The organism is Rhodococcus sp. NPDC060090 (genome assembly GCF_042729855.1).
In the GTDB taxonomy this organism is placed as follows: Bacteria; Actinomycetota; Actinomycetes; order Mycobacteriales; family Mycobacteriaceae; genus Rhodococcus.
Genome location: NZ_JBHWXB010000007.1, coordinates 228,030 through 283,422 on the forward strand (window position 1 = coordinate 228,030; position 55,393 = coordinate 283,422).

Genomic DNA, 55,393 nt, shown 5'->3' on the forward strand with positions numbered 1-55,393 from the left:
CCCCTGATCGAAGATGATCTCGGCGGCAACCCGGGAGTCGCCGCATCCGAAGAGAACGGCCGTGGGGTTCTGACCGTTGACGAGCTCCGCGCGGCGGTCGATGCCCTGGCTGGGGTGCAGCGGGGTGTTGCTGACAAATCGCTGATTACCCTCGGTCAGGGCCTTCCAGGCTGAGATGGGATTCGAGTTCGGCATAGGCACATTATTCACCCGCGCTGATGACCGGACTCACGCGGATATGTTCCCGCCCGGTGAACAACACCGCCTGCTGCGACTGAAGGAGACGAGAGATGCCGGTCGATACCGCCACATTGCTGCGGTGGTACGCCGCCGAGGCACGGGATCTTCCGTGGCGCCACGAGGGCGTGACGGGCTGGCAGATCCTGATGTCGGAGGTCATGTTGCAGCAGACTCCCGTCGTGCGGGTCGCACCGATCTGGGAGGAGTGGGTGCGGCGCTGGCCGGTTCCCTCCGCGATGGCTGCGTCGAATCAGGCCGAGGTGCTGCGGGCGTGGGGCAAGCTCGGATATCCGCGCCGGGCGCTGCGCCTGCACGAATGCGCCGGGGTCCTCGCTGCCGAGCACGACGATCGGGTCCCCGACGACGTCGACGTCCTGCTGTCTCTGCCCGGGGTCGGCGAGTACACGGCGCGGGCGGTCGCATGCTTCGCGTACGGGCAGCGTGTTCCGGTGGTCGATACCAACGTGCGGCGCGTCGTCGCACGGGCCGTCCACGGCAATGCAGAACCCGGGAATCCTTCCACCCGAAGGGACCTCGCAGATGTCGAGGAATTGTTGCCTCGCACTCGCGCGCGAGCCGCGACGTTCTCGGCCGCGCTGATGGAACTCGGCGCTACGGTATGCACCGCGCGGAACCCGGATTGTGGCCGGTGCCCGCTACCCGAATGCGCCTGGGTTCAGGCCGGCCGGCCGGCCCACGACGGCCCGCCCCGGCGAGTGCAGAAGTTCGCAGGCACCGACCGCCAGGTCCGCGGAAAACTGATGGCCGTGCTCCGCGACAGCGACACACCCGTCGAGCGTCCGGTACTCGATCAGGTGTGGCTCATTGACACCGGACAGCGCGACCGAGCACTGCACTCGCTGCTCGTCGACGGACTCGTCGAACAGACCGACGACGGGCGCTTCGCCCTCGCCGGGGAAGGCGCTCGTTGATCGAGAGCCCGGCGTGTCAGTCGAGGGCCTTCAGGAACCGTTCCACTTCTGCGCGGTATTCGTCGGGTCTGTCGTCGTGAACGAGATGTCCGGCGCCTGCGATACGCACGTACTCGGCGCCCGGCTGATCGGCCATCTCTCGCATCTGTCCTTCCGGGGTGATGGTGAACTCGCCCTCGATGAGCAGCGCGGGCACACAGGTCGAGCGCCACTCGTCCCAGAAGTGGCGGGTGCCCCATTCCTCCGAGATGTCACGGAACGTCGCGACCTCGCCGTGCAGATACCAGCCGTCGTCGCGGCGTTCGAACGAATCGAGGAAGTACTGTCCGGCCACCGGACCGAAAAAGTCGATCATCGCCTGCTCGGTCGGAAACGGCTGCGGCCACTGCTCGATCATCGCGGCCCAGTCCGCTGCCGTACGACCGCGGAAGTCCGGGGCCATGTCTTCGAGCACCAGTGCCGCCACCAGGTCGGGATGTGCCGCGGCGAGGCACCACGCGTGCAGGGCGCCCATCGAATGCCCGATGACCACGAGTGGTTCGTCGAACCTGTCGAGATGGGACATCAGATCCGCGACGAACGCGTCAGTGGTCAACTCCGCGGGCGCAAGGCGTCCGTGCCCCGCCGCATCGAAGGTGTGGACGTGCCCGTGCTCTCGTAGCCACGGCACGTGGCGGCGCCACGTACGCGCGCTTCCCATCAATCCGTGCAACAGCAGGATCGGACGTCCGCTACCACCCTCGTCGTGCAACACAATCGCCCAAGGTAGCGGAGTAAGCTCGCGCGCATGGCAGTCGTGAAGATCAACGCAATCGAAATCCCCGAGGGCGCAGGCCCCGAACTCGAGAAGCGGTTCGCCAATCGCGCGCACACCGTCGACAACTCCAAGGGTTTCCTCGGATTCCAGCTCCTTCGCCCGACGGCGGGCGAGACCCGCTACTTCGTCGTCACCCAGTGGGAGACCGAAGAGGACTTCGCTGCATGGCGCGACGGCGATGCCCGCGCAGCCCATGCGGGCGAGGCAAAGAAGCCTGTTGCGTCGGGCGCATCGCTGCTCGAGTTCGAGGTCGTCCTCGACGTCAAGAAGTCCTGATGCCCGTGCCCGGTGAGTCCGGGCGCGAGTTCACCTATCCCGATGTCGGCGCCGGCCGGGGCTCTCCCCCGGCCGGCTATCGGTACTTCACGATCGAGCGAGAAATCGGCTGTGGTGACCGCATTTTCGATGCTGCCGTCGCACGATTGTTCGGCTGGCACATGCACCGCGCAGCCGGCATCCGAGTCGCGCCCGGGACCCCGACGCCCGCTCCCGGAGTCGACGTGTGTCTCGAATGGGGCGTCGGGCCGATCCGCTCGGCTGCGTGGTGCCGGGTGGTCGACGTCATCGACGAACCCGGTCGTCGAGGTTTCTCGTACGGAACGCTGACCGGGCACCCCGAGAGCGGCGAAGAGACCTTCGTCGTCGAACGCGACACCGACGGACGCGTCACCGCCCGAATCACGGCCTTCTCCCGCCCGGCACGCTGGTACACCCGGATCGCGGGTCCGCTCGGCCGCCTGGTGCAGCATCGGATCACTCGGCGCTATCTCGACGGGATCGTCGCCGGTCAGACATGAGCGTGCGAATCGAAACCTTCCGGAGCCCGGTCCAGAAATGTCGTCACGCCGCACACCCGGCCTCGGTCGTTCACAACCAGGACGTCGGTGCCCGTGGCGAACGGATCCGCATCGGGAGTGATCAGCTCCCAGGCCACACGCGCCCGATCGTGATGGAGATCAGGTTCACGGCGACGCCGGAATTCGTAGCCGCTCATGTGCTCGCCGAACTGTCTCCGGAAGTCGACGAGCGCGGCGGGACCGCGGAGCACACCGACCGGCGCGCAATATTCGACGTCGTCGGACCACGTGTCGCGGGTGAGTACGTCGTCGGCACCCGAATTCCAGAATCGCACATACCGCTCGACTGCTGCCGCAATGTCGGTTCCTTCTAGATTCTTCGTATCGGTCATGTCGCCCTCCTGTGGGGATCGTGGTCGCGAAGTTGTGCGACTCTTCGAGCCTGCTCCACCCGAGTGCGGCAAGTCGATGACGTCGGAGGTCATTGCCGCACCGCGCGCCGTCGCGGATCGTGGAGACATGGCTGCCCACCCCGCAACACGTACAGACCCCGCAACACGTACAGACGATGTCGGACAGCTGCTGAAGTCATGGCGGGAAAAGCGCGGACGCTCCCAGCTCGAGCTGTCGATCGCCGCCGACCTGTCGACCCGCCATCTCAGCTACGTCGAGACCGGCCGATCCGTACCCGGCCGCGGAGTGATCGAACGATTGTCGGAAGAGCTCGAGATTCCGCTCCGTGAACGCAATCGGCTGTACCTCGCGGCGGGCTACGCTCCGGCTCATCCCGAGCATCCGCTCGAGGATCTGGGAGCCGCGCACGATGCGGTGAAAGCAGTGCTCACAGGACACGAGCCGAATCCTGCGATGGCCGTGAACGCCCGCTGGGAACTCCTCGCGGCGAACACACCTGCACACGGTCTGCTCACAGGGATTGCACCCCATCTGCTCGAACCGCCCATCAACGTCCTGCGGGCGACGCTCCACCCGGAAGGTCTGGCGCCGGCCATTCGCAACTTCGTGCCGTGGCGGGCCCACATCCTGCGACGGGTCGAGCGCCACCTGTCGCACACGGCGATGCCGGAGATTGCCGAGCTGCGCGACGAACTCGCAGGATACCCGGTGCCGGAAGGACAGTCCGACATCCACACTGTCTCGAACGATCTCGCGATGCCTCTCGTATTCGCGTCGGCCCGCGGCGAGCTCGCCCTGCTCTACACGATGACCGTCTTCGGGTCCCCGCACGATGTGACACTCGACGAGATCGCGATCGAAACATTCTTTCCCGCCGACGCGGCAACCGCGAGCATTCTCCGATCGATGTGACGTACGCGCTCACACCGCGCAGGTGTTTCCCTCGCACCCGTCGGCATCCTCGGCGGAAATGGGCTCCACACTGTCGGCGTCGGAAACCGCACGTTCGAGCAATGCGACGAACACGTCCTTCGGCTGCGCACCCGACACCGCGACCGCGCGGTTGGCGACGAAGAACGGAACGCCCGTGACACCCAACTGCCGGGCTTCGAGGAGATCGGCGCGCACGGAGTCTGCAGCGGCGCCGGAATCGAGATCCGCGCGGACCTGATCTGCATCCAGTCCCACCGAGACGGCGATACGCACCAGCGCGTCGCGATCGTCGACGACCTCGCCGTCGACGAAATGCGCGCGGAACAACGCCTCGAGCAGATCTTCGCGTTTGTCGCCGGCGATGTGCAGCAGCCGGTGCGCGTCGAAGGTGTTCGCCGCGATCACCGTGTCGAAGTCGATGTCCAGCCCGACCTGCGCGGCGGACCCGGCCACCTGGGCGAACATCTGCCGCACCTGCTCGGCGGGCATCCCCTTCATCTCGACCAGCGCCTCGATCTCGGGCTTCCGCAGTCCCGCCGGGGTGTCGGGCGCAAGCTGGTACGACCGCCACGTCACCGAGACCCGGTCGCGCTGCGGGAAGTCAGCGAGTGCATCCGAGAATCTGCGCTTGCCGATGTAGCACCACGGGCATGCGATGTCGGACCAGATTTCGACGTGGGCGGTGGGAGGCACGGTTCCGGCAGGTGAGGTCACGGCTCGATCAACGACGTCGTGGCCGGGGTTGTTCCCCGGCCACCGTCTCCGAGCTCTCGGTCAGGATTCGAGCGCGGCGTCGAGCGTGATCGGGACACCTGTCAGCGCCCGGCTCACCGGGCAGGTCTCCTTCGCGGTCTCCGCTGCTTTCGCGAAACCTGCGGCGTCGAGGCCCTCGACCTCACCGCGGACCGTCAGCTTGATCTCGGTGAGCCGGAACCCGCTCTCGGGGTGCGGTCCGAGCGACACATCGGCATTGACCTCGAGGCTCTGTGGGGTACCGCCGGCTTCCGCGATCACTGCGGACAACTGCATCGCGAAACATGTCGAGTGGGCCGCGGCGATCAACTCCTCGGGGCTCGTCGTACCGTCGGCGTTATCGGCGGCTCGCTTCGGGAACGACACATCGAATGTGCCGCGCCCCGAGCTGGTCAGTTCGACCTGACCCGAGCCGTCTTCGAGTCCGCCGTTCCATGCGGTCCGTGCGCTCCGTGTCGGCATAGTGATTCCCTCCATCTGGCCCGAAACTACAGTCCTGCCCGAACCTACGCCGTCGACTGCACCTCGGTCTCCTGTTCGCGGACAATCGACGAAAGGTGCACCGCCCGGTCATCCGTGACGCGCCGAAAGCCGCAGCGCCTTCGTGCGGATCTCGTCGCGTAGTTCGGGCGGCGACAGGAGTTCGGCGTCGTCACCGAGTTGCCACATCACCGCTCCTGCATGACTTGAACCGCCGAATTCCACCTCGGCGCAGCACCACCCCTCACCGTCGGTATGACAGCCGTCCACATGACACTCGACGAGGGAGATTGCGACCGCAGCGAGTTCCTCTCGGCGGCTCTCGCGTACCCGCACGGTCGCGGAGACGGTGGGCATTCCCGCACGGAATCGTGCGCGCGTGCGATTCCAGATCTCGGCGAGGTCGACGGCGGCGGGGCGCTCGGCAGGCACGTCCAGCACCTTCACTTCGCCGATACGCGAGAGCCGGTATGTACGTTCCTCGCCGCGGTGCACGGCCACCAGGTACCACCGCCCAGCAGCACTGACGAGACCGATCGGGTCGACGGTCCGCCACCCGGAGTCCCGTCCGCGCGGGCGGTACCGGATTCGTAGGCGGATGCCGTCGAACACCGCTTGCTGCACCCGGCGGGGGTTCGGATCGACCGGAGCCTCCGTGATCCATCCGGACCCGGTGACCAGGAGCCGTTCCGATGCCCGGATCGCCGCCGTGCGCCCCGCCTCGGGCAGTGCATCGGTGACCTTCCGCATCGCGGCGGCGAACGCGGGCGCCATGCCGAGGGCAGACGGATCAGCGGAGGTACTCGCGGCGAGCAACGCGGTTGCCTCGTCGACCGTCAGCCCGGTGAGGTCGGTGGTGAATCCAGGGAGCAACGCAAACCCTCCGTGGGGGCCGCGTTCTGCATACACCGGAATACCGGCCGACGACAGCGCCTCGACGTCGCGCAGGACCGTCCGCACCGATACTTCGAGTTCGCGGGCGATCGCCGGGGCGGTCATCCTCCCCCGGTTTCTGAGCATCAACACCAGCGACAGCAGTCGTTCAGCGCGCATCACCGAATCATGGCACCGAAACCTGACATGAAGTGTCGTGTTTGCCGGCCGAGCTCAGGACCGTTCGATTGCGCTGCGGTGCCGGTACGACGACGGGGACTGCCCGCAGAAGTCGCTGAACGCCCGAGCGAACGAACTTCCGTTGTCGAACCCGACGGCACGGGCGGTTTCCTGCACCGACTGCTCGGGCGAGGCGAGAAGCGCCATCGCGCGCAACATCCGGGCCTGGAGCAGATAGGTGCGCCACGACATCCCCACGTGCTCGTCGAACAGTCGGCGCAGGGTGCGATCCGATACCGATACCGCGCGGCCGACCTCGCCGATGGTGACGTCGTGGAGATTCGCCTTCGTGAACGCCATGGCGTCGTGCACCACCGGGTGGTCCGACATCGGCAGGCTGAGCAGCGCTTCGTCGGAATCGATGGTATCGAGGACGAGACCGCCGAGGGTCGCGAAGAAGCGCTCTGCGGTGTCATCGTCGGACAGCCTTCCGACGGGCCACCGCTGCGCGTAGATGATCATCTCCCGGATCAGCGGGGAGACGTCGAGGACGGCGGCGCGGTCGCCGTGGAACCGCACCAGTTCCGGATCGAACATCACCGCGATCGAGCGCACCCTGGGGCTCATGGTCGCCTGGTGCCTCAGTCCCGCGGGTATCCACACCGCTTGCTGCGGCGGTAGCAGGTAGTGGGTGGTCGCGGTCTCCACCTCGACCACGCCGCCCACGGCGTACTCGATCTGATGCATGTCGTGGCTGTGCCAGTCCGTGACGAGACTGCCGCCCTCGTAGAGGTAACTCCCGGCGGTCACGGCTGCGCTGCGACGCAGATTCTTGACGTTGTCCGATCCTGCACGATGTATGGCCGATTGTGTGGAGACGGTCATGTCCGTGAACGGTACAACAGGAGTAGCCACTATGTGACAAGCAGCACCAGGAGTGACAATGCAACTCGACGACATGATTCTCGTGAGCATCGATGACCACGTTGTCGAACCACCCGACATGTTCGCCCGCCACGTTCCGGCGAAGTACAAGGACGAGGCACCCAAGGTCATCGTCACCGAGCAGGGCGTCGATCAGTGGGTCTATCAGGGGAAACCGACCGGCGTCAGCGGACTCAACGCGGTGGTGTCGTGGCCGGCCGAAGAATGGGGCCGCGACCCCGCCAGCTTCGCGGAGATGCGCCCCGGCGTGTACGACATCCACGAGCGCGTACGCGACATGGACCGCAACGGCATCGTCGGATCCATGTGCTTCCCCACCTTCACCGGATTCTCGGCCCGTCACCTGAACCAGCACCAGGCCGAGGTGACCATCGTGATGGTGCAGGCCTACAACGACTGGCACATCGACGAATGGTGCGGTGCCTACCCCGACCGATTCCTGCCGCTCGCCCTCCTGCCCACGTGGAACGTGCCTGCGATGTGCGACGAGATCCGGCGTGTCGCGGCGAAGGGCTGCCGGGCCGTCACCATGCCGGAACTCCCCCACCTGGAGGGACTGCCCAGCTACCACGACATCGACTACTGGGGCCCGGTTTTCCAGACCCTGTCCGACGAGGGCGTGGTGATGTGTCTGCACATCGGCTCCGGGTTCGGCGCGATCTCGATGGCGAAGGACGCACCGATCGACAACCTCATCGTGCTCGCCACCCAGATCTCCGCAATCGCCGCTCAAGACCTCCTGTGGGGCCAGGCCATGCGGTCGTATCCCGATCTGAAGTTCGCCTTCTCCGAAGGCGGAATCGGCTGGATCCCGTTCTTCCTGGACCGCTGCGACCGGCACTACACCAACCAGCGCTGGCTTCGTCGCGACTTCGGCGGCAAGCTGCCCAGCGACGTCTTCAAGGAGCATTCCCTCGCCTGCTACGTCACCGACCCCACCGCGCTGAAACTGCGCCACGAGATCGGCATCGACATCATCGCGTGGGAGTGCGACTACCCCCACTCCGACTGCTTCTGGCCCGATGCGCCGGAGAAGGTTCTCGGTGAACTCGAGGCCGCAGGCGCGACCGACCCCGAGATCGACAAGATCACCTGGCAGAACTCCTGCCGCTTCTTCGACTGGGACCCGTTCTCGAAGATCAAGCGCGAGGACGCGACCGTCGGGGCGCTGCGAGCCAAGGCGACCGACGTGGACGTGTCGATCCGATCCCGTGCCGAGTGGGCGAAGCTCTACGAAGCCAAGCACAAAGATTCCGTGACAGCGGGGTGATTTCCCCGCAGTCGAGTGAAGCGGGATATACCTGACAGAAGGTGTCGTGTTCGGGCGTCACGCTGAGTGTCATGACCACGATGCAGACAGACCCGCGCCCCTTGTTCCGTGACGCCCTCGACTGGGTGGCCGGACTCATCGACGGAGTCCGGCCGGCCCAGTTCACCGACCCGACACCGTGCCCCGACTTCGACGTACGCTCCCTGATCGGCCACCTGGTATCCACCATCGACCGGGGCCGCGTCATCGGCGCAGGCGGCGACCCCTTGACCGTCCCGGAAGTGCTCACCGCACCCGACGACGGATGGGTCGCCGCACTGCGCACGAGCGCCGACCACTACTGGGAGGTGTGGAACGACGACGCGCTGCTCGACACCGTCGTCACCGCCCCCTGGGGCACCTTTCCGGGACGCGCCGCAGTCCTCATCGCACTCAACGAAGCACTCGTGCACGGATGGGACCTGGCCGCCGCAACAGGGCAGCCCGCGGAAGCCGACCCGGACCTGGCGAACGCAGCGCTCGGCATCATGCAGCGTGCGCTCCCCGAGACCCCGCGCGGCGGGCCCGTTCCGTTCGGCCCGGTGGTGGATTCCGCTCCGGCCGCGGGCGCGACCGAACGTCTCGCCAACTGGTCCGGCCGTGTGACCGAGCCCTGGAAGAACTGAGCCCCGGAAGAACTGAGCACGGATCCACAACGCCTCAGGGGCGGCACTCCTGGATGGAGTGCCGCCCCTGAGGCGTATGCGTGTTGTTACTTGGCTTCGGCTTCGCCCTCACTGCTCTTGGCGAGCGCGACCGCCGGGGTGTCGGGCACCTCGGCCGGCTTCTCGCTCGGCGTGAACGTGAACCTCGCGTTCTCGCCGGAGCCTTCGCCGTCCCAGCCCTCGACGTCGACCAGCACGATGTGACCGGCACCGATCTCGCCGAAGAGGATCTTCTCGGAGAGCTGATCCTCGATCTCGCGCTGGATCGTGCGACGCAGCGGCCGGGCACCGAGAACGGGGTCGAATCCGCGCTTGGCGAGCAACGACTTCGCCTTCTCGGTGACCTCGATACCCATGTCCTTGTTCTTCAACTGCACCTCGACGCGGCCCACCATCAGGTCCACCATCTGGATGATCTGATCCTGAGTGAGCTGGTGGAAGACGATGATGTCGTCGATACGGTTGAGGAACTCGGGCCGGAAGTGCTTCTTCAGCTCGTCGTTGACCTTGTTCTTCATCCGCTCGTAGTTCGACTGGTCGCCCTTGCCGGACGTGAAGCCCAGCCCGACGGCCTTGGAGATGTCGGACGTTCCGAGGTTCGACGTGAAGATCAACACCGTGTTCTTGAAGTCCACCGTGCGACCCTGACCGTCGGTCAGGCGGCCGTCTTCGAGGACCTGCAGGAGGGTGTTGTAGATCTCCTGGTGCGCCTTCTCGATCTCGTCGAACAGCACGACGGAGAACGGCTTGCGACGGACCTTCTCGGTGAGCTGGCCGCCCTCTTCGTATCCGACGTATCCGGGGGGCGCACCGAACAGACGCGACGCGGTGAACCGGTCGTGGAACTCGCCCATGTCGATCTGGATGAGCGCGTCGTCCTCGCCGAACAGGAAGTTCGCGAGCGCCTTCGACAGCTCGGTCTTACCGACGCCGGACGGGCCTGCGAAGATGAACGAGCCCGACGGACGCTTCGGATCCTTGAGTCCGGCACGCGTACGACGGATCGCCTTCGCGACCGCCTTGACGGCGTCCTCCTGGCCGATGATCCGCTTGTGCAGCTCGTCCTCCATGCGGAGCAGACGGCTGGTCTCCTCCTCGGTGAGCTTGAACACCGGAATCCCGGTCCAGTTCGCGAGAACCTCGGCGATCTGCTCTTCGTCGACCTCCGCGACTACATCAAGATCGCCTGCACGCCACTGCTTCTCCCGCTCGGAGCGCTGGGCGACGAGCTGCTTCTCCTTGTCGCGCAGGCTCGCGGCCTTCTCGAAGTCCTGCGCATCGATCGCAGATTCCTTCTCGCGACGCGCATCGGCGATCTTGTCGTCGAACTCGCGCAGGTCCGGCGGTGCGGTCATCCGGCGGATGCGCATACGCGCGCCCGCCTCATCGATGAGGTCGATCGCCTTGTCGGGCAGGAAGCGGTCGTTGATGTAGCGATCGGCGAGGGTCGCCGCAGCCACGAGCGCCTTGTCGGAAATCGACACGCGGTGGTGCGCCTCGTAGCGGTCGCGCAGACCCTTGAGGATCTCGATGGTGTGCTCGACCGTCGGCTCACCGACCTGGACGGGCTGGAAGCGGCGCTCGAGCGCAGCATCCTTCTCGATGTACTTGCGGTACTCGTCGAGAGTCGTCGCGCCGATCGTCTGCAGCTCACCGCGAGCGAGCTTCGGCTTGAGGATCGATGCGGCATCGATCGCGCCTTCGGCTGCACCCGCGCCGACGAGCGTGTGCAGCTCGTCGATGAACAGGATGATGTCGCCGCGGCTGTTGATCTCCTTGAGCACCTTCTTCAGGCGTTCCTCGAAGTCGCCGCGGTACCGGCTGCCCGCCACCAGGGAACCAAGGTCGAGCGTGTAGAGCTGCTTGTCCTTGAGGGTTTCCGGGACCTCACCGTTGACGATCGCCTGAGCCAGGCCCTCGACCACGGCGGTCTTACCGACGCCGGGCTCGCCGATGAGCACCGGGTTGTTCTTGGTACGGCGGGACAACACCTGCATGACCCGCTCGATTTCCTTCGCACGACCGATGACCGGATCGAGCTTGCCTTCGAGAGCGGCCTGCGTGAGGTTCCGGCCGAACTGATCGAGCACGAGCGATGTCGACGGGGTACCTGCCTCGCCGCGACTGGTGCCTGCTTCCTGAGGCTCCTTGCCCTGGTAGCCCGAGAGCAACTGGATGACCTGCTGACGGACCCGATTCAGGTCGGCGCCGAGCTTGACGAGCACCTGGGCCGCCACACCTTCGCCCTCGCGGATCAGGCCGAGGAGAATGTGCTCGGTGCCGATGTAGTTGTGACCGAGCTGTAGCGCCTCACGGAGGCTGAGCTCGAGCACCTTCTTGGCACGGGGAGTGAACGGGATGTGCCCGGACGGGGCCTGCTGTCCCTGGCCGATGATTTCCTCGACCTGACTGCGGACGCCCTCCAGGGAGATCCCCAACGACTCGAGCGACTTCGCCGCCACGCCCTCACCCTCGTGGATGAGGCCCAGGAGGATGTGCTCCGTGCCGATGTAGTTGTGGTTGAGCATCCTGGCTTCTTCTTGGGCCAGGACAACGACGCGCCGCGCGCGATCGGTGAACCTTTCGAACATCGCACTCCCTCACACTCTCGGCCGACGGATCCGGTACGAGGATTGTCCGGACCCCGGCAGCCGCTCTTCGCTCCGGCTCTCGAGTCGTTCACATCGAACCCTGCGAAAGGTTCTACGATCCCACTCGACACTCTAGTTGGCGTGAATTCCACACGCTTCCCCTCCACCCTGGAAGGTGGTAGCGGAAAACACGGCTACAAGAGGTAACGCTGCACGTGACGCATACGTTTCCGCAACCTGTACGCCAGAAGCGAACAGGCGGTCAGCGAGTGAGAACCTGCTGGATCCATCGAGCGGCACTCTTCGGTGCCCGCTCCGGATCCATGAGCGCGTTCCCCGCGAGAGGACTGTCCTCCCGTCCAACCGTACCCGGTTCGAACGGGCGCAGGGAACGGCCGGAACCCCGCAGCAGCTCGATGGCCGCGAGCAACGACCCTTCGTCGGCGACCGCCCGGTCGAAGGTCTCGGCGTCGACACCGAGATGCTCGGAGAGCAGCCTGGTGCGCAGTTCTGCCGCGACGCGTCCCACGGCGTCGCCCGCTTCGGCCGACTCGATCGCGAGATCGCATTCGGTGTCGAAGCCCATCGACCGGTTGTTCAGATTGGACGAACCGATCCGCACCAGCGTGTCGTCCATGATGACGACCTTGGCGTGCACATAAATCGGTTCCCCCGCCTCGGTCACCGGGTAGTACGTCTCGAATCTGCCGTGGACGTCGGCGTCCCACAGCATGTGCAACAGGGAGCGTCGCGCACCGTCCATCGCCTTCCGCTCGAGCCAGCCTTCCGCGTTGCGGGGTATCACCAGCACGACCTCGGGTCCCTCGGGCTCACGCAGACGAGCGGCGATCGCCTCCGCGAGTGTGCGGGACGCCAAGTACTGGCTTTCCAGGTACAGCGTCCGCTGTGCTCCCTCGATCACCGCGAGGTAGAGGGCCTCGACCTCGAAGACGCCTTCGTCCGCGCCGTACTTCGGCAGAGTTCTGGAAATGGACACGTCGACGTCGGTGAGGGTCGAGTCGAGTCCGTCCGGCCAGATTGCGTCGCGGGGCCCGACCGGGTCGAGTTCCACCCCCGTCGCAGCCTTCCATCGCGCCCGCGCCTGGTCGCCGAGCGCTCGCGCCGCCGCACCGTCCACGGCAGTGGTGACGTCGTGCCACGGACCGTATCGACGTCCGCTCGGTTCGCGTCGATATCGGCTGAGGTCGCGATGCTCCGAGGTGTCCCACCGATCTACGGTCATGTCGATGCCGCCGCAGAACGCGAGTGTGTCGTCGACGACGAGGATCTTCTGGTGATGGGCAGCGCCGACAGGATGCGCCCCGTCCATCTCGAAATGCAGGCGAGGGCTGCTGAGCCAGTCGAGTACGAATACCGGCGTCATACCGCGTCCGATCGCGGCGAGTGCGCCGATGTTCCACTTGAGCAGATAAAGGTCGAGATCGGGGTTCTGCTTCGGGAGCCAGTCCAGAAATGCACCGAGACGGTTGGGACCGTCGAGGGTCCGGCCGTCCGGTTCGAACTTGATACGTGTGTCGAAATCCCAGCCGATCAGCATGATGCGTTCACGCGCCTGCAGCATTGCCGATTTCGCATAGCGAAAATAATCGGCCGCGTCGACGATGAACGTGAGACGGTCGGCAGATTCCGTCCGCCAGCAGGTGTTCCCGGGCACGAGCACACGATCGACCATGGTGCGGATGTTATACGCCCGGCGGCGGCGCCGAAAGCGCGCGTGCCCGGAATGCGACAGCACCGCCGGAATCCACAGTTGCGGAACCGACGGTGCTGTCGCTGGTGGGGAAAACTCAGTGCGCGTTGTTGTACTGCTCGATGATGTCGGCCGAGATCCGACCACGCGCCGAGACCTGGAGATCGTTGTTTCGCGCCCATTCACGGATTGCCGCGGTTTGCTCGCGATCAGTAGTTCCCCGCGACGACTTGCTTGCCACCGGTGCACTCTGAACAGCTTTGCTGCGCTTACGGCCGCCGACCTTGCGCGCGTGCTGAATCCAGTATTCCAACTGTTCCCGCAACGCTGCCGCATTGTCTTCCGACAGATCGATCTCGTAGGTCACGCCGTCGAGTCCGAACTCCACCGACTCGTCTGCCGTCGATTCCTGGTCGACATCGTCGATAAGTGTGACGGTGACCTTCTTTGCCATGTGCTGGAAACCCTCTCGATGAAGAAATGCGCTCTCCCCCCACGGGACGAGACCACAATACCCCGCAATTAACGCATGTCTATACCGAGAGGTTTCCGGCCTTTTCAGCGAGTGGTCGGGCGAACAATGGGGAAGAGGATAGTTTCTCTGATTCCCAGTCCGGTCAGCGCCATCAACAACCGGTCGATTCCCATCCCCGTTCCCGTGGTGGGCGGCATTCCCTGTTCCATGGCGGCGAGGAAATCTTCGTCGAGCACCATCGCCTCATCATCACCTTCGGCAGCGAGACGCGCCTGATCCATGAAACGCTCGCGCTGGATCACCGGATCGACGAGTTCGGAATAGCCAGTGGCAAGCTCGAACCCACGCACATAGAGATCCCACTTCTCCGTGACTCCGCGCACAGTGCGGTGATCGCGAGTGAGCGGCGACGTCTCGACCGGGAAATCACGGACGAAAGTCGGCTCGTTCAATTGGTCGCCGCACATGTGCTCCCACAGCTCCTCGACAAGCTTGCCGTGGCCCCATCCCTTACCCTCGGGAATTTCGAGCCCCGCCTTGCCGGCCAGCGCGGTCAAATCCTCGATCGTGGTGTCGGGGGTGACTTCGGTTCCGATCGCCAGCGACAATGACGGATACATTTCGAGAACTTTCCATTCCCCGCCGAAGTCGTATTCGGTGCCGTCCGCCAGGGTGACGACGTGGCTGCCGAACACGGCGAGTGCGATCTCCTGGACCACCTCGCGAATCATCTTCGCAGAATCGTCGTACGTGCCGTAGGCCTCGTAGGTCTCGAGCATTGCGAATTCCGGCGAATGGGTGGAATCGGCGCCCTCGTTGCGGAAATTTCGGTTGACTTCGAAGACCTTGTCGATTCCGCCGACAACACAACGCTTGAGGAACAGTTCGGGCGCGATGCGCAGATACAGGTCCAGGTCGAGCGCATTCGAGTGCGTCACGAACGGGCGTGCCGCCGCACCACCGTGGAGCGTCTGCAGCATCGGCGTCTCGACTTCGAGGAATCCTCGGCGTTCGAGCGCACTACGCAACTCACGCACGACCTCGGCACGCATACGTGCATTCTTGCGTGCCTCCGGGCGGACGATCAGGTCGACGTAGCGCTGCCGGACCCGGGATTCCTCGTTCATCTCCTTGTGCGCGACGGGGAGCGGGCGCAGCGCCTTCGAGGCCATCGTCCAGGAGCCGGCCATGACGCTGAGCTCACCGCGCCGTGAACTGATCACCTCACCGTGGACGAACACGAAATCGCCCAGGTCGACGAGCCCCTTCCATTCGGCGAGGGATTCCTCCCCGACCGCGGCGAGGCTGACCATGACCTGCAGCTGGGTTCCGTCGCCTTCCTGCAGCGTGGCGAAGCACAGCTTGCCGGTGTTGCGCATGAAGATCACACGTCCGACCACCCCGACCTGCGTTCCGGTCGCAGTATCCGGCTCGAGGTCCGGGTACTCCGCACGGATCTCCGCGAGCGTGTGCGTGCGCGGCACGACGACGGGGTACGCATCCCTGCCTTCGGCGAGGAGTCGTTCGCGCTTTTCGCGGCGGACCCGGATCTGCTCGGGGGTATCGTCGGGCTGCTGAACGCTGGCATCACTCACGGGTAACCAGACTATCCGAGAGCGCCGCATCACAACGTCTCAGCCGTACAGTTCCTTCTGTACCGCGTCTTCTGCGCCCTCAGTGTGCAGTGACGCGCTCCACGTCAGCGACGATGTGCTCGGCCTGAGTGACGGCGTGAACCATGTTCGCCGACCTGATCGCGTCGTAACCGCCCACCATGTGCATGACACGACGCAGCCCTTGCAGTTGCAGGCCCGTGACGAGGCGGTGCGAATCGGTGCCCTCGGCGGACACCAGGATCCATTCGACATCCGGGTCGACGGCGACGGCCAGGCGACCGGGATGCGAAGGGTCGAGTCGTTCTGCGACCAGCTCCGCTGAGATTGCGAGTGCACCCGGCAGGGTGCCCTGAACCTCGCGCTGAGCGTTGGTGCGGACATCGACGATCACCGCACCTCGAGCAACAGCGGCAGCCAGCTCGGTGGGGTAGGTGCGCTCGACGGCAAGCGGCAGAAGCGCAACCGGAGCGGAGACAGATGCAGAAAAGGACGAAACAAGCGCAGCGCGCATGAGAGAACTCCCGGGAATGTGTTATCGGTCGAGGCGGACGTCAGCCTCGACAACACTCCTGGGCACTCATGCGGCGGATCACGGGAAGCATTCTTACACAGAATCCCGCCGCGTGGAAGCCTCCACGACTCCCCGCCGCGCCACACGGCGTTCCTGATTCCGCTCGTAGACCAACCTCAACCCTTCGAGAGTCAAATCGGGTTCGTGGTGCTCGAGCAGGCGCGACTCTTCCATGATCAACGGCGCGCTGTCGCCGGTGCCGATCACCACGACGTCGTCACCACCGAATCCGGGGACCTCCGCACACACACGGCTCACGAGTCCGTCGACCATGCCTGCGAAGCCGAAAACCGCTCCCGATTGCATGCATTCGACAGTGTTCTTGCCGAGCACGGCGCGCGGGCGCACGAGTTCTACCATGCGCAAGGCCGCCGATTGGGACGCCAGTGCGTCCATCGAGATCTGCACGCCCGGGGCAATGCATCCACCGAGGAACTCACCCTTGGCGGACACCACATCCACACAGGTCGAGGTACCGAAGTCCACGACGATACAGGGGCCACCGTAGAAATGATGGGCGGCAAGGCTGTTGACGATCCGGTCGGCGCCGACCTCCTTCGGATTGTCGACGAGCAGCGGAACACCTGTACGCACACCGGGTTCGACCACCACATGGGGAACCCGATCCCAATACCGGGCGAGCATCACCCTCAACTCACGCAACACCGACGGGACCGTCGACAACGCTGCGACGCCGGTGATCTGCTCCACGTGATCGCCCAGCAATCCTCGGAATGCAAATGCGAGTTCGTCCGCGGTCATCCGCGAATCTGTACGAATACGCCAATCTCGCAGCAGTTTTGCGTGCGAACCGCTGCCGGTGAACAGGCCCAGAACTATGTTGGAGTTCCGGACATCGACAGCCAGGAGCACCGCTACACCATCGATGCGGCGTTGAGGGTCGACAGCATCCGAGGGGTGATCAGACCCGATCCCTCGGGGGCGTGCGCCGGGTCGCTGCCGAGTTCCACCTGACGGTTCTCCGCATCGACGAACACGACATGCGGAGCGTAGTCCTTGCATTCCTGCTCGTTCATCACGCCGTAGGCAATGAGGATCACCAGATCGCCGGGGTTGACGAGATGTGCTGCAGCGCCGTTGATCCCGATGACTCCCGAGCCCCGCTCGCCGGCGATGACGTACGTTTCGAGGCGGTTGCCGTTGTCGATGTCGACGATGCACACCTGCTCACCCTCGAGCAGATCCGCCGCGTCCATCAGGTCCTGGTCGACCGTCACCGAACCGACGTAATGCAGGTCGGCGTGGGTCACCGTTGCGCGGTGGATCTTCGACTTCATCATGGTGCGGAACATGTCGGTCCTCAGTTTCTTTCGTCTCGTCGTGAACTCGCGTCAGTGAGCAAGCAGGTCGTCTTCGACATCCGGGTCGACAGGGCCGGCAGCCCGTTCCAGGAAACCGGTTCCGACTGCGACACCGACGTTGTCGATCAAACGGGTGGACCCCAGCCGTGCGGCCACCAGCAACCGACCGTCTCCGCGCTCGGGTGCGTCGCCGAGGTCGGCTCCGCGCAACTCCAGGTAGTCGACCTCGATCGCAGGTGCGGAGGCCAGCACATCGCCGGCCGCAGACAGGATCGCGTCGGCCCCGCCGGAGGCGGCATGCGCGCCTGCGACCAGCGCCGCGGACAGGACCATGGCAACCTCGCGTTGTTCGGCGTCCAAGTAGCGGTTACGCGACGACAACGCCAGACCGTCGGATTCACGGACGGTGGGCACGCCGACGATCCGAACGTCGAAGTTCAGATCCGTCACCATCTGGCGGATCAACGTGAGCTGCTGGTAGTCCTTCTCGCCGAAGTACGCGCTGTTCGGTCCGACGACCTGCAGCAACTTCGCGACAACCGTGAGCATGCCTGCGAAATGGGTGGGGCGGGATGCGCCCTCGAGTTCGGCACCGAGCGGCCCCGGGTGGATCACGGTGCGGCGTCCGGCCGGGTACATCGAGGCGGCGGACGGGACGAATGCGAGCTCCACGCCGGCTTCGCGCAGCAACTCGAGATCCGCGTCGACGGTGCGCGGGTACGCATCGAGGTCCTCGTTCGCACCGAACTGCAGTGGGTTGACGAAGATCGACACGACCACGACTGCACCGGTCAGCTTCGCCTGACGCACGAGCTCGAGGTGCCCGGAGTGGAGAGCTCCCATCGTCGGCACCAGGGCAACAGTGCGACCGACACCGCGCAGCGCCTTGGTGACCTTGGTCAAGGCAGCCGGGTCGTGGTGCACGGTCAGTTCTCCACGCACGTATCCGCGCTGTGTCGTTTCACTCACCGTGATCAGCCCCTTCGAGGATTTCCATAAGTTCCGGTTTCGAACCGGTGCGCTGCGCCGATCGCAGCGAAAGTGCGCGGTATCCGGCGGCGATCCGTGGATCGACCTCCTCGAGCACACGCAGGTGTGTGGCCACCGCATCGGTATCACCACGCGCCACCGGGCCCGTCAGGGCCGACGGGCCACGCCGAAGCACATTGTCGAGGGCTGCGGTGAGCAGCGGCGCGATCACGCGTTCGGCGACGCCACCGGGATCGGCGTCGACGAGTTGCTGGCCGAGGAGCTCCTCCCCCGCCAGCGCGACCCGGAGAGCTTCGACGGCGTCGGATACGAGCGTGACCAAGTGATTGCTGCCGTGGGCGAGAGCTGCATGGTAGAGCGGGCGCATCGATTCGGAGACGCGGACAGGTTCACCACCGGTCTCGATGACCAGTGCCTGCGCGATCGCGTAGCCGATCTCGTCGGCGGCGGTGATCCCGAAACACGCCGACGACAGGCGTGCAGTGTCCTCGTCGTGACCGGTGAAGGTCATCGCGGGATGAATCGCGAGCGGTGTCGCGCCGACTGCGGTGAGCGGCGCGAGAATCTCGATGCCGTGCGCGCCGGAACAGTGCACCACCAAGGTTCCACGGCGGACGACTCCGGTGGAGGCGAGACCTGCGGCCAGGCCGGCAAGCTCCGAATCGGGTACTGCGAGCAGGAGCAGATCGCGATTGCTCGCGACCTCGTCGACGGGCAGGATCTGCGAATCCGGCAGGCGCGTCCGGGCACGATGCTTGGACGCTTCCGACACAGCCGAACAGGCGACGGCGACGTGGCCTGCACGTTCGAGCGCCGCTCCGAGTGCGGTTCCGACACGTCCTGCAGAGATGATGCCCACTGACAACCGGGCAGGTGCAGGCGCGTTTGTGATCCCGAAGGAAGTCACGGGGGTCCTCTCGTTCGTTCCAGTCCCGCGCGGCGGGTACCAGACGTTCTGCACGACAATAGCGCGCGGACTTTGTGACAGGCCATGGCGAACAGGGGTGATCTATACCTCACCAGCTCGACCAGCGGGTTCGGGTCTCAGCACCCCCCTCGTCTCAGCACCCCCGACGTCTCAGCACCCCCGACGTCTCAGCACCCCGACGGAGTCTCAGCGATCCGACGACAGATTCGCCAGGATCTCGGCGACCGAACGCCCTTGCGCGTGGCTACCGGACGACTCTGCATCGAGGCGACGGCGGGCGCGGCGACCTGCGGGCACGCCCGGGGTGTCCGACTCCCCCTCCGCGGTGTCGCGTTCTTCTGCTGCCTCGGCGTCAGTATTCGACGTCTCGGCGCCGAGAGTCACGACTTCCGTCTCCGCGGTCAGAGGCTCGTCGTCGGGCGATGCGAACGCCGGACCCGAGGGGCTGGGCGCGTTCACTCGGGGCGCACCGTCGAGTTCGCGGACGGAGGCGCCCTTCAGCGCGGGAGCATCGTCGGGGAGCTTCCCGTCGAACAACGCTTCGAGGCTGCGGCGCAGAGCCGCAAGTTCGGTCCGCAGCGCGGTCATCTCGTCTACGTCGATCCGGAGCTCGGATCGGACCTTCTCCTCCACGCCCAGTTCGTACTCGCGACGCGCGGAGATCTCTCGTTCGAGCTGCAGCTCGTACACGGTCTTGAGATCTTCCGCCTTGGCCTTGTCGAGTGCCGACTCACGGCGATATTTCGTCATCGCGATTGCCCCGACGACCGCGCACCACAGGGCGACGACCACGGCGATCCGGAGCATTTGGACGCTGTCGCTGAACACGAGCAGCAACGAGGCCGCCATGGCCAATGCAAGCAGCCCGGCGACGACGACCGAGCCGGAACTGCGCCACTGCCGCCGATCCTTGCTCTCGCGCCCCCGAAACACCATGGCTACCAGCGTACTGGTCGATGGCCTACCAGGTCGGATCTCGCAGCGATACGTCGACGCATGTGCGTCGACGATCAGCGGCTGTGACCGAACACGCCGTCAGGTGGCAGGCTCGGACGGCTCATCCGGATCCTCCGGTGTCCGGCAACAGTGCTCGAGCCACAACGCGGCAGCGACGAGCACCACACCTGCCACCGCGCCGACGATCACGCCCGTGGTGTCCTCCGACGCCGCCCGCACGATGCCCCGCTGCGGCAGGAGATACAGCAGAAAGCCCACCCACACGCCGGTACTCGCTGCGCCGACGAGCGCAGACGCCTTCGCGAGCGCCACCGACCGCGCCGCGGTGATCGGATGCAACTGGCGTGGACCGTCGCCGAGCTGATGGTTGTTCACACGTGAACGGATCATGAATGCGAGCACCGCTTCGAGCGCAGCCACGAGGTACAACGAGGCACCGGCATAGCCGGGAATCGGCGGCAGCGAACCGTACATGGTGCGTATGAGCAACCAGGCGATGACCGCGGCGAGCAGCGCAAGAGCCAGCAGGTCGCGGATCCGGGTCGCCTTCATCACGGGCGATCCCCGGGGTGGGACCCCGCGTCCGGCGCGTGATCGACGAGGACGAATTCGGTGCGGTGCACGCCGTCACGTTCGGTCTCGTCGAGGCCCGCGAGCCAGTCCGAGACCGGTCGGGTGTGCCCGTTCGCCGTCAGGTCCGCTTCCGGTTCGACGTCGAGCCAGGGCACCAGGACGAACGCACGCTCGTGTGCACGGGGGTGTGGAAGGAGCAACTCCGGATCGTCGCTGCGCACCTCGCCGGCACCGGTCCGGCAGACGACGACGTCGACATCGAGGCTGCGGGGACCCCAATGCTGCACCCGCACGCGCGCAGCAGCCGCTTCGAGGTCACGACCCAGCGTCAGCCAGTCGTACTCACCGAAATTCTCGTCCTCGGCCACCACGACCGCGTTGAGGAAATCCTGTTGCTCGACACCGCCCCACGGCGCCGTGGAATACACACGCGACACTGCTCGTACGCGCGGCCCGAGCTCGTCGACGACGGATTTCAGGTGCGCGAGCCGGTCTCCGAGGTTGGAGCCGATCGACAGGACCGCACGACTCATTCGGCGCTCCGGGTCCGGTCCACCACCACCGCCACGTCGGCGAACGTCAAGGGAATCGGCGCCGACGGCTTGTGCACGGTCACCTCCACCCGCGACACCCGGCCATCGGCCAGGACGCTCTCGGCGATCCGGCCGGCCACGGTCTCGATGAGGTCGTGCGCGGGACCGGCAACGATTGCTGCGGCGCGCTCTGCCAACCCCCCGTAATCGAGGGTGTCGACGAGATCGTCGCTCGTTCCCGCCTGAGCCAGATCGAGCCAGGCGACGATATCGATCAGGAAATCCTGTCCGTCACGCTTCTCGTAGTCGAACACACCGTGATTTCCGCGGACCTTCAGTCCGCGCAGCTCGATGCGATCACCCATCGTGCACACCTTCCGCACTGCCCCGTTGCCATGCCCGGACGACGGCGAGCGCATCGCGACTCGCCTGAACATCGTGTACTCGCACACCCCACGCACCGTGTGCCGCTGCGAGGGCCGAGACCACTGCGGTAGCGACCTCCCGCCCGTCGGGCGCGCGTGTGGTCCCGTCGGGTGCCGCAAGCAGCGACCCGAGAAATCGTTTACGCGACGCACCGATCAGCACGGGGAATCCGAGTTCGTTGAGTTCGGGTAGCCGCTGCAGGAGTTCCCAATTGTGGTTGGGGCCCTTCACGAATCCCAGACCGGGATCGAGGATGAGGTTCTCGCGGGCGACTCCCGCCGCGAGAGCGACATCGACCTGGGTGAGAAGTTCGTCGCGCACCTCGCGCACCACATCGTCGTAGTGGGTGCTTCCCCCTGCGTGCACGAAGTCGCCGGCCGGCCGCCAATGCATCAGGATCCACGGGATGTGTGCCGACGCCACCACCGACGCCATGTTCGGATCCGCCCGGCCGCCCGAGACGTCGTTGACGATCGTCACCCCGGCCTCGATGGCAGCCTCGGCGACCGACGCGCGCATGGTGTCGACGCTGGTGGCGATTCCGGCCGCGGAGAGAGCCTCGATGACCGGCGCGACGCGCGACGCCTCGATCGCGGGGTCGACCCGCGCCGCGCCCGGACGAGTCGATTCGCCGCCGACGTCGACGATGTCGACTCCGAGTTCACGAAGTTCGAGTCCGCGCGCGATGGCGGTGTCACGATCGAGGTAGCGCCCTCCGTCGGAGAAGGAATCGCTGGTGACGTTGAGTACACCCATCACGATGGGCCACTGTGCGTCCCGCACGATGGGCCACTGCGTGTCCTGAAGGAAGCTCACCGGCGCAGGATGAGATCCAGGGCTTCTGCGCGAGACGCCGAACTCGTCTGGAACAACCCGCGGACCGCGGATGTCGTGGTGCTCGCTCCGGGCTTCCGGATGCCCCGCATCGCCATGCACAAGTGCTCGGCCTCGACCACGACGATGGCGCCGCGCGGCTCGAGCTTACGCACGAGTGCGTCGGCGATCTGGCTCGTCAGGCGTTCCTGCACCTGCGGCCGCTTCGCGTAGAGGTCGACGAGTCGTGCGAGCTTGGACAGACCCGTCACGCGTCCGGTGGACCCGGGGATGTAACCGACGTGCGCGACACCGTGGAACGAGACCAGGTGGTGTTCACACGTCGAGTACATGGGAATGTCGCGCACCAGGACGAGTTCCTGGTGGCCTTCGTCGAAGGTGGTGTTGAGCACCTCGTCGGGAACGGTGAACAATCCGCTGAACACCTCGCGGTAGGCCCGCGCGACACGTGCTGGGGTGTCGCGCAACCCTTCACGCTCGGGATCCTCGCCGACAGCGATGAGCAGTTCCCGCACGGCTGCTTCGGCCCGATCCTGATCGAAGGGACGGCCCGACGACAAGCTCAACGACTCCGCGCCGTCATGGTTGCCCGAGGCAGAACTCGCCTCCGTATTGAGGTGATTCACCGACACCCGACGTCCTCCACTTTCTGATGTGATCTGGGAACTACGCTGCAACCGACTATCTCAACGATGACCGGTCGGGCCGTCCCACGGTTGAGTGGGGGGAGGCTCGGGCTGGTTCCGACCTTCGTCGTCACCGCGCTGGACGCCCGGGTCACCGCGCTGAGCGCCCGGGTCACCGCGCTGAGCGCCCGGGTCACCTCCTGCACCGTTGACGCCGTCGGCACTGCCCTGTTGCGTCCAGTCGGGGTATCCCCGCTGGTAGATGCCGCCGGACTGGTCCTGCGACTGCTCGGGCTGTTCCTGCGGCGGCCACCCGGGCGCGGACCAGCCAGCGGGGGCACCGTAGTCGGGACGGGTCGCGTGGCGCGGTCCGCCCGAATTCTGGCCGGCAGGCGGGAAGCCCGGCATGGGCTCCGACACGGGCACCGGCTGCGGAGCCTGGTAGCCGTTGCCCGGACCGGATGGCTGGTGCTGCTGAGGGGCCGGCCCGGCCGGCCGCGGCGTCTGGCCTGCGGGCGGCTGCGGGAACATCTGCTGGGTCGGAGCCGACCCAGCGGGCTGCGGTGCCTGACCGGCAGGCTGCTGAGGCGGGTACGCCTGCTGCTGAGGCGGGAGTTGCTGCTGCTGGGGCGGCTCCGGCTTGGTCAGCGACGGCGGCTCCGGCGGCCACGGCTCGCCGCGTTCCTTGGCGAGTTCGCCGGGAGTCTTGATCGGCGGCTTGTCCGACGGAACGCGATCACCGAAATCGTTGAACGCGGTGATCCGGGGGCGTTTGTCGACCGACGCGAGGATCCTCTCGAGGTCCTTCCGGGTGAGGGTCTCGTGCTCGAGCAGTTCACCGGCGAGCAGATCGAGCGCATCGCGATACTGGTTGAGAATCGACCATGCTTCCGTGTGCGCCGCCTCGATCAGATTGCGCACCTCCTCGTCGATCTCTCGCGCAACCTCGTGCGAGTAATCGGACTGCACACCCATGGACCGGCCCAGGAACGGATCGCCCTGTTCCTGGCCGTACCGGACAGCGCCCAGCTTCGGGCTCATGCCGTATTCGGTGACCATCGCGCGCGCGATCTTGGTCGCCTGATCGATGTCGGACGAGGCGCCGGTGGTGGGCTCGCGGAACACCAGTTCTTCCGCGGCGCGGCCACCCATGGCCATGACGAGCCGGGCGATCATCTCGGAGCGGGTCATCAAACCCTTGTCGTCCTCGGGCACTGTCATCGCGTGTCCGCCGGTACGGCCGCGCGCGAGGATCGTGACCTTGTAGACGGGTTCGATGTCGGGCATCGCCCACGCAGCAAGGGTGTGTCCGCCCTCGTGATAGGCGGTGATCTTCTTCTCGTGCTCGCTGATGATCCGGCTCTTACGGCGCGGACCACCGATGACGCGGTCGACGGATTCCTCGAGGATCGCCTCGGTGATCACGCTGCCGTTCTCGCGGGCAGTCAGCAGCGCGGCCTCGTTGACGACGTTCGCGAGATCCGCGCCGGACATGCCGACGGTGCGCTTCGCCAGGCCTTCGAGGTCGGCGTGTTGATCGATCGGCTTGCCCTTGGAGTGCACCTGGAGGATCGCACGGCGACCGGCCAGATCCGGGTTGCTGACGGGAATCTGCCGATCGAAGCGTCCGGGCCGCAGCAGTGCGGGGTCGAGGATGTCGGGACGGTTCGTGGCCGCAATGAGGATGATGCCCTGTCGGTCGCCGAAGCCGTCCATCTCCACCAGCAACTGGTTGAGCGTCTGTTCACGCTCGTCGTGTCCGCCGCCGAGTCCCGCGCCGCGCTGGCGACCCACCGCGTCGATCTCGTCGACGAAGATGATGCACGGCGCGTTCTGCTTGGCCTGCTCGAACAGGTCGCGAACACGGGAGGCGCCGACACCGACGAACATCTCGACGAAATCGGACCCGGAGATGGTGAAGAACGGGACACCGGCCTCACCCGCGACAGCGCGAGCGAGCAGGGTCTTACCGGTGCCGGGCGGCCCGAACAGCAGCACGCCCTTGGGGATCTTCGCGCCCAGCGCCTGGTAGCGGGCGGGGTTCTGCAGGAAGTCCTTGATCTCGTACAGCTCTTCGACGGCTTCGTTCGCACCTGCGACATCGGCGAAGGTCGTCTTCGGCATGTCCTTCGACAGCTGCTTGGCCTTCGACTTGCCGAAGCCCATCATGCCGCCGCGGCCGCCGCCCTGCATCTTGCTCATCACGAAGATGAAGACACCGAGAAGGATGATCATCGGCAACACGAACAGAAGGATCGACGTCAGCCAGCTATCCTGAGTGACCTGTGTGTCGAACGACTCGGCATCCGACGCCGCGACCTTGTCGAAGACCTGCTCGGACGCCGATTCCGGGTACTTGGCGAGGATCTCGGCCGAGCCCTCGGTCGCGTCGTTACCGCTTTCGAGCCACAACCGAACCTGCTGCTCACGGTCGTCGATCTGTGCTTGTTTGACGTTGCCCGCGTCGAGTTGCGCGATCGCGACGGAAGTATCGACCTTCGTGAATCCGCGCGTGTCGTCGCCGAAGTAACTGAAGGCATAGATGACCAACAGGATGCCGAGGACTATCCCCAGATTACGAAACACTGTCTTGCGGTTCATACAGGTTCGGCCGGGTCGGCCGGTCCTTTCGATAGTGATGTCAGCAAGGTGGTCGTGGCTCTGCCGTACCCGTGACCAATCGGGCACCGCAAGGTTACCGCGTGGCGTTGCCATGACGCCTCTGCGTAGGTGGCCTGGTATGACAACGCGCGGAAACACTCCGAGGTTCCCGCACCATCCGGCAGCGCATTGTGCCGTATCCGACGCGTCGGCATGTGGGAAAATCGGGCATGGCCACGCGGGATCCGGACCCCACCCGGACGGCCGGCACCCGACCGGTCGACCTCACCGTCGCGACACCGACGCGCCCCGACATGCTGGACTCCGGCGACCCGATCACTCTCAACGATGTGGAGGCCGGGCAACGCATCGACGACTTCGACCTGCTCACGGCTCTGGGGACCGGCGCGTTCGGCCGCGTGTTCCTCGCACGCCAACAGTCGATGCAGCGTCTCGTCGCGGTGAAGGTCTCACGAAACAGCGGAAACGAAGCACAAACCCTCGCTCAGCTCGATCACGACTACATCGTGCGGGTCTTCGACCAGCGGATCCTGCCCGAACACGGCCTGCGACTGCTCTACATGCAGTACCTGCCGGGCGGGACGCTGCTGCGTGTGTTGCACAAGGTGCGGGCGACGCCGCCGGAGCAACGCTCCGGTCGGCTGCTCCTCGACTCCGTCGACGAAGCCCTCCAGGACAAGGGCGAGATCAGACCGTCCGAATCCACCGTCCGGGAATGTCTCGCGGGCCTGACGTGGCCGGAGACCGTAGCGTGGCTGGGCAGGCGTCTCGCCGAGGCGCTTCACTACGCCGAGAGCCGCGGCGTGCTGCACCGCGATATCAAACCGGCGAACGTACTGCTCACGGCCGAAGGTGTGCCCAAGCTGGCCGATTTCAACATCAGCTTCGCCGAGTCGGTGGACGACAGCTCACCTCTCGCCTATCTCGGGGGCTCGCTCGCATACATGTCGCCCGAGCAACTCGAGGCATGCCACCCCCATCTGCCCCGCAGTGCCGCCGACCTCGACACCCGCAGCGACATCTACGCGCTCGGCGTGATGCTGTGGGAGTTGCTCACCGGAAGCAGACCCACCGACGACCGCGGCGCCCACGTCGCGGAGGCACCCACGATGGACGCCCTCGACGCGATGCTCCGCAGGCGCGGCGCCCCACCCGACCTCGACGCTCTCGCGCAATTGCCGAACGATTGTCCGCAGACCCTGCGACGTGTGCTCATGCGGTGTCTCGCACCCGAGCCCACCGACCGGTGGGCCTCCGGCGCCGAACTGGCGCAACAGTTCGACCTGTGTCTCGACGCGCGCGCCCGCGAACTCGTGGACCCACCGCCCGAGAGCTGGCGGGCACGGCTACGCAGGCCCGTGACCCCGCTGATGATCGCGGCAATCGGCATCCCCAACGTGCTGGGGGCGCTCTACAACTTCCAGCACAATCGGAATCTGATCGTCGACCACCTGGCGCCGGAGGCTCAGCTCCAGTTCCAGACCGTCGCGCTGATCATCAACGCCACCGTGTTTCCTCTCGGTGCGCTGGTGATCATCTATCTGGCGCGGCGACTGATCACTGTGCCTCGCGGACTGCGCCGCGGGCGGCAGTACGACGCCGTCGCACTCGCGCGTGCCCGACACGATGCACTACTCATCGCAGATCGCGTCACGGCGGTGGTGATGACACTCTGGGTGCTGTCGGGAATTCTGTTCCCGGTGGTGATGGAGTTCGTGTCGGGGGCCCTCGACGGCAGGGCGATCACCCACTTCGTCGCCTCGATCGTCGTGTGCGGGGCGATCGCCGTGGCATACCCGTTCTTCTTCGTCTCGTTCTACATGGTGCGGTCGATCTACCCGGCGTTCCTGCCGCACGGAGCGACGGACCCCACCGATGCCCGCGAACTCGAAGGGCTGCACCGTCGCAGCATCCGCTATCTCGCCGTCGCAGCGGCCGTGCCCCTCACCGCGGTCGCGGGGTCGACGTTCCTCACGATCGACGAGGTCCCTCAGGTTCAGCTCGCGGTCCGTGTGCTCTCGGTAGGCAGCATCGGCGCGTTCGTCCTCGTGTACTGGCTGTTCCGGCTCATGGAGCAGGATCTCGAGGCACTGCAGCGGTCCGTGGCGGTCCGTCCCGACCGTCGGCTTCGGTAGTCTTCTCAGCGCCGGCTGCTGTACACCTTCGGATCGAGGGTGCCGATGTACGGCAGGTCGCGGTACCGCTCGTCGTAGTCCAGGCCGTAGCCGACCACGAACTCGTTGGGGATGTCGAAGCCGACATCCGCGACCTCGACATCGATCTTGACGGCGTCGGGCTTACGCAGCAGGGTGACGACTTCGAGTGAGGCGGGGTTGCGGGTCTTGAGGTTTCGGAGCAGCCACGACAGGGTCAGACCCGAATCGATGATGTCCTCGACGATCAGCACGTGACGGCCCGCAATGTCCTTGTCGAGGTCCTTGAGGATGCGCACCACACCGGAGGACGACGTCGACGAACCGTACGAGCTGACGGCCATGAACTCCATCTGCGTCGGGATCGGCAGTGCGCGAGCGAAGTCGGTCATGAAGAAGATCGCGCCCTTGAGCACGCCGATGAGGAGCAGATCCCCTTCGGGAGCACCCGGCGGATACCGCTTGGCAACCGACTCTGCCAGTTCTGCGGTGCGCTTCTCGATCTCTTCCTGCGAGATCAGCACCGACGCAATATCGCCTTCGTACACCGGGTCCTACCTACCTTCCGTCAGTCGTCCGCACACCGTTGCTGGTCGACGAACTCCACGCTCAGAGTGCCACGCCGTCGTGCCACCACCAACCTGGTACCCCGTTGCGGGCCCCGGCCGACAGCCACCGGTCCTTGCCCGTGCCACTCTCCCACCAGGGCATCTACGGCACGCAGGGTTCGATCGGTCGGTGACGAGGCTCCCATTCCGATCAACCACACCCTCACCGCACGACGCCGGACCGCGGGTGGAGCCGACGCGAGTCCGAAGACATCCAGGCTCTGTCCTTGGGGCACGGCGCACGGCTCTTCGGGCACGAGTGCGTCCGAGAGAACGCGCGCTGCGGCGTCGTCGAGGGCGTCGCCGTCTTCCCTCAATTGCGCCGCAGTCCGCGCGAGTGCTGCGGCCACCCCGCCCCCGAGAACGTCCTCGAGCAGTGGCAGGACTTCGCTTCGCAGCCGCACACGGGTGAACCGCGGATCCGAGTTGTGCGGGTCCTCGTACGGGCGGTACCCGAGTTCCTCGCATGCCAGCCGGGTCGTGTCGCGCCGGACGCCGAGGAGGGGACGCCCCCATGGATCGTCGAACGGCGCCATGCCGCGGATCGAGCGCAGACCCGAGCCGCGGCCGAGGCCCAGTAGAACGGTCTCGGCCTGATCGTCGAGAGTGTGGCCGAGCAGTACCGGGTCACCGCACCGTGCTTCGTCGAGGGCCCGGTACCGCACATGACGCGCGGCAGCTTCGAGACCGCCGGGGCCGGTGACATCGACCGCCTGTACCCGCACCGAATCACATCCGACCGACTCCGCGAACTCGACTGCCCGCGCGGCGACGATGCCGGACCCGACCTGCAGACGATGGTCCACCACCACTGCGTGCACGGCGTCGGCTTCTGCGACGGCGGCGGCGGTCAGAGCTGCCGAGTCCGCGCCACCGGAGAGCCCGACGACGACGGTGGTCGCGTCGTGCTCGGTGAGCCAGGCGCGCACCGCCCGGCGGATCTCGTGGATCGCGGGGGTCTCGGGAAGCAGGGGTGGCGGTGCCGCGGCCACGATCAGCCCAGCACTCGCGCGATCCAGGCTTCCGGCTTGTCGATCTCGGCGAGCGTCGGCAACGCGTCCGGCCCGGACCACACCGCGTTGAACTGCTCCATCCCGACCTTCGCCGTGACAGCGTCGACGAACTTCTTGCCGTGGACGTACTGCGCGATCTTCGCGTCCATCCCGAGCAGTATGCGGATGACGCGGTGGATCGGGTTGCTGCTGCGTCGGCGGCGACTGTCGAATGCGCGCCGGATACGGACCACCGACGGAACCACCGAGGGTCCGACCGCGTCCATGACGTGGTCGGCGTGACCCTCGAGGAGGGTGCCGAGCGCGAGCATTCGATCGAGGCTTTCGCGCTGGGGCTCGGCCTGCAACGCACGCATCAGACCGAGCATGCCGCGCTGCGACATCGACTTACCCTCGGGCTCGCGCAGGTCACGGACCGCCGACACGACACGTCCGGCGATGTCACCGATCGGCTCGTCGACAGCGGCCGACAGTTGACCCGCTGCATCGCGCATGAGATCGGCCATCCAGGGCGCTTCCGCGAACTGCACCCGATGCGTGACCTCGTGCAGGCATACCCACATGCGGAAGTCTGCGGTGGGTACCTTCAGCGCACGTTCGACGGCGACGACATTCGGGGCGACCAGCAGCAGTTTCCCCGAGAACGGGTCGTATTGCCCGAGCACGGCCGAGGACAGGTAGGCGAGCATCGCACCGGCCTGCGCCCCGGCGGGTTTCGCGGCCCACGAGCGGTTCTCGCCCCCTCCGACCAGCTCGGACATCGAGGCGGCCGCGGCGTGGACCCACCCCGGTCGGTCCACGACGAGCGCAGGAAGTGGTGCGGCACCGTCGCCGAGGCCGGTGAGATCCCGGACCGGGGCCTCTGCCCGGTCGGAGGCCGACGCAAGTTCGGCTGCTGCGGTGTCGTAGGTGTAGCGCGACATCGCCGGCGCCGGACGCGCCAGCCGGGCGCCGACGCCCGCCGCGAACGGCCAGTCGATCGCGTCGCCGAGTGCGCGGTCGGCCCCGCTCATCGGCACCCACATTCTCGGAGGACCGAGGCCACTGCATCCAGTGCGGGCCTGGCCTCGCCGGGGGAACGATCATTGGACAGCAACGCGAAGGAGAGCACGCGACCATCGACGTCGACGACATAACCGGAAAGTCCGCTCACCAGATTCAGTGTGCCCGTCTTTGCTCGAACCCACCCGGCTCCGGCCCGATTCACCTCGCCGTAGCGGTCGGCGAGGGTGCCGGTACCACCGGCGACGGGGAGGTGGTCGAGCATGGGTCGCAGTTCGCGACTGTCCGGTCCCGCCGCGGCCGCCATGACCGAGTCGAGCAGACCGGCCGGGATCCGGTTGTCGATCGACAGGCCGCTGAGGTCGGCCAGCGTCACACCGGTGGTGTCGAAGCCTGCGCCCTGCAACGTGCGCAGGACGGCGCCGGTGGCACCGGAGAACGACGCCCCGGCTCCGGCCTCGAGGGCGACCTCGCGGCCGATGGCCTCGGCGAGCACATTGTCGGATCGGCTCACCATTTGTCCGAGCCGGTCGCGCAACGGTGCCGATTGCACCGACGCCATGGGGGTGGCAGCGGGAGCTGCTGAGCCGAAGGCGACGGTCGCGGGGTCGGCGCCGAGCGCGCTCGCCAGTGCCCGCCCCGCGTCCAGGGCCGGTGTCGCGCTGCGCGACGATTCGTCTTCGAGGGGATTCGATCGCCCGCCGTCGAGCATCACCGGTTCGAGGGGCGCAATGAACCCGTCGCCGATGTCTTCGGGGAACCATCCGGGTGCGAGGGTGTCGCCGCTGTACACACCGATGTCGACGAGCACGGAGTCGACAGCGGCGCCGGACCTCGAGATCTGATCGGCGAGATCGGCGATGCGCGGAGCCCCGGGATAGAAACCGTCCTGCCCGACGGGCTGCGCGGTCAGTGTCGGGTCACCTCCGGCGACGAGCACGATCTCGCCGGGCCGAGACCCGGATACCACCTTCGTCGTGATCCGGTGGTCGGCGGGCAGAGCGATCAGGGCGGCCGCCGCTGTGAGCAGCTTCGTGGTCGACGCCGGTGTCATCGGGCGTTCGGGCTCGTGCGACCAGAGCACCGTGCCCGTCGCGGTGTCGGTGACCGATCCGGTGAATGCGCCGAGTCCGGGGTTCGCCACGGCCGCATCGAGTGCGGCAGCGAGTCCGGCGGGTGTGGGCTCGGGGGCGGAGTCGACGACGGCCACGACCTGCGGGGTCGCGATGACGGGCGCCGGAGCCGGGACCACGGAGGCGGATGCGGTGCTCCGTACGTCGTACACCGCGAATGCGCCACCGACCACGAGCGCGAGGAAGCCCGCGATCCAGATACCGAGAAGGATCCGAAAGCTCCGACGCTTGCGGGTCTCGAGCGCACCCTGCTTCTTGCTCTTACCTTGCCCCGCCAACACGCCTCCGCTGTGTCCAACACCCTCGGCTCCACACACTCGCGCCCCTGGTGGTCGCGTGGCGGTCCGGTACCTGCACCTACAGCGTAGCGCCGGGGCGGTTATCCTCACTTCGGACCATCGCCGCAGATACGGACGTCGTATCGACTGGCAAACATCGACGAAGTGAGGCAAGGCGTGGAGTTCGAGGTCACGATCGAGATCCCCAAGGGGCAGCGCAACAAGTACGAGGTCGATCACGAGACCGGCCGCGTCAAGCTCGACCGCTATCTCTACACCTCGTTCGGATACCCCGCCGATTACGGCTACATCGAGAACACGCTCGGCGAGGACGGCGATCCGCTCGACTGCCTGGTGCTGCTGCCCGAGTCCGTGTACCCGGGCGTGATCGTCGATGCCCGCCCGGTCGGCATGTTCAAGATGGTCGACGAGGCCGGTGGCGACGACAAGGTCCTGGCCGTTCCGGCCGGAGATCCGCGTTGGGATCACATCCAGGACATCAGCGACGTCCCGCAGTTCGAGCTCGACGCCATCAAGCACTTCTTCGTGCACTACAAGGATCTCGAGCCCGGCAAGCACGTCGAGGCTGCCGATTGGACCGGCCGCGCCGATGCGGAGGCCGAGGTCACCGCATCGATCGCGCGCCTGAAGGACAACGGCGGACACTGAGCTCCGAAGCTGAGATCTCCCGGCCGATCATCGAATCGGCCGGGAGATTTTTCGTTCGCTACCGAGCAACGCCCGGTGGTCGCTACCGAGCAGTGCCCAGTGGTCGCTGGCGAGCAGTGCCCAGTGGTCGCTGGCGAGCAGTGCCCAGTGGTCGCTAGCGACCCTTGAACTCCGGCGTGCGCTTCTGCACCACGGCGGTGATCGCCTCGGTGAGGTCTTCGGACGGCAGGAACGCCGCGTTCCAGGCTGCGACGTAGCGGAGGCTGTCGTCGACCTGCGCGGAGCGCGTGTGGTCGAGGACGTCCTTGATGCCGTGGACGACGAGCGGCGGGTTGGCTGCGATCTCGGCGGCGGTCGCGTGCGCCGCCGCGAGCACAGCGGGGGCGTCGTCGAAGACGTCGCCGACGAGGCCGATCTTCTCGGCTCGTGCCGCATCGATGTCCTTGCCGGTCAACGCGAGCTCACGCAGGTGGCCGTCGCCGATGATCAGGGGCAGGCGAGCGAGGCTGCCGACGTCGGCAACCATCCCGACCTTGACCTCGCGGACGCTGAACCGGGCGTCGGCGCTCGCATAGCGGATGTCGGCCGCCGAGATGAGGTCGACTCCGCCACCGATGCACCAACCCGAGATCGCGGCGACGACAGGCTTGCGGCAATCGGCGACGGCGGTGATCGCGCCCTGCATGCGTTTGACCATCGCGTGGAAGTCTGTGCGCGGCTTGGCCTGTGCCTTGTCTGCGAGCACGGATCCCAGATCGCCTGCCATGGCGGGAAGGTCGAGCCCGTAGGAGAAGTGTTTACCGGAGCCGGTGAGGACGACGGCGCGGACCTCGGGGTCGGCGTCGAGTTGCGCGAAGATCTCCGGCAATTCCGACCAGAAGTCCGGTCCCATCGCATTACCTTTACCCGGGCCGATGAGCGTGACCTGAGCTACGTGTTCGGTGCGCTCGACGGTGAACGCCTTCCAGCTGGATGAATCAGTCATTACTCGACAGTAATATCTGGGCGAGGAAAGCGCACCGAGCTTCCGATCACGCCGATCCTTGTGGATCCGGTCACAGCAGTCACCGGTTTTCATAGGGTGGCATCATGCCCAGGCCACTGCATCCGAATGCCGCCAGAGTTGCCGACACACTCATCGCCCGGGGCCACCACGGCTTGATCACCACGCAGTCGGCTCCCGTACACACCGCCGATGAGGCAGCGGCGGCAGTGCGAGCCGACGTCGGCGCCATCGTCGAGTCTCTCGTGTTCCTCCTCGACGACGAGCCGGTACTGCTCCTGGTCTCGGGCGCCCACCGGGTGTCGCTCGAGCGCACCGGCAGCCGGTTGGGCGGCACCCTCGCTCCCGCATCCGACGACATGGTCGCCGAGGTCACCGGGCAGCAACTCGGCGGCGTCGCCCCGCTCGGGCATCCCACCAACCTTCCGACCTACGTCGACACTGCGCTGGCGGGATACCCCGAACTGTGGGCATCAGGAGGGTGCCCGGGCACTCTCTTCCGCACCTCGTACACCGAACTCCTACGCGTGACCGCGGGAATCGACGTCGAGGTCGACTAGACGAGAATGCGCCCGGCAGGTCAGGATGCGAGCGCGGCGCCTCGGCCGTCGACGTACCTGCGACCGATCTCCGCCGCCCACGGCGAAATCTCGACCAGGCCGAGGGTACGAAGCCACGGCAGGGTTCCGTCGATGATGTTGTCGACGGTGACGCGGCCGGCCACCGGAATCAACGTGACACCGTCGGCCACCTTCACCGCGTGAATGTCGGCGATCAGACCGGCCAGGCCGCGCGCAGTTCCGACATAGGACAGACCGGTCGCTCCCCCGCCGTTCCTGCGCCACGCCTCCTGGGCCCGACGACGGGCCGCACGCGCTTCGACGTCGACGATCACTTCGAGATCGACCAGCACAGTGAGAGAGTCGGGATCGCGGCCCTCCGCGGCAGCCTCGGCTCGTACCCGATCGCGGATCTTGCGCGCTTCCCGCAGATCGGCGGCACGCACCCGAACGACCGTGCGCGGAGCAGCACTGAGGTCGAGCGGCCCTCCCCCGTCACGATCGACGGTGAGGTCGGCCCACACATCGGGAACCGGCCCCCCTATGAATTCGACCGCGACACGCAGGGACTTCTTGGTTGAAGGAAACTTACTGTAGGACATGAGAATTCCTCTCGATATGCCGAATACGGCATCGAAAAACGGAAACGGGAACCTCATCAGTCCATACAGATGCAGGAGGCCGTACGGCACAGATCGACGTGACGGCGGCACCACTGCGCCGCTGCCTCGGTCGAACTCCATACTGCCATGCGCGAAATCCTACTGAGCTTGTGTGGAATTGTCGATCGCTACGGTGACCGTCAGACGCATTCCGCCGCACCGTCGCCCGACTGCGTGAGACCGGGCCGGGTCTCCGGCGACGGACTCCAGGCTCCATCGGACTTGGCGTACGACCAGGACGGCCCATCTTCCACCAGCTGCCGAAGCGCTGCGAGCAGACGGTCGACGTCTGCGGAAGAGCTTCCCAGACCCAAAGATGCGCGCACCGCACCGCCGGGAAGTCCGACGCGGGAGAGCAACGGGTGGGCACAGAAACGACCGTCGCGAACCCCGATACCGTGTTCGGCCGAGAGATACGCGGCAACCTCACCGGGCTCGAAGCCCTCAACGCCGAACGTGACGATACCGACGCAGTCCGCCGAATCATCCCACAGGCGAAGAATTTCCACGCCGTGGACGTCGCGTAGACCGTCGATGAGCTGCGCACACAGCAGCTCCTCGTGACGAGCGGCGGCCTCGGCATCATGCGCCGCGAGGGTGTCGCATGCGGCGGCGATCGCCGCGACCCCCAGCACATTCGGAGAACCGGCTTCGTGACGGGCTGGGGCACACGCCCACTCGGTGTGGTCGAGGGAAACCTCGCGCACCGCACCGCCGCCGGCAAGGTACGGCTCCGCCGCATCGAGCCAGTCGCGACGCCCGACGAGCACGCCGGCACCGAACGGCGCGTACAGCTTGTGCCCCGAGAACGCGAGGTAGTCGACGCCGGACTCAACGAGATCGATGCGGCGATGAGGGGCCAGCTGGGCACCGTCGACGAAGATCCGCGCACCACACCCGTGAGCGAGATCGGCGAGTTCCGCGATCGGCAGAACCTCACCGGTGACATTGGATGCTCCGGTCACCGCGAGCAGGGCTGCCGGAGCACGCTCGAGCTCCACGGCGATCCGCCACACGGTCTCGGAGATCGAATCCGCAGCTTCGACAACACGAGTGCTCTTCCACGGCAACAGGTTCGCGTGATGCTCGATGTCGAGTACCACTACGTCGCCGGGAACCGCACCGGCGAGCAGGTTGATCGAATCCGTGGTGTTGCGGGTGAACACCACCACTTGATCCTCGTCGGCTCCGACGAAACGGGAGACCGACTCACGCGAATCCTCGTAGCTCGCGGTGCTGATGCGCGACGCATAGCCCGCACCGCGGTGCACGCTGGCGTAGAACGGCAGCAGTTCGGAAATCCGGTCCGTCACGCTCGCCAGAGCAGGAGCACTCGCCGCATAGTCGAAGTTCGCGTACGTGCAGGTGCCGCCCTGCACGAGTGGAACCTGCACGTCACAACCCGAGACGCGAGCAAACGGAGCGATACAGGTGGTGGTGGCAACAGTCATGACGAATTTCCCTCGTGTATCAGGGACCCGTCGGTGATCGCCACGACGAAGGTGATTCGCTCGCCGGCGGAGTCCGCGCTTGCTGCGTCCAGGTTCGGAACGTCAGCCAGGTCGTCACCCGGAGCACCCCACCGCGGTGGAGGGTTGCCGACCAGCGAGCCGGGGCTTGACGCTGGTACTCATGACCTGCCGAAGACAATGACACCGGGCACACTTCGTGTCAAGTCGGCGCTCGATCGCGGCCGAGGTCCCGCTCGAGAGCAGTGCCGAGTTTCTCCTTCTGACCTGCAGAGAATCCGCCGCCGTGCTTTGCTCTGAAGCGCGACACCGCAACGCCCGCCTCACCCACTGCACCCACCGAAAGTTCATCTGCCGTCCACCTTCACGTGAGATAAACCGGATCGCCCCACCGAGTAGAAGGACAGCGGATTGTCTGCTCACCACCCGCCCGCACCCGACGACACGTCGCTCGTCCCTGAGATCTTCCTGCGCGGATCGCACGCACCCTCGCCACGCACACTCGTCGACGTGCTGCGTGCCACCGCCGAGTCGCATCCGCACGCTCCCGCGATCGACGACGGCACCACGATGCTCGACTACACCGAGCTCCTCGACCTGGTGTTCGTGGGAGCCCGCGGACTCGCGGAGGCCGGCGTAGGCGCCGGCGATCGCGTCGGGGTCCGCATGTCGTCGGGGTCCAAGGACCTCTACGTCACCATCCTGTCCGTCCTCGCTGCGGGCGCCGCCTACGTTCCGGTGGACGCCGACGATCCCGACGAACGCGCCGAGCTCGTCTTCTCCGAGGCGAAGGTCACCGCGATCGTCACCGATGCGGGCATCGGTCCCGGCACAGCACCACCGGCCGACGAACCGGACGTGCGCGAGCCGGCCCTCGACGACGACGCATGGATCATCTTCACCTCCGGTTCCACCGGCACCCCCAAGGGTGTTGCCGTCACACACCGCAACGCCGCAGCCTTCGTCGACGCCGAAGCCAACCTGTTCTGCCGGGACGAACCGCTCGGCCCCCGCGACCGGGTACTCGCAGGCCTGTCCGTCGCCTTCGACGCGTCGTGCGAGGAGATGTGGCTGGCCTGGCGGCACGGCTCGTGTCTCGTTCCGGCGCCGCGCTCACTGGTTCGCTCGGGCATGGACCTCGGCCCGTGGCTGGTCTCCCGCAACATCAACGTCGTCTCCACGGTCCCGACCCTCGCCGCGATGTGGCCGGGGGAGGCACTCGAAGCGGTACGTCTGCTCATCTTCGGGGGGGAGGCCTGCCCGCCCGACCTCGCCGAGCGCCTCGCCGTTCCGGGTCGCGAAGTGTGGAACACCTACGGCCCCACGGAGGCCACCGTGGTCGCATGCGCCGCGATCATGGACGGAACCGGACCCATCCGCATCGGCCTGCCGCTCGACGGCTGGGATCTCGCCGTCGTCGACAGCGAAGGCATTCCCGTCGCCGAAGGGCAGGCCGGTGAGCTCGTGATCGGCGGGGTCGGGCTCGCACGCTACCTGGACCCGGCGAAGGACGCCGAGAAGTACGCTCCCATGCCGACGCTCGGCTGGGACCGCGCCTACCGCAGCGGTGACCTCGTCGTCCTCGACAGCGCCGGGCTACTCTTCCAGGGCCGCGCCGACGACCAGGTCAAGATCGGCGGGCGACGCATCGAGCTCGGCGAGGTCGACAACGCCCTGCAGAACCTGCCCGGAGTCGCAGGCGGTGCATGCGCGGTCCGTAAGACCTCCGCCGGAAGTTCGATCCTCGTCGGCTACATCGCCTCCACCGATCCTCATTTCGACGTCGCGTCCGCCCACGATCTGCTGTCCGAACAACTCCCCGCTGCCCTCGTGCCGCGTCTCGCGCTCGTCGACGAGCTGCCCACGCGCACGTCCGGGAAGGTCGATCGCAACGCGTTGCCGTGGCCGCTGCCCGGCGTCGACGCCGACTCCGTGGAAGCGCTCGGGCTCCCCCCGACCGCGGAATGGGTCGCGGGGCTGTGGTCGTCACTGCTCGGCGCCCGAATCGAGGGGCTCGACGACGATTTCTTCGAACTCGGCGGAGGTTCCCTGTCCGCCGCACAACTCGTCACCGCACTGCGTGAGCGTTATCCCGAGATGACGGTTGCCGAACTCTACGACCGACCCCGGCTCGGATCCCTCGCCACCTATCTCGACGAACTCGCCCCGACCGAGACCACGGCTCCACGCGAGGTCGCCCCCGTATCGCGGGGGGCACAGTTCCTGCAGCTCGCCGCGACCGTGCCGCTCATGACGTTGACGGGCCTCCACTGGATCACCTGGCTCGCGATTCTGAACAACATCATCGCGATGGTCACCGATGTGCCGTGGACCGTGACCTTGTCGTGGTGGTGGGTCGCCGTCGGAATCGTCGTGTTCCTCTCTCCGCTCGGCCGGATGAGCACCGCGGTCCTGGGCGCCCGGACCCTCCTCCGCGGACTGACACCCGGCAGTTATCCACGCGGTGGCTCGGTCCACCTGCGTTTGTGGACCGCCCAGCGCTTGTCGGAGGCGTCCGGTGCGACCAACCTGTCGGGAGCGCCCTGGATGCGTCAGTATGCGCGGGCGCTGGGCGCGAAGATCGGCCACGGCGTCGACCTGCACACCCTCCCCCCGGTCACCGGCATGCTCGAACTCGGCGACGGCTGCTCGATCGAACCCGAAGTGGACCTGTCGGGGTACTGGGTGGACGGCGACGTCGTCCATATCGGGAGTATCCGTATCGGGGCGGGAGCGTCGATCGGTGCGCGCTCGTTCCTCGCCCCCGGTTCGCGCGTCGGCAAGAACGCCGAGGTCGAGGCCGGGTCGGCGGTGTTCGGCCGGGTCAAGGCGAGCCAGCACTGGGCCGGTTCGCCCGCGCGGAAGACCGGAAAGGCCGAACCGCAGTGGCCGTCGGAAGACCCGCCCCGCGGATCCCGCTGGGTTCCCATCTTCGGCGTGACGTCGATTCTCCTCGCAGGACTTCCGATCATGTCGATCGGCGCCGGTGTCGCGCTGCTCGTCTGGTGGGTGAAGGACACTTCGAGCGTGACCGAGGCCGTGGTCCGTTCCCTTGCGATGCTGCCCGCCGGTGGAATTCTCACCATGGCCGTGTTCGCAGTGCTCACCCTGATCACCGTGCGACTGTTGTCGATCGGCATGACCGAAGGCTGGCATCCGGTCCGAAGCCGTGTCGGATGGCAGGTGTGGGCCACCGAACGCCTGATGGATTCGTCGCGCACGTTCCTGTTCCCGCTCTACGCGTCGATGCTCACCCCGATCTGGCTGCGGCTGCTCGGCGCCGATATCGGCAAGGACGTCGAGGCATCAACGGTGCTCATGGTTCCGAAGTTCACCAAGGTCGCGGACGGCGCGTTCCTCGCCGACGACACCATGGTCGCCTCGTACGAACTCGGCGGAGGCTGGCTGTACATATCGCATGCCAAGGTCGGAAAGCGGGCGTTCCTCGGAAACTCGGGCATGGCAGCGCCCGGTCGTCGCGTGCCCAAACACGGTCTGGTCGCGGTCCTCTCGGCCGCACCGGAGAAGGCGAAGTCGGGGTCTTCGTGGCTCGGCAGTCCCCCGGTACGGTTGCGCCGGTCCTCCGGCGGATCCGATTCGAGTCGCACGTTCGAGCCATCGTTGAAGCTCAAGATCGCGCGCGGGGCCGTCGAGACCTTCCGGCTCGTTCCGATGGTGGTCACGTTCGGCATCGGGCTGCTGGTCCTGTTCTCCCTCAACTCCATTGCCGTCCATTTCGGCTACCCGGCGGCGGCACTGGTGAGCGGCCTCGTGTTGATGGCTGCCGGTGCGGTCGCATGCATCGTCACCATCGCTGCGAAGTGGACAATCGTCGGACGCATCGGGAAAGAAGAGCACCCGCTGTGGAGTTCGTTCGTGTGGCGCAACGAAGTGTCCGATACCTTCGTCGAGATGGTTGCCGCGCCGTGGTTCGGTCAGGCGACCCCCGGCACCGCCGTGATGAACCTGTGGTTGCGTGGCCTCGGAGCGAAGATCGGCCGCGGTGTGTGGTGTGAAAGTTACTGGTTGCCGGAGGCCGATCTCGTGACTTTGGGCCCCGGCGCGACGGTGGAGAGGGGGTGCGTGGTTCAAACCCACCTGTTCCATGATCGGATCATGGCCATGGACACCGTGACCCTCGAAGCCGGCGCCACGCTCGGCCCGCAATGTGTCGCGTTGCCCGCATCGGGGCTCGGCGCCGGCGCCACAGTCGGACCTGCGTCCCTCGTGATGCGCGGCGACGTGGTTCCCCCTTCCACTCGGTGGCAGGGCAATCCGATCGCGCCATGGTCCCGGCCGGGCGAGTGGTCACCGCGATGAAGCCCCTCAAACCGGCGAAGCCCGTGGCCCCGACCGGGCCCGATCGCCCCCTCGACCCGTACCTCCCCCAGAGCGGGAACCGTGGCTATCGCGTGTCGCGGTACGAACTGGACCTGACATACAAGGTGACCGCCAACCGGCTCGACGGCCGCGCCACGATCATCGCCACCACGACCGACGTCCGCGCAAAGTACACACTCGACCTCGCACAGGCGATGCGCGTGACCAAAGTGACCGTCAACGGGCGACGTCCCGCAAAGTTCACCCACCGCAACGACAAGCTGACGGTGACGTCCTCGCAGACGGTCCCGGTCGGGGCGGTTCTCACCTTCGCCATCCAGTACGCAGGCACCCCGACCCCGCGGCACACCATGTGGGGCGAGGTCGGCTGGGAAGAACTCGACGAGGGTTCGCTGGTCGCCAGCCAGCCGAACGGTGCGCCGACGTGGTTTCCGTGCGACGACCATCCCGGTTCGAAGGCCACCTACCGCGTCACGATCACCACGGATGCGCCGTTCCATGCGATCGCCAACGGGACGCTGCTCCGCAAGACGACGAAGTCCAGCCGCACGACGTGGGTGTACGAGCAGCCCGAACCGATGTCGACGTATCTCGCGAGCGTGCAGATCGGGAACTACGAGGTTCGCCGGGTCGCGTCGTCGCCCGTGCCGCAGTTCGCTGTGCACCCGCCGCGGCTGCGCGCCAAGTTCGACAGGGACTTCGGACGTCAGTCACAGATGATCGAAGTGTTCTCGCGGCTGTTCGGGCCGTATCCGTTCGCGCACTACACGGCGCTCGTCACCGACGACGACCTCGAAATCCCGGTCGAGTCCCAGGGGATGTCCGTCTTCGGCGCGAACTTCTGCAGTGGTAATCGCGACGAGGAGCGGCTGGTGGCGCACGAGTTGGCACACCAGTGGTTCGGAAACAGCCTGACCTTGAAACAATGGAAGGACATCTGGCTGCACGAGGGTTTCGCGTGTTACGCGGAATGGTTGTGGTCGGAGAACTCCGGGGGGTCATCAGCGCACGAACACGCGCGGCTGGCGCACGCCGGGCTTACCCGCCTGCCGCAGGACATACTCCTGGGCGACCCCGGACCGAAGGACATGTTCGACGACCGGATCTACAAGCGCGGCGCCCTCACGTTGCACGCGTTGCGGTTACGACTCGGCGACGAACGCTTCTTCACCCTTCTGCGTATGTGGACGACCGAGTACCGGCACTCCAACGTCACCACCGACCAGTTGATCGATCTGGCAACACGATTCACCGATGTGTCACTGCGACCGCTGTGGGACGCGTGGCTCGGTACCACCGCACTGCCACCACTGCCGAACGGTCGGCTTTCCTAGATCAGGGAAGGTCCACCTGCGAGGCCAGCCAGCGGTCGTCCACGAGCTCGAGCGTCATGACGACACGGCTGCGATCGAGTCGCGGTTCCGGGACGACCGAGTTCGTCACCGTCTGATCGATGAACAGCAGCACCTCGACGCGATCGGTCGTGGCCGACTTGACGCCGGCTTCCACCACCGTGCCTTCCGCCTGCGCATTGTTGTCGACGAGCAGCTGGCGCAGTTCACCGCTCGACTGCGCGTACATCTCCTTGAACTCGCCGGTGGCGCCGTTCAACACTGCATCGAAGTTGCTGTCGAGTGCACCGGGACTGACCGAGGTCAGCGTCACCGCGTATTCCTGCGCGGTCGCGAGCGCCTCGGTGGCCGCCGCGTCGACGGACCTGACCTCGTGCGCCTTCCACGCAAAGAATGCGGCGCACGCCACTGACGCCACGGTGATCATGACGAGCACGGCGGTGCGGATCCGCCGCATGCGTCGACCCGAATCGGCACCGGCATGCTCGGCACCGGTTTCCTCGGTGACGTTCTGATTCGCCGGGTCGACAGTGTCGGTCACGGCTGCGTCGACTGCGAGAGTGGAACTGGTCTTGCTCATGTGCATTCTCCTTCCAGAGAGCTGATGGGCACGAAGATCTCGGCTACCGCGGGTAGAGGTACTCGGCGGGCGGACCCCCGTAGGTCAAGGGAACCGACAGCGGCCCCACCGGAGTCGGATCGGCGGTACGAGCCGGATCGGCACCCGGCGGAAGCGCGGCCTCCCCTTCCTCCCCGGGCGGGCGGGGAGCATTCCGGGCGCCGCGGATGAGAACCGACGGGTCCGGGTTGTTGCAGTAGGTATACAGATAAGGCTCCGGAAAATCCGGGACCGACGGCGGCCGGCGGGGAAGGTCGTAATCGCACGTGTAGCGCGGGTACAAATTGACGTACGCCCAGATGCCGCCGTCACGGAACGCGGTTCCGATCGCCTCGAGTGTCGAGCCGTCCCGCTCGGTCGGGAAGAAGAACTCCTGCAGGGCCGGAACCCGTAGATATGCCATCTGAGAGACGGTCGCAAGATTGCCGAGCAGCTGCACCATCGTCGGAGAATTGTCCGCGATGATCGAGTCGATTGCGCCGAGGGTCGCGGGAGCAGCATCGACGAATGTCCGGAACCCCGCGTCCATCTCCTCCGCGCCCTGCAGCAATCCGGACAGGTTGGCCGACGTGGTCTGAAGGCCCGGACTCCCGTCGGCAAGTGTATCGAGAACCACCTTGCTGGTATTGAGTATCGACACAGTTTGCGGCAGGACGGAATCGAGCGTCGAGATGAGGAAGGTCCCTCCGTCGATGATGTCGGACAGCTTCTCGGGCGCCTCGGGGCTGACTCCCAATTCCTCGACGATCACCTGGACTTCGGCGGGATCGATCTGTGCGAGCATGCCATCCAGATTGTGCATGAGGTCCGACAGCGGTACCGGCGTGGAGGTATCCCTCGTCGAGATCACGGCGCCATCCGTCAGATACGGCCCGTCATCGGTACTCGGACGGAAGTCGAGATACTGCTCTCCGGCGAGCGACAGACCCGCAACACGAACCTCCGACCCTTGGGGGATCTTCGTCTGCGAATCGATCGAAGCGACCGCGACGACGCCGTCCCCGGTGAGATCCACCGACGTCACACGGCCCACCGGAACTCCGCGCAACGTCACGTCGCGATCGGGGAGAATTCCACCGGACTGATCGAAATGCACCTGCACCTGGATCTTTCGATCGGTCGGATTCAGTTCGAATATCCCGAATACCAGATAGACGATTCCGAGTACCAGTGTCATTGCGAGCGCCGTCAAGGACAAACCCAGACGATGTCGATATCCGCTCCGGACCGCACCGACCACCGGCGCTGCAATCCTGTCTGTCGCGCTCATCTTCGTCGTCATCCGCCCGCTCCCGTCAACCTGCCCTGCAGACGCAGCAAGGAGTGGGTGAGGGCACCCACCATCGTGTCGATGTCCGATGTCTCGGGCAGCCGGCTTCCCGGATCCCCGAAATGACCGGGTGACGGAATCGCGCCGAAGATCAGCTGCTGCCAGTCCGCGTCGGCGTGAGCAGACGTCGAGTTCGTCGTCTTCATGATCGGGGCAAAGAGGCTGTTGACGGCTTCGAGTGAAGCATCGGGGGAGGTCGCCGCATTGTTGAGTTCGGCGGCAATCCTGTTGATATCGGCGACCATCGACCGCGTATCGGTACCGTTGACCGACGGGAACTTCGCCATCTGCGAACTGATCCGATCCACCTGGGTCACGAGATCGAGGATCTCCGCGGTGTCCCCGGCGAGGACGTCGAGCGCCGGACCGGCCGCGGCAACCACCTCGCGGATCGTCGACTTCCGTTCCGCCAGTGTCGCGATGAGCATGTCGGTTTGGACAAGTGAGTGTTCGATCTCGGCGGAACGCGAGCCGAGCTGCGTGACCAGACGAGCGGATTCGTCGAGAAGGCTCTCGATGTTCGCACCCCGCCCGTCTACAGCGTTACCGAGCCCGTTCACGATCTTGGTGAGGTTACGAACTGCACCTCCGTTGACGAGGACCGATGCGGTCGAGAGCAACTCCTCGATGGTCGCGGCCGCAGAAGTGTCTGCGATCGGAATCGCGTCGCCGTCGCCGAGCGGAGGCGCGGCCACAGCTTCCCCTTCGGGTGCCTGTAGCGCAATGAAGACATCCCCCAGGGGTGTCGCCGAGCGTAATTCGGCACGACTGCCTGCGGGCACCATGACACCTTCCGCAACGCGCATGGTCACGACCGCCTGATACCCCTCCACCGCCATCGAGTCGACCTCCCCCACATCGACGCCGCCGAGTTTCACCTTGGCCTTCGTCGGTAGGTTCAGCGCGTTCTCGAATGTTGCCGTGAGAGTGTATGAGTCACCGCTCAAACCCGGAGCAGGCAGCGGAAGCTGTTCCAGCCCCACCGAGCAGGCCACGGTCGACGACGCCGCAACCATCACGCACGCAGCGCCTACGCATCGCCTGATCCTGAGATTCACCGGTGCATCCCCGCAAGTCCTTCGAGCATCCCCGACATCCCGAAATCCGGGCCGAAGTCGCTGACGGTGCCGGTGTCACAACCCAGATCCCGCATTCCCATGAGATTGCAGACCTCCTTGACCAATTGACCGTCGAGCGCGACCCGTTCGAGCAGTCCGTGTACGCGGGCTCCGCCGTTCTCCCGATCCATGACGTGGTAGGCGTTGTTCAGCAGGAGCGGGGCCAGGTCCAGGAACTCTCCGACCTCCCGCTGGTAGTCGGCGAGCGCGCGGGTGAGCGTCTCGGCGTTCGTCGCCGTCGCTTGCACCGCACCGCGGTTGGCCGTCAGCAGATCATTCGTCTGCAGCAGAATGTCATTGATCATGGTTCCGGTGTCGCCGAGGCCTATTCCGGATTCGGCCAGCACGGCACTGAGTCGGCTCGTCACTTCACCGAACTCACGAATGTCTTGATCGTTGACCGCCGCAGCCTCGGACAGCACTGCGAGATTGTCGACGATCGTGGTGAGTTCGTTGCGCGTCCGGGCACCTCCGTCGGGTCCGATCCTCAAAGCCTCCGACAACGTTCCGAGCGCAGATCTGATACTGCTGCCTTGCCCCTCGGTCATCGACGCGCCCGCGCTGAGGAGTTCGGCGACGGCTCCGTTGCCCTCGCCGTCACCCTGGAGTTCGAGCGCCATGGTGTCGGCCATGGCAAGAAGTCTGTCGAACTCGATGGGGGTGCGGGTCCGCTCGAGTCCGATCACAGCCTCGTCCTCGAGGGTGTCGCCGCCGCGATACACCGGGGTCAACTCCACGTGCCTATCGGTAAGCACCGATGTCGAGACAGCAACTGCGTGCGCATCGGACGGGATATCCATGGCGCCATCGATATTCATCGTCACCGCCACGTGCGTCCCATGCGGTTCGATGGCGGTCACCCTGCCGACCTCGAGACCAAGCACCGCCACGGTGTTCCCGACGTAGAGTCCGGCACCGTTGTCGAACTTCGCGGTGACAGTGATCTCGCTGTTGCCGGCGAACCACGATCGAGCACCGAAGAACGCAAGCCCTGCGACAACGGCGATCACCGCCGCTATCGACACCCATCTACGTTTCTTCATTGGCAGTCCTCGAAATAGGGAGGGAGCGAATGCAGTTCGTCGTTTCCGCTGATCGCGCACATCCACGAGTCGATGAACGGGCCGGCAACGGAGGTGAAATCCAGTTCGGGTCCGGTACCCGTCGCGTTCGTGAAGTTGCGGATCGGGACCGGGAGAATCTGGAGAATATTGCGGAGCAGTTCATCCTGATTGCCCAGACTCTGCAGCATCGAGTCGAGATCGGTGATCAATGCGTCGAGTGACACGCGATCGTCGACGACGATCGTATGCAGCTGCTGCACAAGACCGCTGGTGGACGACAACAACCGCTCCACCAGATTCTGCCGAAGAGCCAGTTCGTTCACCATCTCACTGCTGTCTCGCACAAGGGAACCGAGGTCGCCCTGCTGCGCGCGGATGATCTCCGTGAGCTCATAGGTTGCGGATACGAGAGATCCGACCTGGTCCCGACGGTCTGCGATCACCCTCGACAGGCTCTCGACATTCTCCAGCGCTTGCGGCATCAGCGCAGGAAGATCGTCCAGTTCCGCGGCGAGTTCGTTCAGTGTCGCACCCAGTCGTTCCGCGTCGACCTGCTCGAAGGTCGTTGTCGCGTCGGCGAGAACCTCTTGAATATCATAGGGCACAACGGTATTGGACAACCTTACCCTATTGTCCGGGATGCTTCCCTCGCCGGCCGGACGCAACTCCACATAGCGCGACCCGAGCAGCGTGGTGAGCTTGATCGACGCGACCGTGTCGGCACCGAGATTCACACCGTTGTCGATCTTCATTTCGACGACCACGTGGTCACCCTCGAGTCGTGCGCCTTCGACCGTGCCAACCTGGATCCCGGCGACCGTCACCCCGTCCCCGGGCGCGATCTGAGCTGCCTGGACGAATTCCGCCTCGTAGGTCGCCTTTCCGAGACCCAGATTTGCAACCCCGACGGTCGCGACCAACACGGCAATGATCGCCACCACGGTCACCACGCCGAGAGAGACAGCGCTGTACGACTCGACCGGTCGCAACCGGAATCTCCGAGCGAAGGTAGATCCTGTTCGTGTCATGCCGTCACCTACAGATCGGGGAGTTCTTGGTTTCGCCGCCGGGAGTGGCCCCCGCCACGATCGACGGGATGACATGACTCAATTCGGGAACGAGGGTGGCGTTGATGTTGCACAGGTAGGCGTTGAGGTACGCACCGTCCTCACTCACACGAGCCAGCCCCTTCAGAAGACCGGGGAGATTGAAACCGAAGTACTCCCACGATGGTTTGGTGTCGACGAAGTGGCCGGTGAAACCCGGTTGTCTGCGCAGCATTTCCTGCAGATCCGGCTGCACTTCACCGGTGAGCGATGCAAGGCTGTCGGCTGTGGTGGCGATCCTGTCGAGCGAACCGACAAGTTCCGGGCGCCTGGCGTTCAGCTCCGTGAAGATCGAGTGTGCACCGGTGATCACCGAGTCGATCTCACCGCTCTGCGATGCGAGATCGGAGATGATGCCGTCGAGGTTGACGATGATGTCGCCGAGGATGCGATCCGGCTCGGCCATCGACTCCGCAAGTCTCGATGTCTCGGCCACAAGGGTGGTCACGGATCCGCCGTCGCCCTGGAGCGCGGCGATCACAGAGGCCGTGATGTTGTCCACCTGTTCCGGGTCGAGCACACTGAACAAGGGTTCGAACCCATTGAGCAACACGGAGATATCGAAGGACGGCTCTGTTCTCGCGAGGGGTATCTCAGCGCCGGCCTCGAGGATCGCCGTATCAGAGGTCTGGCCCAGAGAAAGTCCGAGATAGCGCTGGCCGATGATGCTTTGATAGGTGATCGCTGCCTCGGTGTTCGCAAACACCTGCTGAGACGAGTCGATGCTGAACCCGACCCTCGCAACCGTCTCGTCGAGCGAGATCGAGTCGACCCGGCCCACGCGCACGCCGGCCATCCGGACGTCGTCGCCCACACGCAAACCCGACACATCACTGAATACCGCAGAGTAGGAGCTCGTCGAACCCTGAACTCCTCGCTGCAGGGTGACCACGACCGGCCAGGTCAACCCCGCGGAGATCAAGAGGAACACGATAAGGCCGATCAGCGGCTTCCGTATCGTCATCGCGGCGCTCCGTCCGTCTCGGGGGTCACTCGGATGTCGACGCCGCGTGTGATGGGTCCGAGGAGAAGGTCTGCCGCCCCGCCGAAGTCACCGCCGAGGATCTGATCGACAATGTCCTTCTCGGCTGGCGCACCGACCTGTCCGACGTTGCCTCCTATCGGGGCCCGCTCGATCGTGCTTGTCGATCCGAGTCGTTCGGCCACAGGTGGAGCGCCCGTGTCCGGGGCTGTGGCGCAACTGGGCCCGGCCAGATCTCCGTAGCGGGGGCAGTCGGTGCGCGTGTACTCGATGTGGGGCGTCGCTTGGAAGACGAACTTGCCTGTGCCGTTCTGTTGGCCGACCGGCCAGAACTCCGTCCACCACTTTCCCGAGATCCAATTCATCCTGGTGACGATCGGAGTGAATTCGTGGGCGCCGTCGGCGACCACCCCCAGCACGGGTTCGAGTTCGGTGGTGATGCCGATGATCCGGTCGGTGTTGTTCTCCAGCGACGTCGCCATCGTCGAGAGCGTGTTGGCACTTCCGAAGAACAGCGTCGAGAGTTGCTCCTGCTTCTCCGCTATCGTGCGCATGGGCACGACAGCATGATTGACGGCATCGAGCAGTTCCGGCGCCGAGTGCTGCAATCCTTCCACCGCATCCGCCAGTGCGGACAGGGTCGACGGGCCGCCGTCGGGAGTCACGACGGCGCCGACCTCATGCACGATTCGCTGCAATTGCGCTCCCGCACGGACGATGTCGTCGCCCCGCCGATCGGTGGCCTGCGCCACGGTGGCGAGGACTCCGAGAGTCTCCTGCGAGCTGAGACGTGCGGTCGCGGCCGTGAGGTCGCGAAGCTTCGTCAATGCTGTCTGCAGTTGCACCGTGGACAAACTCTCGTCCTGAGGGATCGTTGCCCCCTCTTCGAGATGGGGCGCGGGTCCGTTGTCGACCAACTGCACGGACGAGACGGCAAAGACGTTGCTCGGCACCACGCGTGCGGTCACCGTTGCGGGGATTCCTGCGAGATGTTCGGGCAGGATGGAGATATTCACGAGATTGGCACCATCCCCCGCAGGGAGTTCGACGTCGTTCACCTCCCCGACGAGAACACCACGGAACTTGACGTCGGACCGGGCGGGTAGGCCGTCCCCGACGTCGGCCAGGGTCGCGGTGATGTCGTAACCCTTGTCGAAAACACCGCCCATCTTGGCGAGAATCCCCGCGACGAACAACACCGCCACCACGAGCGCAATGCTGCCCCGCAGGACGAGGTCACGGAGCGAGGCCTTGTGCGGATCGCTCTCCAACAGAAACGACATCGACTACCCCCCGAGCCTTGCGCCGGAGCCGAGTCCCCAAAAAAGAAGGGTAAGCAGAAGATTCATCACGATCATCGCGGATATGCTCGCTCGCATCGCTCGTCCGGCCGCAGTACCGACGCCCTGCGGACCACCGGCGGCGTAGTAGCCGTAGTAGCACTGGATCGTGGTGGTGATGATGACGAAGACGATGGTTTTCAGTAGCGAGTAGAAGATATCGGTGCCGCTGAGGACCAAGGAGAAGTAGTGGTCGTAGGTTCCGGACGAGACCCCGCCTGCCATACCGATCACAACCTGCACCGCGACGTAGTTGACCGCCAAGCAGACGAGGTAGAGGGGAATCACCGCCACCACTGAGGCAAGAAGCCTTGTGGTCACGAGGTAGGGGATGGACCGAATCGCGAGCGTTTCCATCGCGTCGATTTCCTCGGAGATCCGCATGGCACCGAGCTGCGCGGTAAACCGGCAGCCGGCCTGCGCAGCGAAGGCAAGCGACGCCATGATGGGCGCGAGTTCCCGAGTCGTGGCGGTGGACGCGATCATCCCGGTTGCCGGCTCGAGCCCGAGGAGGTGCAGCGCGTTGTACCCCTCGATTGCCACGATCGCTCCCGCGGCCGCCCCGAGCACGATGATCACGCCTGCCGTGCCGCCACCTACGACCAGGGACCCGTTACCCCAGGTCACGTCGGAAAGAATCCTGAGGAATTCTTTCCGGTAGTGCCGCAGTGTGGTGGGGATCGCGGCGAGTGCTCGCACCAGGAACGTCACCATGTGGCCGAGACGAGCGATCACCGTCGCCTGAGACCTGACCGCGGTGACGATCGGCCTCACTCCCGGGGGGAAGTAGCGGGAAGCCACTCAGAACCCCGTCCGCGGAAACAGCAGTACGTACAGCTGTGTGAAGGCGACGTTGACGATCATCAGAAGCAGGATCGACGCCACCACCGTGGCGTTGACGGAGTTCGCTACACCCGCGGGGCCGCCACTGGTCGACAGCCCCTTCTGACACGCGACCACCGCAACGATCGCGCCGAACACCATGGCCTTGATCATCGTGAGAACGAAGTCGCCGACCGTCGCGAACGACGCGAAAGTGGCAACGAAACTACCCGGCGTACCGTTCATCACGAAGGTGTTGAAAAGATATCCGGACAGAAAACCGACGAAGCAGACGAGTCCGGTCAACGCGAGGCCGACCAGGATTGCCGCGGCGAACCGCGGAACCACGAGTCGCCTGACCACCGATATCCCCATCACTTCGAGAGCGTCGATCTCGTCTCGGATCTTGCGCGAACCCAGATCGGCGCAGACGGCGGAGCCGGCCGCAGACGCCATCAACAACGCCGCGACCATCGGGGCGCCCTGCTTGATCACGGCCAGCCCGCTTGCCGCTCCCGCCAGCGAGGTCGCTCCGACCTGTCCGGCGAGTAACCCGAACTGGATCGAGAGGGTCACTCCGATCGGAATCGCGACGAAGATCGTGGGCAGTGCAGACGCCGACGCCATGAACGCTGCCTGACGAATGAACTCCACGAAAGGGAACCGAAGGGTGGCGATGTCCACCACAAGATGGTGGACGGTTCGGACACCGAGCTTGCATTGTTCCCCCACTGTTGCGAGGGCGGCAACGGGGTGGCGCCGGACATACCCTCGTGCCCATTCATCGATCTCGCCTGTAGCGGACTGCTCATGGGTGGAAGTGGAACCCTCTTCTGCCACAGTCGATCCCCTTCGCGAGCGGAAGAATTCGAAGAGCTCGGCCGACATTCGATCGGTCGTCGCTCATACTCTGTACGAAAGATGCTCTGCGCGTCGGAAAATGAAATTTCATTTCACACCGAGAACGGTCCCGGCCGGCACGAAGAACCGACAGACGGGATGCGCCCGCATTCAGGCGCCCCGGCCGCACACCCCGATGCCCGCGGCCGGACCGGTCACTCTACGAACGAGCATCTGACATGCATCAAAGTAGAATAGAGTTCTCGCAATTGCAATGATGCTTTACATCTTCGTGCCGTGACGGCTTTGATAACCGCTCTTATATATGCCTCTACCTGCAGGAATGACTATTCGTCGAATTTACTCAGGACCCACTCGACGAGTTCGATCGTCTCCGCATGGCCGCCGGTCACGCCCAAGGACTCCTCCATGACCAGCACTCGGGACAAGCTGGTCATGAGTACCGAGACCACGACCGGAGGGATCTTCTCGGAGAGGTTCACGCGGTCGAGAATCTTGTCGAGAGCAGCTCGCTGGCCTGCGCGGAACTGTTCGGAATAGTTCGCGATCTCTTCCCGCAAGGCCTCACGGTGGCGCGACATCGCAATGAACTCCATGGTCACCGCAACGCCTGCTGGGCTCGTGCTGAACTCCCACAGCGCCCGCAACGGGTTGGGTGCGTCCATCAACTCGGCCTGAACAGCCAGGCCCTGCTCGGCACGGCGGCGGAAGATCTCGAGGAACAGGTCGTCCATCGTCCTGAAGTAGTAGTGCACCAACTGCGGCTTCAGGCCGGCCTCATCAGCAACTCTTCTGGATGTTACTGCTGCGTATCCCTTTTCGATCATCAAGCGTTCTGCCGCATCGAGCAGGACCGTTCGATTCTTCGCATCCGGTGCACCGAGCCTGCGCGACGACGCCATCCGCCAACCTCCTTTTTCTCAGTTGCACGGCTGCAACTTTGCGACATCCTAGCTTGGGTAACAGATGTGATGTTGACCATATCCACCCATGTGTGTTATCCATGACACAGACAATGCTAAGCAGGTGCACAGCGTTCGGAGGCCACACCCCTCAGCCCAGGGCTCCGCTAGCTGGATCCATCGAATCTAGCTGTGCTGCAATTCTTTATGCAATGAGCAGGTTCCGCACAGGAGGCTCGGCTTGAACGACTTCGATACGAAGGACTACTTCACGGACCCGTCTTTCGTTTCCGACCCACACCCGTTCTTCGACTATCACCGTTCGCAGTGTCCAGTTCGTCGACTGGATGCCTCACAGAACGTCATCGCAGTGACGGGATACGACGAAGTCATTGCAGTACTTCGCGATACGGCGAGTTTCTCCAACATCGTCGCACCGATCGGCCCGTTCCCTCCACTACCGTTCCCGGTGGAGAGCGACAACATCGACGCTCAGATCGATGCACACCGTGAACAGTTTCCGATGTACGAACACCTGGTCACGATGGATCCACCGCAGCATTCCCGCATCCGACGCCTGGTGAGCGGTCTGTTCACACCGCGCCGGCTCGACGAGAACGAACACTTCATGTGGGATCTGTCCGATCGCCTGATCGATCAGTTCCACGCATCCGGTAGGTTCGAAGCCCTCTTCGGCTACGGGGTTCCCTTCGCGCTGTTGACCATCGCCGATCTACTCGGAGTTCCGGAGGAACACCACGACGCGTTCCAACAGCACCTCAACGCGCAGAAGGTCGGATCGACCGAGGGCGAAGCCCTTGGTTCCAATCCTCTCGAGTTCCTGGACGAGAAGTTCACGGCGTTCCTCGAAGACCGCCGACGTGAACCACGTCCCGACGCCCTCACTATTCTGGCCGACGCGAAGTATCCCGACGGGGAAGTTCCCGATGTCGTCGAGCTCGTCCGGCTCGCCACTTTCCTCTTCGGCGCCGGCCAGGACACCACGGCGCGGCTCATCACCTCGATGCTGCTCCAGATCGCCGAGAAACCCGAACTCCAGAAGCAGCTTCGCGAGGACCGCGGTCTGATTCCGCCGTTCATCGAGGAGATGCTTCGCATGGAGGGCCCGGTCAAAAGCGACTTCCGGCTGGCCCGTAAGACGACGACGGTGGGCGATGTCCAGATCCCCGCGGGCACAGTGGTCATGGTGTCGCTTCCCGCGGCGAATCGAGACCCCGCCCGATTCGCAAATCCCCACGAGCTTCAGATCGATCGCGAGAATGCACGCGAACACATCGCTTTCGGACGAGGTGTCCATTCATGTCCCGGCGGTCCGCTGGCACGCGTCGAGGCACGCGTGACGATCGAACGCATCCTCGACCGCATGCACGACATTCGGGTCTCGGAAGCCGAGCACGGTCCCGCCGGCGAACGCGACTTCAGATACGAACCGACGTACATCCTCCGGGGCCTCACCGAACTCCATCTCGAATTCACCCCCGTCGGCTGAAAGGACGAATGACCACATGGTCGACCACACCGCTGGTGCCGAGACCACGAACAGAGTCGCAGTTGTCACCGGAGCAGGCTCCGGAATCGGCCTGTCCGTAGCACGTCAGCTCGCCGCACTGCATCACCCCGTCGCGTTGCTCGACAGGAGTGGCGCCGCGGCACAGAAGGTCGCCGACGAGCTGAACGAACAAGGCGCCATTGCCCGTTCATTCGAAGTCGATGTCGTCGACCGGGCCGGGGTGGATACTGCAATGGAGAAGGTTCGCGCCGAACTCGGCGCCGTGAAGATCATGGTGACGAGTGCCGGCATCGAGGCCACTGCTCCGTTCACCGAGATCGACCTCGCCGACTGGAAACATATTATCGACGTCAATCTCACCGGAACATTCAACAGCGTGCAATCTGCGGTGCCCGACATGATCGAGGCCGGGTGGGGTCGCATCATCACGATCTCGTCGTCCAGTGCACAATCCGGCGCCCGCGATCGTGCGCACTATGTCGCTTCCAAAGGGGGAGTCATCGCTCTCACCAAGGCACTGGCACACGAATTGTCGCCGAAAGGCATTACTGCCAATACGATTCCGCCCTCGATCATCGATACTCCCATGGCACGCGCGGCAGAGGAGTCCGGTGAGATGCTGATCAATTTCGAAACACTGGCCAGCATGACACCGGTGCGCAGGACGGGAACACCACACGACGTCGCAGCAGCGACCGCGTTCCTCTGCTCCGACGATGCCGGCTTCATCACCGGTCAGATCATCGGAGTCAACGGCGGCTGGTATCTCTGAGCCGTGACCACGGCCCTGAAGCGGGGAGGCGTGTGGCGACCATGATGGGAGTCGCCACCGGGGGATGGAAAAGTGTTTGGGGGGCCCGCATCAGCAGGCCCCCCAAACACTTTCAGCAAATACAACACAAACACGGAAGGGGCCCACACAATGTGTGAGCCCCTCCCGGAACGGGTGTTCGGCGGTGTCCTACTCTCCCACACCCTGTCGAGTGCAGTACCATCGGCGCAGACAGGCTTAGCTTCCGGGTTCGGAATGGGACCGGGCGTTTCCCTATCGCTATAACCGCCGTAACTCTGTGAAACACACGACATCACTCACGTCCCTCGAGTGATGTCGTGTGATTCACCGCCCTTCCCGAAAGAAAAGACAGCGTTCACTCGACAACACTCGCGCAAGCGAGCGTGCTGTTTCAGAAACCGCACAGTGGACGCGTAGCACCTTCATGGTAAGTCCTCGGCCTATTAGTACCAGTCACCTCCATCGGTTACCCGACTTCCAGTTCTGGCCTATCAACCCGGTGGTCTGCCGGGGGCCTTACCCCATCAAAGGGTGAGAAACCTCATCTTGGAACAGGCTTCCCGCTTAGA

The 55,393-nt window shown here is 65.3% G+C and carries 54 protein-coding genes, 2 rRNA genes and 1 riboswitch (1 of these 57 running past the window's edge); of the genes, 13 read left to right on the forward strand and 43 right to left on the reverse strand.

Features of this window, described 5'->3' with window-relative positions:
- Positions 1 to 195, reverse strand: the 5' end (the start) of a protein-coding gene (locus tag ACFWCF_RS12200) for a carbonic anhydrase (RefSeq protein ID WP_378489102.1). Its footprint begins 432 nt before the window's first position; the window shows 195 of its 627 coding nt (coding positions 1-195); it begins with the start codon at positions 193 to 195; the stop codon falls past the left edge of the window.
- Positions 196 to 290: 95 nt separating this feature from the next.
- Between ACFWCF_RS12200 and ACFWCF_RS12205 the strand changes: the two genes are divergently transcribed.
- Entirely contained in the window at positions 291 to 1,172 is an 882-nt protein-coding gene (locus ACFWCF_RS12205; protein WP_378561335.1) for an A/G-specific adenine glycosylase, read from the forward strand.
- A gap of 16 nt (positions 1,173 to 1,188) precedes the next feature.
- On the opposite strand, the gene ACFWCF_RS12210 is transcribed toward ACFWCF_RS12205, so the two are convergent.
- Complete coding sequence (locus ACFWCF_RS12210) at positions 1,189 to 1,926, reverse strand: alpha/beta fold hydrolase (RefSeq protein ID WP_378561338.1); 738 nt, start codon at positions 1,924 to 1,926, stop codon at positions 1,189 to 1,191.
- Between the two features lie 33 nt (positions 1,927 to 1,959).
- Here ACFWCF_RS12210 and ACFWCF_RS12215 point away from each other — a divergent pair, with 33 nt between their 5' ends.
- Both ACFWCF_RS12215 and ACFWCF_RS12220 read left to right on the forward strand, forming a co-directional pair.
- Positions 1,960 to 2,265 carry an antibiotic biosynthesis monooxygenase gene (locus ACFWCF_RS12215; protein WP_054713867.1) on the forward strand — a complete coding sequence of 102 codons (306 nt, stop codon included), beginning with the start codon at positions 1,960 to 1,962 and terminating at the stop codon, positions 2,263 to 2,265.
- Complete coding sequence (locus tag ACFWCF_RS12220; RefSeq protein ID WP_378561342.1) at positions 2,265 to 2,786, forward strand: DUF1990 family protein; 522 nt, start codon at positions 2,265 to 2,267, stop codon at positions 2,784 to 2,786. Before ACFWCF_RS12215 ends, ACFWCF_RS12220 begins: the two co-directional genes overlap by 1 nt.
- On the opposite strand, the gene ACFWCF_RS12225 is transcribed toward ACFWCF_RS12220, so the two are convergent.
- Positions 2,777 to 3,178 (reverse strand): nuclear transport factor 2 family protein, encoded by a 402-nt coding sequence (locus tag ACFWCF_RS12225; RefSeq protein ID WP_378561345.1) that lies wholly within the window; start codon positions 3,176 to 3,178, stop codon positions 2,777 to 2,779. The genes ACFWCF_RS12220 and ACFWCF_RS12225 overlap by 10 nt on opposite strands.
- Positions 3,179 to 3,212: 34 nt before the next feature.
- On the opposite strand from ACFWCF_RS12225, the gene ACFWCF_RS12230 reads away from it, so the two are divergent.
- Positions 3,213 to 4,112 (forward strand): helix-turn-helix domain-containing protein, encoded by a 900-nt coding sequence (locus ACFWCF_RS12230; RefSeq protein ID WP_378561348.1) that lies wholly within the window; start codon positions 3,213 to 3,215, stop codon positions 4,110 to 4,112.
- Positions 4,113 to 4,121: 9 nt separating this feature from the next.
- On the opposite strand, the gene ACFWCF_RS12235 is transcribed toward ACFWCF_RS12230, so the two are convergent.
- The 4 genes from ACFWCF_RS12235 to ACFWCF_RS12250 all read right to left on the reverse strand — a co-directional run bounded on the left by ACFWCF_RS12235 (position 4,122) and on the right by ACFWCF_RS12250 (position 7,304).
- Positions 4,122 to 4,847, reverse strand: a complete 726-nt coding sequence (locus ACFWCF_RS12235; protein WP_378561351.1) for a DsbA family protein — start codon at positions 4,845 to 4,847, stop codon at positions 4,122 to 4,124.
- 60 nt (positions 4,848 to 4,907) lie between these two features.
- The gene (locus tag ACFWCF_RS12240) at positions 4,908 to 5,348 is read right to left on the reverse strand and encodes an OsmC family peroxiredoxin (protein ID WP_378561354.1); all 441 of its coding nucleotides are present in this window, start codon (positions 5,346 to 5,348) and stop codon (positions 4,908 to 4,910) included.
- 108 nt (positions 5,349 to 5,456) lie between these two features.
- The gene (locus ACFWCF_RS12245; RefSeq protein ID WP_378561357.1) at positions 5,457 to 6,419 is read right to left on the reverse strand and encodes a helix-turn-helix transcriptional regulator; all 963 of its coding nucleotides are present in this window, start codon (positions 6,417 to 6,419) and stop codon (positions 5,457 to 5,459) included.
- Positions 6,420 to 6,473: 54 nt separating this feature from the next.
- Positions 6,474 to 7,304 carry an AraC family transcriptional regulator gene (locus ACFWCF_RS12250; protein ID WP_378561360.1) on the reverse strand — a complete coding sequence of 277 codons (831 nt, stop codon included), beginning with the start codon at positions 7,302 to 7,304 and terminating at the stop codon, positions 6,474 to 6,476.
- A gap of 58 nt (positions 7,305 to 7,362) precedes the next feature.
- Between ACFWCF_RS12250 and ACFWCF_RS12255 the strand changes: the two genes are divergently transcribed.
- Positions 7,363 to 8,634 (forward strand): amidohydrolase family protein, encoded by a 1,272-nt coding sequence (locus ACFWCF_RS12255; protein ID WP_378561363.1) that lies wholly within the window; start codon positions 7,363 to 7,365, stop codon positions 8,632 to 8,634.
- Between the two features lie 71 nt (positions 8,635 to 8,705).
- On the forward strand, positions 8,706 to 9,299 hold the full coding sequence (locus ACFWCF_RS12260) for a TIGR03086 family metal-binding protein (protein ID WP_378561366.1): 594 nt from the start codon (positions 8,706 to 8,708) through the stop codon (positions 9,297 to 9,299).
- An 86-nt stretch (positions 9,300 to 9,385) separates the two neighbouring features.
- On the opposite strand, the gene ACFWCF_RS12265 is transcribed toward ACFWCF_RS12260, so the two are convergent.
- From ACFWCF_RS12265 to ftsH, 16 genes are all read right to left on the reverse strand, one after another.
- Positions 9,386 to 11,929 (reverse strand): ATP-dependent Clp protease ATP-binding subunit, encoded by a 2,544-nt coding sequence (locus ACFWCF_RS12265; protein WP_378493178.1) that lies wholly within the window; start codon positions 11,927 to 11,929, stop codon positions 9,386 to 9,388.
- Positions 11,930 to 12,191: 262 nt separating this feature from the next.
- Entirely contained in the window at positions 12,192 to 13,622 is a 1,431-nt protein-coding gene (locus ACFWCF_RS12270; protein ID WP_378561369.1) for a phospholipase D-like domain-containing protein, read from the reverse strand.
- A gap of 115 nt (positions 13,623 to 13,737) precedes the next feature.
- Positions 13,738 to 14,094 (reverse strand): Lsr2 family protein, encoded by a 357-nt coding sequence (locus tag ACFWCF_RS12275; protein ID WP_378561372.1) that lies wholly within the window; start codon positions 14,092 to 14,094, stop codon positions 13,738 to 13,740.
- A 104-nt stretch (positions 14,095 to 14,198) separates the two neighbouring features.
- Positions 14,199 to 15,740, reverse strand: coding sequence for a lysine--tRNA ligase (lysS, locus tag ACFWCF_RS12280; RefSeq protein ID WP_378561375.1), 1,542 nt, complete (start codon positions 15,738 to 15,740; stop codon positions 14,199 to 14,201).
- Between the two features lie 49 nt (positions 15,741 to 15,789).
- A complete protein-coding gene (locus ACFWCF_RS12285; protein WP_378561378.1) occupies positions 15,790 to 16,242 on the reverse strand; it encodes a rhodanese-like domain-containing protein in 453 nt (150 codons plus the stop codon).
- A 93-nt stretch (positions 16,243 to 16,335) separates the two neighbouring features.
- Positions 16,336 to 17,175: a type III pantothenate kinase gene (locus ACFWCF_RS12290; protein ID WP_378561381.1), complete on the reverse strand. Its 840-nt coding sequence runs from the start codon at positions 17,173 to 17,175 to the stop codon at positions 16,336 to 16,338.
- 2 nt (positions 17,176 to 17,177) lie between these two features.
- On the reverse strand, positions 17,178 to 17,615 hold the full coding sequence (gene panD, locus ACFWCF_RS12295) for an aspartate 1-decarboxylase (protein WP_378561384.1): 438 nt from the start codon (positions 17,613 to 17,615) through the stop codon (positions 17,178 to 17,180).
- A 39-nt stretch (positions 17,616 to 17,654) separates the two neighbouring features.
- Positions 17,655 to 18,593 (reverse strand): pantoate--beta-alanine ligase, encoded by a 939-nt coding sequence (gene panC, locus ACFWCF_RS12300; RefSeq protein ID WP_378561387.1) that lies wholly within the window; start codon positions 18,591 to 18,593, stop codon positions 17,655 to 17,657.
- Complete coding sequence (locus ACFWCF_RS12305) at positions 18,586 to 19,521, reverse strand: Rossmann-like and DUF2520 domain-containing protein (RefSeq protein WP_378561390.1); 936 nt, start codon at positions 19,519 to 19,521, stop codon at positions 18,586 to 18,588. Before ACFWCF_RS12305 ends, panC begins: the two co-directional genes overlap by 8 nt.
- A gap of 207 nt (positions 19,522 to 19,728) precedes the next feature.
- Entirely contained in the window at positions 19,729 to 20,478 is a 750-nt protein-coding gene (locus ACFWCF_RS12310) for a DUF6779 domain-containing protein (protein WP_378561393.1), read from the reverse strand.
- 99 nt (positions 20,479 to 20,577) lie between these two features.
- A complete protein-coding gene (locus ACFWCF_RS12315) occupies positions 20,578 to 21,051 on the reverse strand; it encodes a DUF3180 domain-containing protein (protein ID WP_378492171.1) in 474 nt (157 codons plus the stop codon).
- Entirely contained in the window at positions 21,051 to 21,605 is a 555-nt protein-coding gene (gene folK, locus ACFWCF_RS12320) for a 2-amino-4-hydroxy-6-hydroxymethyldihydropteridine diphosphokinase (protein ID WP_378561396.1), read from the reverse strand. The genes ACFWCF_RS12315 and folK overlap by 1 nt, the downstream gene beginning before the upstream one ends.
- A complete protein-coding gene (folB, locus tag ACFWCF_RS12325; protein ID WP_378561399.1) occupies positions 21,602 to 21,970 on the reverse strand; it encodes a dihydroneopterin aldolase in 369 nt (122 codons plus the stop codon). The genes folK and folB overlap by 4 nt, the downstream gene beginning before the upstream one ends.
- Positions 21,963 to 22,787, reverse strand: a complete 825-nt coding sequence (gene folP / locus ACFWCF_RS12330) for a dihydropteroate synthase (RefSeq protein ID WP_378561493.1) — start codon at positions 22,785 to 22,787, stop codon at positions 21,963 to 21,965. Before folP ends, folB begins: the two co-directional genes overlap by 8 nt.
- 56 nt (positions 22,788 to 22,843) lie before the next feature.
- Positions 22,844 to 23,497 (reverse strand): GTP cyclohydrolase I FolE, encoded by a 654-nt coding sequence (gene folE / locus ACFWCF_RS12335; protein ID WP_378492146.1) that lies wholly within the window; start codon positions 23,495 to 23,497, stop codon positions 22,844 to 22,846.
- Between the two features lie 54 nt (positions 23,498 to 23,551).
- Positions 23,552 to 26,092 carry an ATP-dependent zinc metalloprotease FtsH gene (gene ftsH, locus ACFWCF_RS12340; RefSeq protein WP_378561402.1) on the reverse strand — a complete coding sequence of 847 codons (2,541 nt, stop codon included), beginning with the start codon at positions 26,090 to 26,092 and terminating at the stop codon, positions 23,552 to 23,554.
- A gap of 230 nt (positions 26,093 to 26,322) precedes the next feature.
- Here ftsH and ACFWCF_RS12345 point away from each other — a divergent pair, with 230 nt between their 5' ends.
- A complete protein-coding gene (locus ACFWCF_RS12345; RefSeq protein WP_378561405.1) occupies positions 26,323 to 28,248 on the forward strand; it encodes a protein kinase in 1,926 nt (641 codons plus the stop codon).
- Between the two features lie 5 nt (positions 28,249 to 28,253).
- Here the strand turns inward: ACFWCF_RS12345 and hpt are convergent, their stop codons facing one another.
- From hpt to dacB, 4 genes are read right to left on the reverse strand one after another with little or no spacing between them, the layout of a single operon-like run.
- Positions 28,254 to 28,814 (reverse strand): hypoxanthine phosphoribosyltransferase, encoded by a 561-nt coding sequence (hpt, locus tag ACFWCF_RS12350; RefSeq protein WP_378561408.1) that lies wholly within the window; start codon positions 28,812 to 28,814, stop codon positions 28,254 to 28,256.
- Positions 28,815 to 28,834: 20 nt separating this feature from the next.
- The gene (gene tilS / locus ACFWCF_RS12355) at positions 28,835 to 29,893 is read right to left on the reverse strand and encodes a tRNA lysidine(34) synthetase TilS (protein WP_378561496.1); all 1,059 of its coding nucleotides are present in this window, start codon (positions 29,891 to 29,893) and stop codon (positions 28,835 to 28,837) included.
- Positions 29,869 to 30,900 carry a zinc-dependent metalloprotease gene (locus ACFWCF_RS12360; RefSeq protein ID WP_378561411.1) on the reverse strand — a complete coding sequence of 344 codons (1,032 nt, stop codon included), beginning with the start codon at positions 30,898 to 30,900 and terminating at the stop codon, positions 29,869 to 29,871. Before ACFWCF_RS12360 ends, tilS begins: the two co-directional genes overlap by 25 nt.
- Positions 30,897 to 32,303: a D-alanyl-D-alanine carboxypeptidase/D-alanyl-D-alanine-endopeptidase gene (dacB, locus tag ACFWCF_RS12365; RefSeq protein ID WP_378561414.1), complete on the reverse strand. Its 1,407-nt coding sequence runs from the start codon at positions 32,301 to 32,303 to the stop codon at positions 30,897 to 30,899. Before dacB ends, ACFWCF_RS12360 begins: the two co-directional genes overlap by 4 nt.
- A 174-nt stretch (positions 32,304 to 32,477) precedes the next feature.
- On the opposite strand from dacB, the gene ACFWCF_RS12370 reads away from it, so the two are divergent.
- Entirely contained in the window at positions 32,478 to 32,969 is a 492-nt protein-coding gene (locus ACFWCF_RS12370; RefSeq protein WP_054805650.1) for an inorganic diphosphatase, read from the forward strand.
- Positions 32,970 to 33,123: 154 nt separating this feature from the next.
- Here ACFWCF_RS12370 and ACFWCF_RS12375 read toward each other — a convergent pair whose 3' ends face one another.
- A complete protein-coding gene (locus tag ACFWCF_RS12375) occupies positions 33,124 to 33,954 on the reverse strand; it encodes a crotonase/enoyl-CoA hydratase family protein (protein ID WP_378561417.1) in 831 nt (276 codons plus the stop codon).
- Positions 33,955 to 34,058: 104 nt separating this feature from the next.
- On the opposite strand from ACFWCF_RS12375, the gene ACFWCF_RS12380 reads away from it, so the two are divergent.
- The gene (locus tag ACFWCF_RS12380; protein WP_378561420.1) at positions 34,059 to 34,532 is read left to right on the forward strand and encodes a YbaK/EbsC family protein; all 474 of its coding nucleotides are present in this window, start codon (positions 34,059 to 34,061) and stop codon (positions 34,530 to 34,532) included.
- A 20-nt stretch (positions 34,533 to 34,552) separates the two neighbouring features.
- Here ACFWCF_RS12380 and ACFWCF_RS12385 read toward each other — a convergent pair whose 3' ends face one another.
- Genes ACFWCF_RS12385 through ACFWCF_RS12395 form a run of 3 tightly spaced genes read right to left on the reverse strand, consistent with a single transcriptional unit; the run spans position 34,553 to position 36,645 of the window.
- Positions 34,553 to 35,134 (reverse strand): hypothetical protein, encoded by a 582-nt coding sequence (locus tag ACFWCF_RS12385; RefSeq protein ID WP_378561423.1) that lies wholly within the window; start codon positions 35,132 to 35,134, stop codon positions 34,553 to 34,555.
- A gap of 56 nt (positions 35,135 to 35,190) precedes the next feature.
- A complete protein-coding gene (locus tag ACFWCF_RS12390; protein ID WP_378561426.1) occupies positions 35,191 to 35,283 on the reverse strand; it encodes a putative leader peptide in 93 nt (30 codons plus the stop codon).
- A gap of 51 nt (positions 35,284 to 35,334) precedes the next feature.
- Entirely contained in the window at positions 35,335 to 36,645 is a 1,311-nt protein-coding gene (locus ACFWCF_RS12395) for an aminotransferase class V-fold PLP-dependent enzyme (protein ID WP_378561429.1), read from the reverse strand.
- Between the two features lie 70 nt (positions 36,646 to 36,715).
- A riboswitch (SAM riboswitch) is annotated at positions 36,716 to 36,832 on the reverse strand.
- A gap of 242 nt (positions 36,833 to 37,074) precedes the next feature.
- Here ACFWCF_RS12395 and ACFWCF_RS12400 point away from each other — a divergent pair.
- A complete protein-coding gene (locus ACFWCF_RS12400) occupies positions 37,075 to 40,983 on the forward strand; it encodes a Pls/PosA family non-ribosomal peptide synthetase (RefSeq protein ID WP_378561432.1) in 3,909 nt (1,302 codons plus the stop codon).
- On the forward strand, positions 40,980 to 42,338 hold the full coding sequence (locus ACFWCF_RS12405; RefSeq protein ID WP_378492174.1) for a M1 family metallopeptidase: 1,359 nt from the start codon (positions 40,980 to 40,982) through the stop codon (positions 42,336 to 42,338). Before ACFWCF_RS12400 ends, ACFWCF_RS12405 begins: the two co-directional genes overlap by 4 nt.
- A 1-nt stretch (position 42,339) precedes the next feature.
- On the opposite strand, the gene ACFWCF_RS12410 is transcribed toward ACFWCF_RS12405, so the two are convergent.
- From ACFWCF_RS12410 to ACFWCF_RS12455, 10 genes are all read right to left on the reverse strand, one after another.
- Entirely contained in the window at positions 42,340 to 42,936 is a 597-nt protein-coding gene (locus tag ACFWCF_RS12410; protein WP_378492158.1) for a hypothetical protein, read from the reverse strand.
- Between the two features lie 43 nt (positions 42,937 to 42,979).
- Complete coding sequence (locus ACFWCF_RS12415; protein ID WP_378561435.1) at positions 42,980 to 44,257, reverse strand: MlaD family protein; 1,278 nt, start codon at positions 44,255 to 44,257, stop codon at positions 42,980 to 42,982.
- The gene (locus tag ACFWCF_RS12420; RefSeq protein WP_378561438.1) at positions 44,254 to 45,363 is read right to left on the reverse strand and encodes an MCE family protein; all 1,110 of its coding nucleotides are present in this window, start codon (positions 45,361 to 45,363) and stop codon (positions 44,254 to 44,256) included. Before ACFWCF_RS12420 ends, ACFWCF_RS12415 begins: the two co-directional genes overlap by 4 nt.
- Complete coding sequence (locus tag ACFWCF_RS12425; protein ID WP_378561443.1) at positions 45,360 to 46,466, reverse strand: MCE family protein; 1,107 nt, start codon at positions 46,464 to 46,466, stop codon at positions 45,360 to 45,362. Before ACFWCF_RS12425 ends, ACFWCF_RS12420 begins: the two co-directional genes overlap by 4 nt.
- Entirely contained in the window at positions 46,463 to 47,515 is a 1,053-nt protein-coding gene (locus ACFWCF_RS12430; protein ID WP_378561446.1) for an MCE family protein, read from the reverse strand. Before ACFWCF_RS12430 ends, ACFWCF_RS12425 begins: the two co-directional genes overlap by 4 nt.
- A gap of 4 nt (positions 47,516 to 47,519) precedes the next feature.
- Positions 47,520 to 48,557, reverse strand: coding sequence for an MCE family protein (locus tag ACFWCF_RS12435; RefSeq protein ID WP_378561449.1), 1,038 nt, complete (start codon positions 48,555 to 48,557; stop codon positions 47,520 to 47,522).
- Positions 48,554 to 49,858: an MlaD family protein gene (locus ACFWCF_RS12440; RefSeq protein ID WP_378492164.1), complete on the reverse strand. Its 1,305-nt coding sequence runs from the start codon at positions 49,856 to 49,858 to the stop codon at positions 48,554 to 48,556. The genes ACFWCF_RS12435 and ACFWCF_RS12440 overlap by 4 nt, the downstream gene beginning before the upstream one ends.
- Before the next feature lie 3 nt (positions 49,859 to 49,861).
- Positions 49,862 to 50,716, reverse strand: coding sequence for an ABC transporter permease (locus ACFWCF_RS12445; RefSeq protein ID WP_378492165.1), 855 nt, complete (start codon positions 50,714 to 50,716; stop codon positions 49,862 to 49,864).
- Positions 50,717 to 51,625, reverse strand: coding sequence for an MlaE family ABC transporter permease (locus ACFWCF_RS12450; RefSeq protein WP_378492166.1), 909 nt, complete (start codon positions 51,623 to 51,625; stop codon positions 50,717 to 50,719).
- Positions 51,626 to 51,924: 299 nt separating this feature from the next.
- Positions 51,925 to 52,500, reverse strand: a complete 576-nt coding sequence (locus ACFWCF_RS12455; protein WP_378492167.1) for a TetR/AcrR family transcriptional regulator — start codon at positions 52,498 to 52,500, stop codon at positions 51,925 to 51,927.
- Positions 52,501 to 52,741: 241 nt separating this feature from the next.
- Here ACFWCF_RS12455 and ACFWCF_RS12460 point away from each other — a divergent pair, with 241 nt between their 5' ends.
- Positions 52,742 to 54,010 carry a cytochrome P450 gene (locus ACFWCF_RS12460; RefSeq protein ID WP_378561452.1) on the forward strand — a complete coding sequence of 423 codons (1,269 nt, stop codon included), beginning with the start codon at positions 52,742 to 52,744 and terminating at the stop codon, positions 54,008 to 54,010.
- 16 nt (positions 54,011 to 54,026) lie between these two features.
- Complete coding sequence (locus ACFWCF_RS12465) at positions 54,027 to 54,803, forward strand: SDR family NAD(P)-dependent oxidoreductase (RefSeq protein ID WP_378561455.1); 777 nt, start codon at positions 54,027 to 54,029, stop codon at positions 54,801 to 54,803.
- A 176-nt stretch (positions 54,804 to 54,979) separates the two neighbouring features.
- On the opposite strand, the gene rrf is transcribed toward ACFWCF_RS12465, so the two are convergent.
- Positions 54,980 to 55,096 (reverse strand): 5S ribosomal RNA (gene rrf, locus ACFWCF_RS12470).
- A gap of 151 nt (positions 55,097 to 55,247) precedes the next feature.
- Positions 55,248 to 55,393: ribosomal RNA gene (locus ACFWCF_RS12475) — 23S ribosomal RNA — on the reverse strand; the annotation flags it as partial.

Excerpts from the sequence above, each read along its gene's own strand:
- ACFWCF_RS12205 (WP_378561335.1), top strand. The coding sequence starts at position 291 with ATGCCGGTCGATACCGCCACATTGCTGCGGTGGTACGCCGCCGAGGCA.
- ACFWCF_RS12215 (WP_054713867.1), top strand. The coding sequence starts at position 1,960 with ATGGCAGTCGTGAAGATCAACGCAATCGAAATCCCCGAGGGCGCAGGC.
- ACFWCF_RS12220 (WP_378561342.1), top strand. The coding sequence starts at position 2,265 with ATGCCCGTGCCCGGTGAGTCCGGGCGCGAGTTCACCTATCCCGATGTC.
- ACFWCF_RS12225 (WP_378561345.1), bottom strand. The coding sequence starts at position 3,178 with ATGACCGATACGAAGAATCTAGAAGGAACCGACATTGCGGCAGCAGTC.
- ACFWCF_RS12240 (WP_378561354.1), bottom strand. The coding sequence starts at position 5,348 with ATGCCGACACGGAGCGCACGGACCGCATGGAACGGCGGACTCGAAGAC.
- ACFWCF_RS12245 (WP_378561357.1), bottom strand. The coding sequence starts at position 6,419 with ATGCGCGCTGAACGACTGCTGTCGCTGGTGTTGATGCTCAGAAACCGG.
- ACFWCF_RS12250 (WP_378561360.1), bottom strand. The coding sequence starts at position 7,304 with ATGACCGTCTCCACACAATCGGCCATACATCGTGCAGGATCGGACAAC.
- ACFWCF_RS12255 (WP_378561363.1), top strand. The coding sequence starts at position 7,363 with ATGCAACTCGACGACATGATTCTCGTGAGCATCGATGACCACGTTGTC.
- ACFWCF_RS12260 (WP_378561366.1), top strand. The coding sequence starts at position 8,706 with ATGACCACGATGCAGACAGACCCGCGCCCCTTGTTCCGTGACGCCCTC.
- ACFWCF_RS12265 (WP_378493178.1), bottom strand. The coding sequence starts at position 11,929 with ATGTTCGAAAGGTTCACCGATCGCGCGCGGCGCGTCGTTGTCCTGGCC.
- ACFWCF_RS12270 (WP_378561369.1), bottom strand. The coding sequence starts at position 13,622 with ATGGTCGATCGTGTGCTCGTGCCCGGGAACACCTGCTGGCGGACGGAA.
- ACFWCF_RS12275 (WP_378561372.1), bottom strand. The coding sequence starts at position 14,094 with ATGGCAAAGAAGGTCACCGTCACACTTATCGACGATGTCGACCAGGAA.
- lysS (WP_378561375.1), bottom strand. The coding sequence starts at position 15,740 with ATGCGGCGCTCTCGGATAGTCTGGTTACCCGTGAGTGATGCCAGCGTT.
- ACFWCF_RS12285 (WP_378561378.1), bottom strand. The coding sequence starts at position 16,242 with ATGCGCGCTGCGCTTGTTTCGTCCTTTTCTGCATCTGTCTCCGCTCCG.
- panD (WP_378561384.1), bottom strand. The coding sequence starts at position 17,615 with ATGTTCCGCACCATGATGAAGTCGAAGATCCACCGCGCAACGGTGACC.
- ACFWCF_RS12310 (WP_378561393.1), bottom strand. The coding sequence starts at position 20,478 with ATGGTGTTTCGGGGGCGCGAGAGCAAGGATCGGCGGCAGTGGCGCAGT.
- ACFWCF_RS12315 (WP_378492171.1), bottom strand. The coding sequence starts at position 21,051 with ATGAAGGCGACCCGGATCCGCGACCTGCTGGCTCTTGCGCTGCTCGCC.
- folK (WP_378561396.1), bottom strand. The coding sequence starts at position 21,605 with ATGAGTCGTGCGGTCCTGTCGATCGGCTCCAACCTCGGAGACCGGCTC.
- folB (WP_378561399.1), bottom strand. The coding sequence starts at position 21,970 with ATGGGTGATCGCATCGAGCTGCGCGGACTGAAGGTCCGCGGAAATCAC.
- folP (WP_378561493.1), bottom strand. The coding sequence starts at position 22,787 with ATGGGTGTACTCAACGTCACCAGCGATTCCTTCTCCGACGGAGGGCGC.
- ftsH (WP_378561402.1), bottom strand. The coding sequence starts at position 26,092 with ATGAACCGCAAGACAGTGTTTCGTAATCTGGGGATAGTCCTCGGCATC.
- ACFWCF_RS12345 (WP_378561405.1), top strand. The coding sequence starts at position 26,323 with ATGGCCACGCGGGATCCGGACCCCACCCGGACGGCCGGCACCCGACCG.
- ACFWCF_RS12360 (WP_378561411.1), bottom strand. The coding sequence starts at position 30,900 with ATGAGCGGGGCCGACCGCGCACTCGGCGACGCGATCGACTGGCCGTTC.
- ACFWCF_RS12375 (WP_378561417.1), bottom strand. The coding sequence starts at position 33,954 with ATGACTGATTCATCCAGCTGGAAGGCGTTCACCGTCGAGCGCACCGAA.
- ACFWCF_RS12380 (WP_378561420.1), top strand. The coding sequence starts at position 34,059 with ATGCCCAGGCCACTGCATCCGAATGCCGCCAGAGTTGCCGACACACTC.
- ACFWCF_RS12385 (WP_378561423.1), bottom strand. The coding sequence starts at position 35,134 with ATGTCCTACAGTAAGTTTCCTTCAACCAAGAAGTCCCTGCGTGTCGCG.
- ACFWCF_RS12390 (WP_378561426.1), bottom strand. The coding sequence starts at position 35,283 with ATGGCAGTATGGAGTTCGACCGAGGCAGCGGCGCAGTGGTGCCGCCGT.
- ACFWCF_RS12395 (WP_378561429.1), bottom strand. The coding sequence starts at position 36,645 with ATGACTGTTGCCACCACCACCTGTATCGCTCCGTTTGCTCGCGTCTCG.
- ACFWCF_RS12405 (WP_378492174.1), top strand. The coding sequence starts at position 40,980 with ATGAAGCCCCTCAAACCGGCGAAGCCCGTGGCCCCGACCGGGCCCGAT.
- ACFWCF_RS12410 (WP_378492158.1), bottom strand. The coding sequence starts at position 42,936 with ATGAGCAAGACCAGTTCCACTCTCGCAGTCGACGCAGCCGTGACCGAC.
- ACFWCF_RS12415 (WP_378561435.1), bottom strand. The coding sequence starts at position 44,257 with ATGACGACGAAGATGAGCGCGACAGACAGGATTGCAGCGCCGGTGGTC.
- ACFWCF_RS12425 (WP_378561443.1), bottom strand. The coding sequence starts at position 46,466 with ATGAAGAAACGTAGATGGGTGTCGATAGCGGCGGTGATCGCCGTTGTC.
- ACFWCF_RS12430 (WP_378561446.1), bottom strand. The coding sequence starts at position 47,515 with ATGACACGAACAGGATCTACCTTCGCTCGGAGATTCCGGTTGCGACCG.
- ACFWCF_RS12435 (WP_378561449.1), bottom strand. The coding sequence starts at position 48,557 with ATGACGATACGGAAGCCGCTGATCGGCCTTATCGTGTTCCTCTTGATC.
- ACFWCF_RS12440 (WP_378492164.1), bottom strand. The coding sequence starts at position 49,858 with ATGTCGTTTCTGTTGGAGAGCGATCCGCACAAGGCCTCGCTCCGTGAC.
- ACFWCF_RS12450 (WP_378492166.1), bottom strand. The coding sequence starts at position 51,625 with ATGTCGGCCGAGCTCTTCGAATTCTTCCGCTCGCGAAGGGGATCGACT.
- ACFWCF_RS12455 (WP_378492167.1), bottom strand. The coding sequence starts at position 52,500 with ATGGCGTCGTCGCGCAGGCTCGGTGCACCGGATGCGAAGAATCGAACG.
- ACFWCF_RS12465 (WP_378561455.1), top strand. The coding sequence starts at position 54,027 with ATGGTCGACCACACCGCTGGTGCCGAGACCACGAACAGAGTCGCAGTT.